This window comes from Marinovum sp. PR37 (assembly GCF_028807375.1).
Classification (GTDB): Bacteria; Pseudomonadota; Alphaproteobacteria; order Rhodobacterales; family Rhodobacteraceae; genus Marinovum; species Marinovum algicola.
Map to the genome: position 1 here is coordinate 1 of NZ_JARAML010000037.1, position 41,321 is coordinate 41,321.

At 59.8% G+C, this 41,321-nt stretch carries 39 protein-coding genes and 1 pseudogene; 25 read left to right on the forward strand and 15 right to left on the reverse strand.

All coding sequences use genetic code 11. The annotated features are described in order from the left end of the window. Nucleotides 1–37: 37 nt before the first annotated feature. Complete coding sequence (locus PVW49_RS21685; RefSeq protein ID WP_274591552.1) at nucleotides 38–1,063, reverse strand: protein-disulfide reductase DsbD domain-containing protein; 1,026 nt, start codon at nucleotides 1,061–1,063, stop codon at nucleotides 38–40. Between the two features lie 573 nt (nucleotides 1,064–1,636). On the opposite strand from PVW49_RS21685, the gene PVW49_RS21690 reads away from it, so the two are divergent. The 7 genes and pseudogenes from PVW49_RS21690 (at nucleotide 1,637) to PVW49_RS21720 (ending at nucleotide 6,141) form a co-directional block, all read left to right on the forward strand. Next, nucleotides 1,637–2,065 (forward strand): MerR family transcriptional regulator, encoded by a 429-nt coding sequence (locus PVW49_RS21690; protein WP_008282975.1) that lies wholly within the window; start codon nucleotides 1,637–1,639, stop codon nucleotides 2,063–2,065. 1 nt (nucleotide 2,066) lies between these two features. Continuing rightward, nucleotides 2,067–2,393 (forward strand): YnfA family protein, encoded by a 327-nt coding sequence (locus PVW49_RS21695; protein WP_008282974.1) that lies wholly within the window; start codon nucleotides 2,067–2,069, stop codon nucleotides 2,391–2,393. A gap of 79 nt (nucleotides 2,394–2,472) precedes the next feature. Continuing rightward, nucleotides 2,473–3,207: a cytochrome c biogenesis CcdA family protein gene (locus tag PVW49_RS21700; RefSeq protein ID WP_274591553.1), complete on the forward strand. Its 735-nt coding sequence runs from the start codon at nucleotides 2,473–2,475 to the stop codon at nucleotides 3,205–3,207. Nucleotides 3,208–3,300: 93 nt separating this feature from the next. Then, nucleotides 3,301–4,071 (forward strand): transglutaminase-like domain-containing protein, encoded by a 771-nt coding sequence (locus PVW49_RS21705; RefSeq protein WP_274591554.1) that lies wholly within the window; start codon nucleotides 3,301–3,303, stop codon nucleotides 4,069–4,071. Continuing rightward, a pseudogene (locus PVW49_RS21710) lies at nucleotides 4,061–4,950 on the forward strand (cation diffusion facilitator family transporter). The gene PVW49_RS21705 and the pseudogene PVW49_RS21710 overlap by 11 nt, the downstream one beginning before the upstream one ends. Beyond that, nucleotides 4,922–5,125, forward strand: coding sequence for a hypothetical protein (locus PVW49_RS21715; RefSeq protein WP_274591555.1), 204 nt, complete (start codon nucleotides 4,922–4,924; stop codon nucleotides 5,123–5,125). Before PVW49_RS21710 ends, PVW49_RS21715 begins: the two are co-directional and overlap by 29 nt. Before the next feature lie 260 nt (nucleotides 5,126–5,385). Beyond that, on the forward strand, nucleotides 5,386–6,141 hold the full coding sequence (locus tag PVW49_RS21720; protein WP_274591556.1) for a hypothetical protein: 756 nt from the start codon (nucleotides 5,386–5,388) through the stop codon (nucleotides 6,139–6,141). A gap of 103 nt (nucleotides 6,142–6,244) precedes the next feature. Here the strand turns inward: PVW49_RS21720 and PVW49_RS21725 are convergent, their stop codons facing one another. From PVW49_RS21725 to PVW49_RS21735, 3 genes are all read right to left on the reverse strand, one after another. Beyond that, nucleotides 6,245–6,469, reverse strand: coding sequence for a hypothetical protein (locus PVW49_RS21725; RefSeq protein WP_088652232.1), 225 nt, complete (start codon nucleotides 6,467–6,469; stop codon nucleotides 6,245–6,247). 169 nt (nucleotides 6,470–6,638) lie between these two features. Continuing rightward, a complete protein-coding gene (locus PVW49_RS21730; protein WP_274591557.1) occupies nucleotides 6,639–6,896 on the reverse strand; it encodes a helix-turn-helix domain-containing protein in 258 nt (85 codons plus the stop codon). A 124-nt stretch (nucleotides 6,897–7,020) separates the two neighbouring features. Then, nucleotides 7,021–7,272, reverse strand: coding sequence for a hypothetical protein (locus PVW49_RS21735; protein WP_076695150.1), 252 nt, complete (start codon nucleotides 7,270–7,272; stop codon nucleotides 7,021–7,023). A 210-nt stretch (nucleotides 7,273–7,482) separates the two neighbouring features. Here PVW49_RS21735 and PVW49_RS21740 point away from each other — a divergent pair, with 210 nt between their 5' ends. The 15 genes from PVW49_RS21740 to PVW49_RS21810 are packed head-to-tail and all read left to right on the forward strand — an operon-like array spanning nucleotide 7,483 to nucleotide 18,974. Continuing rightward, complete coding sequence (locus tag PVW49_RS21740; RefSeq protein WP_274577441.1) at nucleotides 7,483–7,851, forward strand: hypothetical protein; 369 nt, start codon at nucleotides 7,483–7,485, stop codon at nucleotides 7,849–7,851. A 43-nt stretch (nucleotides 7,852–7,894) separates the two neighbouring features. Beyond that, a complete protein-coding gene (locus PVW49_RS21745; protein WP_274591558.1) occupies nucleotides 7,895–8,509 on the forward strand; it encodes a lytic transglycosylase domain-containing protein in 615 nt (204 codons plus the stop codon). Next, the gene (locus PVW49_RS21750; RefSeq protein ID WP_008282963.1) at nucleotides 8,506–8,799 is read left to right on the forward strand and encodes a TrbC/VirB2 family protein; all 294 of its coding nucleotides are present in this window, start codon (nucleotides 8,506–8,508) and stop codon (nucleotides 8,797–8,799) included. The genes PVW49_RS21745 and PVW49_RS21750 overlap by 4 nt, the downstream gene beginning before the upstream one ends. Then, a complete protein-coding gene (locus tag PVW49_RS21755; protein ID WP_274591559.1) occupies nucleotides 8,792–9,070 on the forward strand; it encodes a type IV secretion system protein VirB3 in 279 nt (92 codons plus the stop codon). The genes PVW49_RS21750 and PVW49_RS21755 overlap by 8 nt, the downstream gene beginning before the upstream one ends. Further along, a complete protein-coding gene (locus tag PVW49_RS21760; protein ID WP_274591560.1) occupies nucleotides 9,060–11,435 on the forward strand; it encodes a type IV secretion system DNA-binding domain-containing protein in 2,376 nt (791 codons plus the stop codon). Before PVW49_RS21755 ends, PVW49_RS21760 begins: the two co-directional genes overlap by 11 nt. Continuing rightward, on the forward strand, nucleotides 11,432–11,599 hold the full coding sequence (locus PVW49_RS21765; protein ID WP_231036290.1) for a hypothetical protein: 168 nt from the start codon (nucleotides 11,432–11,434) through the stop codon (nucleotides 11,597–11,599). The genes PVW49_RS21760 and PVW49_RS21765 overlap by 4 nt, the downstream gene beginning before the upstream one ends. Then, nucleotides 11,589–12,743, forward strand: coding sequence for a lytic transglycosylase domain-containing protein (locus PVW49_RS21770; protein ID WP_274591561.1), 1,155 nt, complete (start codon nucleotides 11,589–11,591; stop codon nucleotides 12,741–12,743). Before PVW49_RS21765 ends, PVW49_RS21770 begins: the two co-directional genes overlap by 11 nt. After that, entirely contained in the window at nucleotides 12,743–13,552 is an 810-nt protein-coding gene (locus tag PVW49_RS21775) for a type IV secretion system protein (protein ID WP_274591562.1), read from the forward strand. The genes PVW49_RS21770 and PVW49_RS21775 overlap by 1 nt, the downstream gene beginning before the upstream one ends. Nucleotides 13,553–13,569: 17 nt before the next feature. Next, entirely contained in the window at nucleotides 13,570–14,223 is a 654-nt protein-coding gene (locus tag PVW49_RS21780; protein WP_274591563.1) for a virB8 family protein, read from the forward strand. A 1-nt stretch (nucleotide 14,224) separates the two neighbouring features. Then, nucleotides 14,225–14,920 carry a TrbG/VirB9 family P-type conjugative transfer protein gene (locus PVW49_RS21785; RefSeq protein ID WP_274591564.1) on the forward strand — a complete coding sequence of 232 codons (696 nt, stop codon included), beginning with the start codon at nucleotides 14,225–14,227 and terminating at the stop codon, nucleotides 14,918–14,920. Then, entirely contained in the window at nucleotides 14,917–16,296 is a 1,380-nt protein-coding gene (locus tag PVW49_RS21790) for a TrbI/VirB10 family protein (RefSeq protein ID WP_274591565.1), read from the forward strand. The genes PVW49_RS21785 and PVW49_RS21790 overlap by 4 nt, the downstream gene beginning before the upstream one ends. Before the next feature lie 4 nt (nucleotides 16,297–16,300). After that, nucleotides 16,301–17,287 (forward strand): ATPase, T2SS/T4P/T4SS family, encoded by a 987-nt coding sequence (locus tag PVW49_RS21795; protein ID WP_274591566.1) that lies wholly within the window; start codon nucleotides 16,301–16,303, stop codon nucleotides 17,285–17,287. Then, nucleotides 17,284–17,478 (forward strand): DUF4177 domain-containing protein, encoded by a 195-nt coding sequence (locus tag PVW49_RS21800; RefSeq protein ID WP_040182603.1) that lies wholly within the window; start codon nucleotides 17,284–17,286, stop codon nucleotides 17,476–17,478. The genes PVW49_RS21795 and PVW49_RS21800 overlap by 4 nt, the downstream gene beginning before the upstream one ends. After that, nucleotides 17,475–17,885, forward strand: coding sequence for a hypothetical protein (locus PVW49_RS21805; RefSeq protein WP_274591567.1), 411 nt, complete (start codon nucleotides 17,475–17,477; stop codon nucleotides 17,883–17,885). The genes PVW49_RS21800 and PVW49_RS21805 overlap by 4 nt, the downstream gene beginning before the upstream one ends. A gap of 12 nt (nucleotides 17,886–17,897) precedes the next feature. Further along, on the forward strand, nucleotides 17,898–18,974 hold the full coding sequence (locus PVW49_RS21810; RefSeq protein WP_274591568.1) for a type IV secretion system protein: 1,077 nt from the start codon (nucleotides 17,898–17,900) through the stop codon (nucleotides 18,972–18,974). 184 nt (nucleotides 18,975–19,158) lie between these two features. On the opposite strand, the gene PVW49_RS21815 is transcribed toward PVW49_RS21810, so the two are convergent. From PVW49_RS21815 to PVW49_RS21860, 11 genes are all read right to left on the reverse strand, one after another. Beyond that, nucleotides 19,159–22,566: an AAA family ATPase gene (locus tag PVW49_RS21815; RefSeq protein ID WP_274591569.1), complete on the reverse strand. Its 3,408-nt coding sequence runs from the start codon at nucleotides 22,564–22,566 to the stop codon at nucleotides 19,159–19,161. Further along, complete coding sequence (locus tag PVW49_RS21820) at nucleotides 22,563–23,741, reverse strand: metallophosphoesterase family protein (protein WP_274591570.1); 1,179 nt, start codon at nucleotides 23,739–23,741, stop codon at nucleotides 22,563–22,565. Before PVW49_RS21820 ends, PVW49_RS21815 begins: the two co-directional genes overlap by 4 nt. Before the next feature lie 36 nt (nucleotides 23,742–23,777). Further along, nucleotides 23,778–25,532 (reverse strand): ATP-binding protein, encoded by a 1,755-nt coding sequence (locus PVW49_RS21825; protein WP_274591571.1) that lies wholly within the window; start codon nucleotides 25,530–25,532, stop codon nucleotides 23,778–23,780. An 8-nt stretch (nucleotides 25,533–25,540) separates the two neighbouring features. Beyond that, the gene (locus tag PVW49_RS21830; protein WP_274591572.1) at nucleotides 25,541–26,578 is read right to left on the reverse strand and encodes an SIR2 family protein; all 1,038 of its coding nucleotides are present in this window, start codon (nucleotides 26,576–26,578) and stop codon (nucleotides 25,541–25,543) included. Further along, a complete protein-coding gene (locus PVW49_RS21835) occupies nucleotides 26,575–30,660 on the reverse strand; it encodes an Eco57I restriction-modification methylase domain-containing protein (RefSeq protein ID WP_274591573.1) in 4,086 nt (1,361 codons plus the stop codon). The genes PVW49_RS21830 and PVW49_RS21835 overlap by 4 nt, the downstream gene beginning before the upstream one ends. Nucleotides 30,661–30,768: 108 nt before the next feature. Beyond that, a complete protein-coding gene (locus PVW49_RS21840; RefSeq protein WP_274591578.1) occupies nucleotides 30,769–32,772 on the reverse strand; it encodes a type IV secretory system conjugative DNA transfer family protein in 2,004 nt (667 codons plus the stop codon). A gap of 8 nt (nucleotides 32,773–32,780) precedes the next feature. Further along, nucleotides 32,781–35,114, reverse strand: a complete 2,334-nt coding sequence (locus PVW49_RS21845) for a relaxase/mobilization nuclease domain-containing protein (RefSeq protein ID WP_274591574.1) — start codon at nucleotides 35,112–35,114, stop codon at nucleotides 32,781–32,783. Further along, nucleotides 35,101–35,694, reverse strand: a complete 594-nt coding sequence (locus PVW49_RS21850) for a helix-turn-helix domain-containing protein (RefSeq protein WP_274591575.1) — start codon at nucleotides 35,692–35,694, stop codon at nucleotides 35,101–35,103. Before PVW49_RS21850 ends, PVW49_RS21845 begins: the two co-directional genes overlap by 14 nt. Before the next feature lie 552 nt (nucleotides 35,695–36,246). After that, nucleotides 36,247–36,453, reverse strand: coding sequence for a hypothetical protein (locus PVW49_RS21855; protein WP_007120662.1), 207 nt, complete (start codon nucleotides 36,451–36,453; stop codon nucleotides 36,247–36,249). A gap of 359 nt (nucleotides 36,454–36,812) precedes the next feature. Continuing rightward, nucleotides 36,813–37,889: an SH3 domain-containing protein gene (locus PVW49_RS23820; RefSeq protein ID WP_093036932.1), complete on the reverse strand. Its 1,077-nt coding sequence runs from the start codon at nucleotides 37,887–37,889 to the stop codon at nucleotides 36,813–36,815. 232 nt (nucleotides 37,890–38,121) lie between these two features. After that, nucleotides 38,122–39,051 (reverse strand): DUF2493 domain-containing protein, encoded by a 930-nt coding sequence (locus tag PVW49_RS21860; RefSeq protein WP_093036938.1) that lies wholly within the window; start codon nucleotides 39,049–39,051, stop codon nucleotides 38,122–38,124. A 651-nt stretch (nucleotides 39,052–39,702) separates the two neighbouring features. Between PVW49_RS21860 and PVW49_RS21865 the strand changes: the two genes are divergently transcribed. The 3 genes from PVW49_RS21865 to PVW49_RS21875 form a co-directional block, all read left to right on the forward strand. Next, nucleotides 39,703–40,110, forward strand: a complete 408-nt coding sequence (locus tag PVW49_RS21865; protein WP_274591576.1) for a hypothetical protein — start codon at nucleotides 39,703–39,705, stop codon at nucleotides 40,108–40,110. Nucleotides 40,111–40,371: 261 nt separating this feature from the next. Beyond that, nucleotides 40,372–40,884 (forward strand): helix-turn-helix domain-containing protein, encoded by a 513-nt coding sequence (locus tag PVW49_RS21870; protein WP_093036943.1) that lies wholly within the window; start codon nucleotides 40,372–40,374, stop codon nucleotides 40,882–40,884. After that, the coding region (locus PVW49_RS21875) for a hypothetical protein (protein WP_274591577.1) at nucleotides 40,868–41,321 on the forward strand (454 nt) is incomplete at its 3' end. The genes PVW49_RS21870 and PVW49_RS21875, both read left to right, overlap by 17 nt.

The following is a 41,321-nucleotide window of genomic DNA, read 5'->3' on the forward strand; positions in this document are numbered from 1 at the left end:
ACTCTAATCAACGGTGGAGGAAAAATCCCGTGGCAGGTCACGCGCGCAATTGTGAAAGGGAGCGATTCTTCATTCGGAGCGCCGACCCGAACTTAATCGATAGAACTGGCAAGACGCATGGCATTGCGTTCAGTATCAACCCTCCCAGGAAGGACAGCAAGAGAATCGGGAAAAACTGACCCCTATCTTGGCTGGTCTCGGATGCGTAAGGTGGCGCAGGTACAACGTCGGTAGTGTTCACATCATCGAATGTAACCGCGACACCCTCGTCTACGACCGTAATTCGAAGGGAGGTTTGTTCCTCGCTTAACGCGAGAATCGGGATACTTGCCCAGAGACCGGTGCGATCACTTGTAAGGCGGATGTCGGGTGCGCCGAATGCAGAGCCTGCACCAAACTCTGGAAAAAGATCGGGATTGTTCCAGCCAGAAGGCCGCGTCATTTGAACAACCAATGCCTGATCCTGCTTCAGCGATGCGCCCGAGACCGCTATTGCACTTTCTGGCCCTGCAACAGGTACGCGAGCGGCCCATGTCGCGATATCGGTCGCGGCTTTCGCATCGACGCCCGTTCCCAATGGCACAGGGAGTGTCAATTCAAACCTTTCCGGAATGCACACATTGGAGCAGATCAGCAGATCGACGAGTCCCTTCAGCTCGGCCGCTCTATCAGAGTTCGCAAGCCGCAACTGCAATGGAAATATTACTTGTTTGGCATAGCCGAAATTTTCAATTCCGAAGGCGCGGAAACGCGTGGGTGCGGGCCAAAGCATGTCGACGGATTCAAGGTTTGTGGACCCCTCCCAATCGATCTCTGGCGGCAGGCCAACCTCGCCTGGCGACCGCCAGTACGCTTTCCATCCTTCCTCCAGTTCAATCTTCAAACCCGCCGAAAGGAACTGCGATCCTGGGGCGATTCCTGCTTCCGCGACGATCAAACGTGCCGTCAGAACTTCGGAACGATACGCATTGGATTCCAAGGCGCGAACAGGGCTTGCCACAAAAACAAGAAAGAGTGCGAGACTGATAAGCAATCCCTGATACCCTGCCAAGGTTGTACGCATATTCTGACCTCTTTTTCTTCGCGCTCAGTCTCGGGAAGTTACAGCAACGTGCTAGTCCCGAACGCCTTTGTGACGGCGTCGACCCCTCAAACAGTGGGCAGAGCCAAGACTCCGACCAACTAGGCGACAGCGATGCTCGTCTGGGCTTCCTACAAAACAGTCGTTTTTCCGCGTCGAACGCAAGCTGGACCCGCTCTCCATGGTGTCGCGCTCTCAGGCTAGCGCCGTTTCAAGGTTAGTCCTTTTTTGTCTGTTCACGATACTTACGATAGTGCGCCCGTCGAGACCCGATGCTGGGCGACAAAATAGTCGCACCACAACAACGACCAGATGAAAACGAGCGCCGCCACACCCGCCAAAACCCGTAGTACTTTCTGAAGACCTGATAGCCGCACGCCGCTCCGCCCGAATTTGATTCTATATTTTAGGCGCGTTTACACCCTCTAGCTACTGTAGGTTCAAGACCTATTCTGGATGAAAGAGCGATGTTCACTGACCTGTGAGATGCCGAGCGGAACTTGTGCAAAAAAACGCTTAAAGCTACACGGGCTGTAGATAGTTTGGAGAGGTGATATGCTCACAATCGGCACTTTGGCAAAAAGGACCGGGACGAAGGTGCAGACGATCCGCTATTACGAGCAGATCGGACTCCTGCCCGAGCCCGGGCGATCGGCTGGCGGTCAGCGGCGCTATGGAGATAGTGAGCTTGACCGCTTGTCTTTCGTCCGGCATGCGCGGCAACTCGGGTTCTCGCTGGACGCAATCCGTGAGCTTCTTGATCTGAGCGATCATCCAGACAAGTCGTGCGCGGAGGCCGATGCCATCGCTCGCCGACAACTCAAGCAGGTTGAGCAACGTATGGCCCGACTTGAAGCCCTTCGGACAGAATTGCAGAGGATGGTGCACGAATGCAGCGGCGGGCACACGGCCGATTGCCGTGTGCTGGAGGTGTTGCGCGACCATTCCGAGTGCCTGACGGACCACGACGAGATCGGCGCCTGAGATGACCGCAGTGCTCGTCTATCCGCTCGCGGCCTTGGCTGAGATCGCCGGATGCTTTGCCATCTGGGCATGGTGGCGTCTTGGCGCGTCCCCACTTTGGCTTGTCCCCGGTGTGGCGGCGCTGGTGGCGTTCGGCTGGCTTCTGGCTCAGGTCGACACTGTGGCTGCGGGACGCGCCTTTGCCGCCTATGGTGGGATCTATATTGCCGCGTCCATTCTCTGGATGTGGCTCGCCGAAGGGCACCGGCCGGACAGGTGGGATCTGCTCGGCACCACTGTATGCTTGTTGGGTGCTGCCATCATCCTCGCGGCACCCCGCGGAGCGTAATAAAACGGCATTGCTCCTACAGTAGCTTTAGCTTTTACAACGGTGCGCGTTTCACAGGCTAAAGCAAGGCAGGAATTGAATGTTCGAAATTTCAGGTGTTGGAATCGTCGCGGCTTTTCTGGGTGGCACCATATCCTTTCTGTCGCCTTGTGTCCTGCCTCTTGCTCCTGGCTACGTGTCTTACATCGCGGGACAGCCCGCCGTGAAATCCGGGGCGGCGCGCAGCATTGCCGAACGGGCGCGCAGCGTGATCCTGAGTTTGTGGTTCGTGTTCGGGTTTTCGACAGTCTTCGTGGCGCTCGGGGCCGGGGCAAGTCTTTTGGGCGGGATGCTCTTGCGCTGGAAATACGAACTCGGGCTTGCGGGTGGCGTTTTGATCGTCTTGTTCGGACTTGTCATGATGGGCGCGATCAAGATCCCGGCCATGATGCGTGACACGAGGCCCGACGTGAAAGTCGACGGCGGCAGCGCCGTCGGAGCCTACCTTTTGGGCCTTGCCTTTGCCTTTGGCTGGACGCCCTGCATAGGCCCTGTACTCGGGTCGATCCTGGCAGTGAGCGCGACATCTGGAGCGGACGGGATGGCCTTGCTGGCAATCTACTCCGCAGGACTTGGACTGCCGTTTCTGATCATAGCGCTCTTCACCAACTCGATTGCAGGCAGGCTCAAGAGGATCGGTGCTGCTGGTCGATGGCTCTATCGTATATCGGGCGGTCTGATGGTGCTGATGGGTATCGGCGTGATGACAGGTCAGATCAGCCGCCTTGCCTTCTGGCTGCTCGAAACCTTCCCGGCCCTTGGCACGATCGGATAAAATCATGATCGAAAGTGACATTTGAGAAAAGGCTTGTCTCTCTAGTCACTGTAGAGATTAAGACTCCTCGTGAACGATTCGAGGAGAGACCCTGTGGCACCCACCGATTCCTATTTAACCGCAACAAGACTGCTGGATTTTGACTCGCCCTCAATCTCGAACCTGGTACGAGATCGTGGCTGGCATGACCTTGCCCGTGTCGACCGGATTGGCGCGGTTTATGACTTTGTCCGAAACGAGATTGCGTTCGGCTACAACCGCGTCGACGACATTCCCGCCTCTGCGGTGCTGACCGACGGCTACGGGCAGTGCAACACGAAAGGGACGCTTCTCATGGCACTGCTGCGCAGCGTAGGCATCCGCTGCCGACTGCACGGCTTCACCATCCACAAGGCCCTGCAGCGTGGCGTGGTGCCCGAATTGGTCTACCCCCTCGCACCGTCCGAAATTCTGCACTCGTGGGTCGAAGTCGAAACAGAAGAGGGCTGGATCAATCTCGAAGGCTTCATTCTGGACGCCCCCTTCCTGCAGTCGCTTCAGAAGAAATTCAGCGAAACAGAAAGCCTTTGCGGCTACGGGGCCGGAACGGATTGCCTGAGTGCGCCACCAGTCAGTTGGAGCGGCGGCAGCACTTATATTCAGAAAACCGGTATCGTTCGTGATTTTGGAACCTTTGATACGCCCGACGACTTTTACGTGAAATATAGTCAGAACTTCGGATTTGCGCGTGATTTTCTCTATCGCCACGTCATCCGTCACTGGATGAATGCCCGGGTTCGCCGCATCCGTCGTGGAATGTTGCCAAAGGTCCCTGGTCTCAGTCGACCGAACCACAGCCATGAGGAGAACAACCGTGCCGCATGATCATGGCCATACCCACATTGATCCTGAATCAGGTGATCGTAGGGTCTCCATCGCAATCTGGGCCAACGGGCTTCTGACCGTCGCGCAGATCGTTGGCGGCATCCTTTCCGGCAGCCTGGCGCTGATCGCAGATGCCCTACACAATTTTTCGGACATGGCGTCACTGGTGATCGCGTTCGTTGCGCGCAAAATCGCCAGACGACCCGCCGATGAACGCATGACATTCGGCTATGGTCGGATTGAAATCGTCGCAGCACTCATCAACTACACGACCCTGATCCTGATCGGCTTCTACCTGATCTATGAGGGTGGCATGCGGATGATCGACCCGCCCGAGGTCGCTGGTTGGACGGTGGTGTGAACATCCGTGCGCTTTTCCTGCACAACCTGTCGGACGCTTTGGCCTCCGTGGCAGTCATCATTGGCGGGTCCCTGATCATCCTCTACGACATGAGATGGGTCGATCCAGCAATTACCATCGGCATTGCCCTTTACATCCTCTATCTGGCTTTCACTGAGATTGGCGGTCCGATCAGAACCCTGATGCTCGGCAGCCCGCCCGACATCGACAATGCAGCCGTCGTTGAGGCGATGCGGAGCGTCGATGGTGTCGCGGACGTTCACCACGTGCATCTGTGGCAGATGGAGGAGCACAAGGCGGCGCTGGACTGCCACGTGGTGCTGACAGCGGGCGGCTGGGGTAAAATCGAAAAGATCAAGGCAGCGATCAAGGATCGGCTGAAGGAGGACTGCAACATCGCCCATTCCAGCCTGGAGTTCGAACACGAAGACCGCGCACACGAAAACGCCGACCTCTACGGTCACGGCAAGCCGGAAGAAGAGGAGAACCATGTTCACCGGGATCATGACAGGTCATGACGACGTGATCGGCGTCGCCTGCGAGTGCAAGCTCAGCGAAAGCGAGCTGAAACGGATGCACGAACTCCTTCAAGAGCGCCTGCAGGAGACAAGCAAGCCTGGCCTGGCCCTCGAACTCACGAGGTTCGAAGCCTTCAAGGTTCCGTCTGCTCTTGAGCCGGTCCAGAACTGCTGAGAGCCCGAATGCGTCCTATCAGCCACACAGATTTAGGCAGAACCAATTTTAGGGCAATTCGAGACTCATATGACGATCCAGATGGCTCGGGCGCTTTGACATACCGTGGGACTGGCGCCGCGCGCAACATGGCGGATGATGAAGGGCGACGCTGTCAGCTCGCGATCTTGCTGACCGCCGCAACCATCATACGCATCATCAATGTTGCAATAGTATATTTTCGTATGTATGCTGGGTGAAGATTGTCAAGGGTTCTTGCCATGCGTTTCGAATTCAAAAACCTCGCTCTGGCGGCCTTTTTAGCTCTCGCCTTGTCCGGCCCAACAGTTCCCACGCAAGCCCGCGCCCAAACCTATCCGATCGACTGCGCCATCTTGCTGTGTTTGTCCGGTGGCTGGCCGGCTTCTGTGCCATGCGCACGCGCGCGGGCCGAGTTCATCCGGCGCATCACACCCTGGCCGGTGGAGCCGCCGCTTCAGATTTGGCGCTGCCCCATGGGTGCGTCTTACGATGGGCCTGCCAGGTCGCACCCCACCGACCGGATCTTCGATGCCCTATATGGTGGTTCAGGAACCCCACCAAACTCTTCAGCCCCGCTCTTCGATCAGGCTGCCGAGGCAGGCGGAATGCTCGGGCTGAAAGGCTCCGACGCTGTCTGGGGGAACCTCGTGCGGGCTGATTACGCTCTCGAGCTCGTAGAAGACCGCGCCGACATCGATATCAGCGGGCCGGAATTCAATTTCGTGCGCTCCATTCGCGTCTTTGACGTTCGTTATGCCCGCCAGCACGAATCCGGGCGAGATGGCGACTGCAACCGCAGCGCCGTCGTTGTCATCGGCACCTACGGGATCCAGGGCGATTTTTCTTGGAGGGCGTCGTCACCCACAGCGCTTCCTGCTGCGCATGCCGGTCTCGAGCGGTGGGGCGAGCACTGCCCGAGCATTTATCACAGATCCGTCTTCGTTGAGTGGCGTGACTATAGCGGGAATTACGGCTTCGAGCAGGTCAAATACTGACTGTTGAGGCGCAGCGACGCCGCGCAGAGCCTTGTACGAAATCAAACCTGCAACGCAGGCAAACGCACCCATTCAAGGGCCATAAAGGCCAGATTCTTCCATGTCAGTCGTCGCGACAGGGCAGCTGCGTGAGAGACGCGAAGTCGATTTCAGCTTTATCCGCATCGCAGAGATCCGGATAAATCTTTGAGACGCGCTGTGGGCCATGCATGTCCCACCGGATTGCCAGAGCACCTGTGTTCCATCGATAAACCCAGCCAACAATGGTTTCTTCATCGGCTGCAATCAAATTGGCGATGGCGACACCTTCGACCTTATCTTCATTCACTGTTAACTAATTTCCTGCAATTGGGCTTTTCCGACCGCAACTTCGACTTCCGAAGCGTTTGCTGCAGCGGCATGCCTGTTTTGGTTAAATTGGTTAGCTGTTCTTCCTCGCGTCACCGATACTCACACCGGGAAAAGTTAGCTCCCGTGTTCTTGATTAATGAAATTGCTCAAATCCGGTGGTCGGGCTCCGTGGCGGCTTCGACGATCGCCAAAGCCTCGAAGGGGTCAAAGCCGATGGCGCGCGCAAGGACGACCAGCTCGACGACGTCGACCCGGCGCTGGCCGCTTTCAATGCGCGCCACGAGGGATTGATGGCACTTGAGCTTGATTGCCAAGTCCTCCTGACCGAGGCCCGCCTTGATGCGGGCGTCGACCAATGCTTGGCAGAGTGCCACCTGTCCCGTGCTTCTGATTGTCTTTGCCACGCGTCACATACCTTTTGTGACGTCGCTAGCGGATGAAATCCGTTATCTAAAAAGTAGATATTTGAGGGTGTTATCGGCGTCTGGTTTCCATGGGCTGCAAGTCTGATGCTCCCGAAGCTGCCCATCAATCCCCTGCCAATTGCAGAAATCGGCCATAGTCCTCGCTGACTTCGCGCGCTTCCTCGAACGCGCGGGCGCGTTCGCTGTCGAGGCAACGGAAGTAGCTCTGGATATCCTGGATGTAGTCTTCGAAATCGCCACGGATGATATCCGCATAGTCCCGCGCCGCCTGCGAATCGCTTGGCAGGAAAGGACGGGCCGGGGCGAAGCAGGATTCCGCCAAAACCGGCCCGGGAACGCAGATCAGAAGGGCCATAGCTTGCAATGGGAGCAGGCCTGTCAACCTTGGGTTTCTCAAACCTGTTATCTCCTTGATCGCGGACACTGGCCGTGACTAGTGTTTGCGTAACCAAACTACAGCTAAAGCACGATATTACATCTTGCGGTTGATAATATACTATCGTAACTCTGGGCTTCAAGTAGGAATGCCTGGGGTCGCGCCATTGGAGAAAGCGTGAGCCGGGCCATGAACTGGGACATCGAAGCACCAAATGTGGTTACGGAAGCCAGGTTCCGCGAGCTCGTGGAAAGCGGCTATAGCGCAGAAATCCTGTGCCAGGAGTCGGCACATAAGAAAGGCCCCAGCTATTACGGGGTCTGGATCATGCGCGTTGTCTCTGATGATGGCGTGGAAAAGCTCCTCGTCACCGCCCGCACACGGACGACCTACAACGATATCAAGATCCGCGAGTTCAAGACGATCTCCGGCGTGGTGTCTTTCTTTATTGGCCTTGGCTTTGCGCATGTCGACCTGCCGCTTGAGGCGGGGACAAGCCGTACGCACAAACTCGCCCCGCCAGACAAAGCTCCATCAGACAAGGGCACTGGCAACTAACCTCGTCTGTCTCTGGCTGGTCGCAGCACCTGCCTCAGCGCAAATGGTCCTGGTCATGGAGAGCGACGGCTCTCTGACCCCGTCCCGCTCCCAAAGCAGCTTTGCTCGAAACTACAATGACGGGATTGGTCAGGGTTCGGCCTCCGATGGGATCGCGATCTTCGGCGAGGTAGAGGCCGAGCAAGAGGGCGTCCAAGTCGCGGCCCTTGCCCGCCCGACTCCCCTGCCCCGCGCCGATGTCCTCTCCGGGATTCAGACCACGGCCTTGCGCTATGCCGGCCATCCTGGCCTGCGTCGCGCGGGGCTTTCCGTGACGGATTGGCTGGCTCTCTATCGGGCCAATATCGAGGTTGAGAGCGCCTACCGGCAGGATGCGATTTCAAGTGCAGGTGCCATTGGCCTTGGTCAATTGATGCCAGCGACGGCGCGTGATCTGGGCGTCGACCCGCGTGATCCGCTGCAGAACCTCGACGGCTCCGCCCGCTACCTCGCGATGATGCTGGAGACGTTCGGCGATCCGCATCTGGCGCTGGCGGCCTACAACGCGGGGCCGGACGCCGTGCGCCAACACGGTGGCATTCCCCCTTACCGAGAAACCCAGAACCACGTGGCCCGCGTCATGGCCGTCGTGGCCCGATTGGAAGGATCAAATTCATGAAACAGATTTCAAACCTCTTTGTCGCCTCGCTGGCGCTATTCCTGTTCATTGCCGAGCCCGCCCTCGCCCAGAGCATTGATCTCTCCCCGATCCAGAGCCTGTTACAGGGCATCGTCGATGCGCTGACCGGCCCGCTTGGCGTTGTCATCGCGACGCTGGCCGTTCTCGGCGTTTTCTTGAGCTGGTTCTTCAACATCATCGACCTGCGCCAAGCGCTTTGGGTCCTCGTGGGCATCGCCGGTGTTGCGGCCGCCCCCACCATCGTTGCCGCGGTTTTTGCCGGTGGCTGAGCGCGCGCTTCTCTTTCTCGGCCTCGTGCGCCCGCCCAAGCTTCTGGGCCTGCCCATCATGTATGCGATGGTCTGGCTCTTCGGATCGGTGCTCTTGTTCGTCTGGGTCCAGCATATCGCGGTGCTGGGTGTCGCGGCCCTGCTCTACCCGGTGCTTTGGAAGGCCGCAGATTGGGACCCGCGCTTCATAGATGTGATGATGACGGCCCTGCAGGAGACACCGCCCACGCGCAACAGGTCCATTCATGGCGGGGACAGCTATGCCCCGTGATGAACCCCGCAACGAGGCCCTCGACCCCCGCACAATGACGCCAGACTGGTATGCGCGCGAGACACGCCTTGCGCATATGCTGCCCTATGTGAGCCTCGTAGACGACCAGACCGTGCGGACACGGATGAACGAACTCTTCCGGTGCATCCGGCTCGAGGGGATCAACAGCTACACGACCGACGATGCCTATCTCGACAAGGTGACGGCGCTCTTTGCCCGCATCGTCGCGCAGCTCGGGCCGGAATTCAGCTATTACGTCCACAAGGTCTCCAAGGCCATCAAACCGGATCTCGACCCGATCCGTGAGGACAGCTTCGCAGGCGAGGTTGACCGGCGCTGGCGCGCGAAACTCGAGACCAGCGGGCTGCGCGACAAGACGCTGACGCTCACCGTCATTCACCGCCCACCCCCGAAAAGCCTCTTGCCGTTCCTCAGCCGCAGCGCGCCGGGCCGGCTGAGAGAGGAGACCCGCAAACGCCTGCAGCGCCTGGGCGAGGCCGTGAACGTCTTCCTGTCCGGCCTCGCAGAGCTCAAACCGCGCCTGCTGTCGGCTGCATCAGGGGAATTGGTGGGGTTTCTGGGCGCGCTGAACACAGGCACCGAGCTGCCGCTCTACCCGGCCAACACCTACGGCTTTTTGTCCGTCAACGTCGCCAATACCCGCGTGACGTTTCAGGGGGACCATTTCGAGCTTTCCGAAGGCGTCGTGGGGCAGCGCTATGGCAAGAGTTTCACTATCGGGGAATACTCGGAAGGCACCTCCTGCACCATGTTCGACATGCTGAACCTGCCGGTCGACATGATCGTCACGCATTCCTTCACACCGATCAATTCGAACCTCATGGCGGGCCGCATCAAGCGGCAAAAGCGCCAGATGCAGGCCAGCCAGGACGCGGCCCTCTCGCTCCTGGAAGCCCTCGATATCGCCGCCGATGATCTCGAGGCCAAGCGCCAAAGCTTCGGCGAACACCATATGGTCGTGACGCTCTTCTGCGAAACGCTGGATGAGCTGCAGTCGCTCAGCGCCGAGATCGTGAACGCCGCCGCGACCGAAGGCGTAAAGATGATTGGCGAGCGGGTCGCGGCCAAGGCGCATTACCTCAGCCAGCATCCCGGCAACCAGCCCAAGCGCGTCCGCGCCAGCGCGGTCACCAACCGCAACTTCGCGGATTTCGCGGCCTTCCACCGGACGCAGCTCGGCAAACCCGCCGAGAAAACCCCATGGGGCCGGGTCGTCACTTATTTGCCCACGCCGGAGCAGAGCGCCTACCGGTTTTCTTATCACGAACAAGGCTCGCCCGACAAAGAACCGACCAGCGGGCATACCCTGATCATGGGGCGGCCCGGGTCGGGCAAATCGGTGCTGTCGGCCTTCCTGATGACCCAGGCCCGTCGCGCAGGGGCGCGGATCTTCGTCTTCGATTACCGTCTTGGCATGGAGATGGCGGTGCGCGCCAATGGCGGGCGCTACGCGTCCCTGAACGCCGGCGAGCCCACGGGTCTCAATCCGCTCTGGACAGAGACCGATGCGCGCGGCACCGCCTGGCTCTCGGATTGGCTCACAACGCTGCTCTACCGCGCCGACAAACCCCTGACCCCGGCGCAGACCAACCGCATCCAGGAAGTGGTGCGCCAGAATGCCCAGGCCACCAATCCGGCCCTGCGGAACTGGCGGGATTTCGCGTCGCTTTTTGTGTCCACCGACGATGGCGGCGATCTGCACCAGCGCCTGCTCGAGTGGATCGAAGACGGCCGCTACGGCTGGATCTTCGGGCAGAGCCTCGAGGACACGTTCTCGCTCAAGGGCGATGTCGTGGGCTTCGATCTGACCGGTATTCTCGACAGCGAGGCCGACAAAGAACGGATGGCGGTCCTGTCCTATCTTTTCCGCCGGGTCGAGCGCGAGATCGAGGACCGCCGCCCCACCATCATCGTGATCGACGAGGCCTGGAAGGCGCTCGACAACGCATATTTCGCCGAACGGCTGTCGAACTGGCTGGTGACCGCGCGCAAGCAGAACACCGTCGCCGTGATGATGACGCAATACGCAAGCCAGCTCGAGCGCACCCGGACCGGCAAGACCATCGTCGAGGCAGTTCCGACACAGATCCTGCTGCCCAATATCCGCGCACAGCCTGCGGACTACGCCATGCTGAACCTCACGGAGAAGGAGCTCGACGTCCTTCTCAACACGGGCAGCAACAGCCGCTTGGCGCTCATCCGTGACGATCAGGGCTCGATCGTCGTCGATGCCGATCTGAGCGCTCTTGGGCCCAATCTCACCATCCTTGGCGGCATGGAAAAGGGCGAGGCGCTCGTCGGCGCCGATTATCGCGACCGCCCGGACTTCTGGAGGCTTTCATGATCCGTATTCTTATCGCTTTGGCTGCGCTCGGCGCGCTGGCTTCCTGCGCCCAGTACCAGGAACCGCAGGCGAACTGCTTCACATTCCTTGCGTCCACGGCACCCGTCGCGCCTGATTGTGACTTCACGCCCCTTGGCACCCCGGAGGGCGACATTGAAGTCTAGCCTGCCTCATATCCTCGCGTTTTGCCTGCTGCCTGGTCTCGCCTTGTCTCAAGGCGTGCCGACCAATGACAATGGGCTGACCGCGCGTGACATCGTCGAGACCGGTGATCGCGAGGCTGACTTGGCCGTTCAGGCCGACAAGCTCGCCGTGCGCGAACTCATCGCGGAGATCGAGCGCGAACAGCTGGAAACCCTGCAACGCATCCTCGATGCCCAGACCAGCTTCGGCGGTCAGGGCTTGCCGGCTATGGTCTCGGGGCTGGAAAGCGGCAGCGGCGATCCCGACCGCGCCGTGGAAGCCGTCTATGGCACGGGCGAGATCGACCCCAATCCCGGCGGTGCGCAGATGTTCGGGGATGCGTCTGAGACCATCGAGCAGCTCATCATCCGCGTGGCTCAGGAGACCAGCGGCTTTGCGGGTGTTGGCCGCGCAGGGCTCTCGCCTGTCCAGTGGCGCGCGTTGCTGCAAGCGCTGATCTGGCAGGAAAGCCGGTTTACGATTGGGGCACGGTCTCCCGTCGGCGCCTATGGCCTCACCCAGATCATGCCTGGCACTGCCAGCGATCTCGGCATCAACCCGGAATATTACGACAGCCCCTATCTGCAGGTGCATGGCGGCGCGCGCTATCTCGCGACTCAGCTCAACACATTTGATGGCAACATCATCAACGCCCTCGCGGCCTATAACGCCGGACCCGGCCGGGTTTTCGAGTATGGCGGCGTGCCACCCTTCCGCGAGACCCAGCACTACGTGTCGGTCATCCCTGAACGCTATAACCTCTATTTGACCCGTATCGGCGGGATCGATGCGCTTGGCACGATCGACCCCGCGCTTCTGGCCAATGCCAACCTCTCGCTCACGGGTCATGGGGCGGCCTTTTATGGCAGCAACTCACCAGCAGCGATCCGCCAAGCCGGCCTGCGCATCCGCGACATCGTCGAACGGATTTCCGAGACTGAAGACGTGCAGGAAAGCATCGCACTCAACACCTATGCCCGCGCCGAACTCGTGCGCCTCGTCGCTGCACGCATCCGGCTTCAGGCGGCACGCACCCGCGTCCTTTCTGCCGAGGAGCTGGCGCAGGCCAGCGCCCGCATGGCCGAAGGCGCGTTCATGGATTTTACGATCAGGGAGATTGAATGATGGGACATCTGCTCTTGAGGACAGCTTTGGCCACGACATTTGGCGTTGGCTTGCAGTTCAGCGTCCTACCCCCTGCCGCAGCACAAGGTGTACCGGTCGTCGATACCCAGAATATCGCGCAGAACATCCAGCAGCTGCGGCAGATGATCGAGGACGAGATCCTGCAAAACGAGCAGCTGACGCAGCTCCGCGAACAGCTTGCCACACTCACGGATCAACTCGCGGAGCTGCAAAGAACCTATGAAGCGCTCACCCGACTTGCCGAGCTTCCCGAAATCATCCGGACGGAAATGGAAGACGAGTTGAACGGTCTGCTCGACCAGGAGTTCGGAGACATCCTCGCCACGATTGAGGCGATCAAGACTGGGGATTTCTCGGGCCTCTCGGGCTCCGGCGCAGGCGAAATCGAAACCCAGATGGACCGGGTGCTGGCCGATCTCGGCTTCGATGAAGACACGCTCTCGGAAATGGCCACCAGCGGCAATCCCGGGGCCAACCGCGTGGCGACGCAGGCAACAACCGGCGCGCTCGTCTCAGCCGCTGCCCAGAACAGCTATGAAGATGCCGGCCAATCGCTCGAGCGGGTAGACCGCCTTGTCGGGCTCATCGACGACATGGAAGAGCTCAAGCAAAGCGTCGATCTCAACACGCGCGTGACAGCTGAATTGGCCATCGCCCTCGTGGCGATGTGGCAACTGGAAGCGATTCAAACCGTGGGCAATGGCACGGGCGGCGTGATCGATGCCGCCACCATCGCCGAAGAGCAGCGCTTCATGGATTTCACCTTGCCGGACCTGCGGGCTGACTGATCGTGGGGGCATGCCGGGTGGCGACTGAACAAGAAATCATCGAGGAAGAACTGGTCTATGGCGCGCTGCGCCGCGAACGGCTCTGGCAACGCCTTGGCCTGATGGGCCTTGTCTTCGGCATCATCGGTTGTCTGAGCGCAGCAGCAGTCGCGATTCTCGATGTCGACCCACCCCCCGTCGTTGTCCCCTATGATCCCGCCACCGGTTTTGCCCTGCCCGAGGCGTCCGTTGGGGCCACATCCGTTACCGCCAACCAGGCGATCATCGAGGCGGAGGTCTTCCGCTATGTGACCGACCGGGAGGTCTATAACCAGCTCGACAACGATCTGCGCATCCGCAGCGTCCTGCGCCGCTCAGACGGAGCTGCCGAGAGCGGGCTGCGCCAGATCTGGAACAGCGCCAACGAGAATTACCCGCCGACGGTCTATGGCCCCAATGCTCGGCTCGACGTGGAAATCCTCAGCATCAACCGGATCGGAACCAACCGCGCGACGGTCCGTCTGCGCAAGCGCCTGACGTCCATCAACGGCACCCAGACCGGGCTCTTCACCGCCACGCTTCTCTTCGAGTTCCGTCCCGAAACCCGTCGCTCCATCGACGAGGTCTGGACCAATCCATTTGGGTTTACCGTGCGCGAATATTCCATCCGCTCCGACAGATTGGAGAATTAGTTTGATCAATAGGTTCTTTGTTGCTGCCATATTTGTTTTGCTGCCCGGCCTTGCCTTTGCCGAAGCGATCCCGCGCGGTGGTCCAAATGACAGCCGGGTGCGGCTGGCAACATATCAAGAAGGTCAGGTCTACCGCCTCAGCGTCTCACTTACCCATGTCACCACCATCGAGTTTGGTGAGGGCGAAAGCATCCGCTCGATTATCGCGGGCGACACGGAAGGGTTTGAGATCGATGGCGTGCCCGGCGGTCAGGCATTTGCAATCAAGCCCGTCGCGCGCGGTGTCCATACCAACGTGACGGTCTACACGAACAGGCGAAGCTACTATTTCAACGTCGAGGAGGTCCGCAGCCCAACCTTCTATGTGGTGCAGTTCCGCTATCCTGATGACGCTGCGCGCCCGACCCGGGCCATCGCCGCCCAAGCACCAAACTACAATTACGGTGCCAGCGCGCGGACCGAGTTCACGCCAACCCGCATCTGGGATGACGGGACGTTCACGTATTTCGCCTTTCCAAGAAACGCCCCTGTGCCAGCGATCTTTCGCTACGCGGGCGGCCGCGAGCGCACGGTCAACACGCAAACTCCTGAAGACGGCGTGATCCGCGTCAGCGGCGTAAACCGCCAATGGGTCCTGCGACTTGGCGAAGAGGTGGTCTGCATCGAGGCGATCCCGCCCACGGAGGCCGCCTCATGAGCGATACCGAGAATACCGAGCTGGAAAAGCGCCTCGCCGCCCTTGAGAAAGGCAGTGCCCGCGCGCCCATAGCGGCGCAGCGCCGGTCGCCCCTTCTCGCGCTGGTCGTGGTCCTCGTCATCGGCGCGGGTGGTGCCCTGCTTTATCTCCTCTCACAGCCCGAAGAAGAGGAAGCCTTGCCGACGGCCACTCCGGACGTCTTCCAAAACGAAGGGGATGGCTTTGGCGCTATCGAGACCTTGCCCCCGCCCGAGCCCGAGGTTGTGTTTGTCGGACCGGATCCAGTCGAGCCCAACGCGGAGCTTTTGGCACAGGTCACCGCCTTGCAGGCCCAGATCGAGGAATTGCGCAACGCTCCCGAACCTGTCGTCGAGGAAGACACCGCCGCCGCAGAGGCGATCGACGCGCTGACCACTCAGATCGCTGCGCTCCAAGCCGCCTCGGAAGCCGCACAGCAACGACTCCAGGACGAACTGACGGCGCGGGATCGCAGCCTTGAGCAACTCCGCATGGACCTCGAACTCGCACAGCTCGAAGCCAACCGCCCCCTTCCGGCACCCATCGGGCCCACCGAGGACGAGTTGCGGGCGCGGGAAGAAGAACGGCTGCGCCGCGAAGAGGAAGCAAGGCGACTCGCGGAACTTGAACGCCGCGCGGCCGAGGAACGCGCGTTTCAGGAGCGCCGCATCACCTCGCCCACCATCGCCTTTGGCGGCTCCTCGGGCGCCAATGAGACGGCACTGACCGAGCGCACCTTTGGCGAGGTGACGGATTTCGTGCTGAACGGTGCATTGCCCTCCACCGTGACGCAGGCCGAGGTGATCGCCAATCCCTCCAACACCATCATCCAGGGCACCATGATCCAGGCCGTCATGGAAACCGCCCTCGACAGCTCCCTGCCCGGCCAGACCCGTGCCGTGGTGTCCGAGGATGTTTACAGCGTTGATGGCGCGCGCCTCTTGATCCCGCGCGGATCCCGTCTCGTCGGGCGCTACCGCGCCGGCGTCGATATCGCGCAGCGCCGCGTCACGATCGCCTGGGATCGGATTATCCTGCCCGACAACGAGACCGTCCAGATCAGCTCGTTCGGGGGCGATGAACTGGGCCGTTCCGGTGTCACAGGTTTCGTGGACACGCGCTTTGCCGAGCGTTTCGGGTCGGCAGCCCTGATCTCGCTGATTTCCGCCGCACCAAGTGCCGCCGCATCCGAGGTCCAGGATGAGACTGCCGCAGACGTTCTCGAAGACGTGGGCGATGATCTGGCAGATGCGACGGACAGCGTCATCGGCGATTACCTCTCCATCGGCCCCGTCATCTATGTCGACCAGGGCGCCCGCGTCACGGTCATGGTCGACCGCGATCTGGAGATATTCTGAGCCCATGTCGCTGAGCTATCTCGAAACCTCGCTCGACCGGATCGACGCCGCCGCTCGCGACGATGTCATCGAGATCTGCATCAACCCTGATGGCACCTGCTGGGGCGAATTCCAGGGCGATCACTTCATGCGCGCGCTGGACCAGAGGCTGACCGGCGTTCAGGTCAGGGACCTCGGCAACCAGATCGCCTCATCGGCCAATACTACGATGAGCAAGGACCGCCCCATCGTCTCGGTTTCGATCACCTACAAGGGGCGCCCGATCCGCGCACAGGTCATCACCCCGCCCGCCGTGCTCTCGGCCATGTCGATCAGCCTGCGGTTCTTTTCAAGCCTGCCGCTCGAGGGTATCGCGCTCGATTTTCTCTATGGCAAAGAGCGAAAGCTCGAAGACCTGCGCGTTGAAAAGAAGCGCGCCTTGCGCGCCGTCGTGGCTGCGGGTTTGATCGATGATGCGCTGGCCTTCTGCGTCGAGAACAAACTCAACATGATCGTCTCGGGCGGCACCTCCACCGGCAAGACCGTGGCCGCACGCAAGATCCTCTCTCACGTACCGGGTGAGGAACGGATCGTCACCATCGAAGAAGCCGCCGAGCTTCTGCCGACCCAGCCGAATGCCGTGACCCTCATCGCCAATCGCGACGCGGAATTCCAGACCGCCGATGTGCTTCTCACTGCGACGCTGCGCATGCGCCCCGACCGGATCATCCTCGGCGAGGTGCGCGGCAAAGAGGCCATGACCTTTCTGGAAGCCATCAACACCGGCCATGGCGGGTCCATGACCACACTGCATGCCGAAACCCCGCAACTCGCCGTGCAGCGGCTCGCGATCGCGGCACTCAAGACCGAAATCCCGATGACCTATGCCGACATGATCCAGTACATCGAGAACTCCATCGATGTGATCATCCAGGCCGGTCGGCATGACGGCAAACGCGGCATCACCGAATTCTACCTGCCCGGCGCAACTGAGATTGGAACTTCCTCATGAAGACCTTTGAATACGATATCCTGTCCTTTCCCATGACCCGAAAAACCAGCCTTGCCGACATGCAGGCCAGCCTGAATGCCAAAGGTGCGGAAGGCTGGGAGGTGGTGTCGATCAGCTCCTCGGAATTCGCCAATGTGGGACACACGGTCTTCCTGAAGCGTGAGACCACACCAGCCGGAGCCACGGCATGAGGCAGGCGCAGCACCTCGCCTTGGCCGCGCTGGCCCTAAGCCTGACGCCTACCTTCGCCGTTGCCGAGCGCAACCTAGTGCCAACCCTCGATCGCAGCTTTGACGTCTGTCCGGACCGGCCCGCTGAACCCTTGTGGATGCAGGAGATCCCCCTGCGCCAAGCCTATCAGCGGGTTCTGGTTCAGGACATCTATCGCGCCCAGAATCTCGAGCGCATCGTCCAGACCGGCAGCTGCGATTGCGAGATCCGGTTCCCGTCCTGGGACGCGGCCGAGGCCGTGTTTCGGGAGAGCTACGCGAGCGACGAACGATGGGAAATGCTCGAAGCCTCGGATGGCTACAACCGCCGCGCCAACGCCGCCCGAACTGCCGCCAAGGCCATCTGCGACGCCGCAGGTAATTGGTAAGGCAGCCCCGCGATGAGTGTCGTCACCTACTTCGTTGAAACCGCCCAGGCCTATCTCGACACCGCTGCCGAAACCCAGTTTGGTGCCGTTGCGGCAACAGTCGGCACGCTCCTGGTTTTGGGGACAACGCTGGTGGTGATCCTCGTCGGCATCAACATGATCTATCAATATCGGGCCATGGATGGGCACACAGCCTTCTGGCTCGCGGTCAAGATCGGGCTCATCGGGATATTCGCGACCAATTGGATGCAGTTCAACGCGTTCTCATCTGCCATTCTCTATGGGATCGACAGTATCGCGGGCGCACTGGTGGCCTCGGTCGGCGGGGGCAGTCCGGGGCCTTCTGGAACTTTCGCTGAAGAATTCGACCGGCTGATCGCCGAGCTCGGCGATTACCTGAATGCCGCCGGGTCCGAGCTGAACTGGATGGCTGGCGCCATGCTCGACATCGTCGGTGTGCTGCTGCTCTCGATCCTCGGCGGACTGGCCGCCTTCATCCTCGTGGCCTCCCGACTGATGATCGCGCTTCTGATCGGGATCGCCCCGGTGATGATTTTCCTGACCCTCTTCGAGGTGACCAAGGATTATTTCGCGCGCTGGTTATCCGCGCTTATCTCCTTCGCGATCTACCCTATCGTGGTCGCAGGGGTCTTCGCGACCATCACCGGGGTGGCCTCGGCTCTCATCGGCGAGTTGGGTGATCCGGAAGGGGCTTCCAACATCGGCGCGCTCATACCTTTCTTCATGATGGTGCTCATGGCCAAGGGGTTCATAATCGCAACACCCTTCATCGTCCGCGCGATCTCCGGCAACATCATGATGCCGGCGCTCTCCGGCGGCCTCGGTGGCGGATACAACTTCGCTCGCGCAGCGATGGGCAGCCAGCAGGCCTACAATCGCTACCTGATCGGCGGTTCCAGTGGTGCGGAATACGCAGCCCTCAGGGCGCGACAGTTCTTTGGCGTGCAGCAGATGCCCGCGAGGCAAGGCATGGGGCAGACGGGTTCTGGGGGCGGGGCGGGGTCGCCGGGGACTGGGTCTCAGATGCTGGCGCAACTGGCGAGACTGGGAAGGTTAGGAAGGCGGTGACCGCACTTTGCTGCCTATCGCCAAAGGATCAAGAAACCGCAAGGCGTTCCTAACTTCCGGTCGCTCGCATAGGGGTTTTGCTATCACCGACCATAGCCCGGTTCTTTGCAGGAGACCAATCGACTATGTATTGTTCATCCTCTTGTATCCAGAGAGCGTGTTAGTTCACAGGGCGGCAGCCCTGTCAGCTCGGCATGTTCACGACAGCCACCCCTTCGATGCAGTCTCTCGCCAGCTCAACCAGATGGGCGTGATGCGTGAAGAGGATGGCTTGCCCGTTCGCTCCAATCTCGGCGCAAAGCTGCAGGGCCGCACGTGCACGTGTATCGTCAAAGGTTTCCATGATGTCGTCCAGGATCATCGGCAGTGGACCAGGTTCCTGCGCAAAGCTGCGATATCCAGCAAGGCGCAACGCAAAGTACAACTGGCCCATCGTACCCGTCGACATCTGCTCCACTGGAACGGTGCTACCATCAGGTTGAATACCGACGAGCTTTTCACCTTCCGCCTGGGTCCAGACGTCAACGCCGGTCCAAGCGGGCGTGGTCATCGTGACAAAGGCATCTTCAACGTCACGCAGCATGCTGCTGCGCCGCTCTGCCGCAAGGCGACGCAACGCGCCGCGTGCCGCCAACACTCCGAGCCGAGCCACAGCCGCCTGACGCGCGCCGCTCCGTAGCTCTTCCAACAGTGTCGCTTGTTCAGTCGCGAGATCGCTGCGGTCGGCGGCCTGAAAGGCTTCGCGGTACAACCGGTCAGCTTCCCGCTGAGCGTCGCGGGCGGTGTCGCGGGCGAGCTGTGCGTCTTGCAGCGCCTGTTCCAGCTCTGTCGCGCGCGTGGCATCAGGCATCCGGTCCAGTTCCTCGGCGAAAAGATCGGCATCGACGCCTTCGCGGGCCTTTTGGCGATCGCGTTCTGCCATTACCTTTTCCGTGCGCAGACGATCACGTTCAACCAGCTTTGCAACACGATCGCGCGGCACCAAGTCCTGACCACCTTGCCCTTCGAAACAAGCGTCTAGATCGGTGTTCGCGTCCTGACGCTCGGTCTCTGCGCGACGTTTGGAACGGTAAAGCTCATCCCGTCGCAATACGGCCTCTGCCCGTTTTTCGTCCGCCCGCGTGGCCACAGTTTGGCGCGAACGCGCGCGGTCGATGATCTGGATAGGATCTGCACCTGCCGCGTTCTCAGGTTCCCCCAAAACTCGGGTCAAGCGCTCTGCGCTATCCGCAAGCGCGGCGATCGCTTGCTCCAAGGCCCCAACCCGAACTGAGAGCTTTTCATACTCGCCGTAAAGCTGCCGCAGACTGCGCAAGTGTGGCAAAGCGGTTCGAATACCCTCAAGCGAACGATCCGGCAAAGGCAGTGCCACAGTCAACTGGTCAAGCTTATCCAGAGCCGCTTCGAAAGCGTCGCGCGCTTGCTCCGCCTTGCTGCGCAACTCGGCAATATTCTTCGCGCCATCCTGCCATTTCGTCCAGGCCTCGCGGTCGTTCTGCTCCAACATGAGCGTTCGCTGAACTTGCGTGGGCAGATCGCCTTGTGCCGGGTCTAGCCCGAGGGGTCGCGCCGCGTCAGTTAATGCATCGCTAGCCCCCTCCTGTTGGGCAAGACGGTCGTTCAACGCTCTTTTGGCATTGGAAAGATCGGCCGCAGCTTCCGCCGCTGTCGCCAGGGCCTGTTGGCGCGCGCTGAAGGCCGAAGTTGGCGCGTCTTCTTCCAATCCCAGTGCAAGCGCCAATCTGGAACAGCGCTCCGACAGGTAGTCACGCTGCGTAATCAAGTTGTCGTGACGGGTCTTTGCAGTTTCATGCCGGGCCTCGGCGCTCCGCACTTGCCCTTGTGCCGCCAACAGCCGCTGGCGAGCCTCTGCCCCCAAGAGGTAGTGCGCACGAGCACCGTCATCAGCGTACATCGCCGCCTCGAACTGATCAGCCGTCTCAGACGTCAGATCGCCCCGATGCCGCTGCCATATGATGTCACGCTGGCGCCGGGTCTCTTCTGTCTTGACGAGGTCAACGGCGTCAGGTGCGGCCTCCTGCGTAGACAGGTCTACCCGCGCCTCGGCCATTTCTGCTGCGCGGTCTTCGAGGTCTTTGCGAGCCGACGCAAGATCGGCGGTCAGGGTCGCCCAATCTCGACTGACTTCGTCGAGCGTTTCTGGGGCAGGCAGGCCTGCGGCAATGATGTCTTTCCATGACCTCGGCAGGCCAGCCGTGAGCTTGGTCAGACGCGCCAACGCCCGGTCTTGGCTTGTCTCGAAAGCGGACATATCCGCCACAGCCTTCCAAGCATCGAAGGCGGCTCGCAGAGCAGACAAATCCTGCGGTTCAGTCGGCGCTTCGCCCTGTTGGGCGCGGGCTGCTTCAACGGCCTTCAAAGCGGCATCGGCTGAAAGACTGGCGGTCAAGCACTCCTGCACTGCAGTCGCGAGCTCCTCAAGCTCGCTTGCTTCCAAGGCAACTGTGGATGCCGGCGCATCTGGCACCTCAAGGAGTCCCAAAGCTTCGTCTATTTGCGTTCTGAGTTTGTCCCGGTCTTCGCGGCGTCGGTCCAGGTCAGCCCGCGCGGTGCTGGCGCGCCCCATCAGCGGTGCCCCATCGACGTTTAGTTGATCAAGCCGATCCAACTCTGCGGTCAAGGGCTGGGCCAGCTTGTCGAGCGGGTGGTCTGCGATGATCTGATCTTGTTTGACGATTTCTTCTTCCGCTTCAGTGATCCGGATCGACTGAGCCGCGATTTTCTCGACAAGACCTGCCACACGCTCTGCCGCTTTGGGAGGGAGGTCGGGACCGTCGGGGAAATTGGCTAGGACTTCGGTCAGTTGCCCTATCTCCTCGGTCCGATCGTACCAGACCACCGCAGCCTTCGACGCCGCTTGTCTTTGATAGGCCTGTCGGAGATCGGCATCAGCAGTTTCGAATTCGGCTGATGTTCGGTCACGATCGTGACGCAGGTTGCGCTCTCGCTCGGTTGTCAAGCGATCCGCTCGCAACTCGCGGCCAATCTCCTTCAGCCGATCGCTACCGGACTTTAACACTGTGCCCCGGCCACGTTTCTTATAGAATTTGTCGGCCCGCTCCGCCAACGAGTCCAGCGTTTGCGCCATTCCTGTCAGGCCGGAGAGACCTGCATGCAGGAGTTGCCCAAGGTCCCCCTGCGCCCCGGCAATCCGTTCGCCGCCTTCGCGCAAACCTTTCTCGTTGAGTGAAAACCGTTCCTCGTAGGTCTCTCGCGCTAGACCGTGCAGAGCACCCGATAGGATCGCCTCGTTGATTGGGCGGCCATTCGCGTCCAAGAGCGATTGGGTTCTCTTACTGTTGCGACGCAAGACCGTGGTTCCACGCCCGGGCAGATCAAGTTCTGCCCCCACCACAAGATCACTTCGATCGAACCGGAAGGCATATGGATGCGCGCCGCCCTTGAAACCAAAAAGCAGTTCCAGAAACCCGTTGAAGGCGGTGGACTTACCAGCCTCGTTCTGGCCAAAAATCACAGTCACATCGGGCATGCCTTCGGCAGGTTTTGGAAAAGAAATGTCGGCGTCTTTAAAGCGGCCATAGCGGATCAGATCTAACCGGTTCAGCCTCATCGTGAGGCCCCCGCGTGCAGTGTCAGAGAGACTTCGGCAATCGCTTCCTCGAGGAGCGCATCCAGACTATCCTCATCAAGTTCGTCTGTGATTTCCGACGGCATGGCGAGACGCAGTTCTTCGAGCTGTTGCAGAGCGGCCTGTCGAAAGCCTTCTTCGACCAATTCCTCCCGCATCAGGCGAACCAGATCGTCATTCTTGGAACCGGCTTGGCGTGTTGGCGGAACAGATTTGACCTTGTCGAGGAATACGCCGTCGATACTATCCAACACTTCTGTCGCCAGCTCGGTCACAAGTTCCGCCCCGTATCGATCCGAGGTGACGTGCAGGCGCACCGCCACATCGCGCCCAGACACTTGCGCGGCAAACAACGAGTCGCGCAAGGTTCGCAGAACCTCCTGTTGGTCAGAACAGGCGCTCAAGTCCAACGCGCATTCGGAAAAACTAAGGCGGCCAACAGCGCGGCGTTCGAACTCCGGCGCCCTCTTGTCCAGCGACACAAAGGTCACCGTGCCACCATTGCGCTCGCCAAAGTGACGCGGTTGCGGGATACCGGGCATAACCGCCAGAACCGGTCCATCCACTCGTTCAAACGGCGCATGAATGTGTCCGAGGCACCAGAGGTCGAACCCATGCGCCATCAGGTCCTGTTCAGCGCAGGGCGCATAGGGATCATGACCCGGGGCACCATCCAACGAGGTATGCATCAGCCCAACGTTGCGTTTCCCCGGCACAGGCCTGGGGTAATCAGGCAGGAAGCTCTTCGCCACATGCGCCGCATCGAAGGAGAGGCCATGGAAAGCTGCATCGCCAATTTCGACCGTAGGTGAGCCTTTGTGCAGCAGGTGGATGTTCGGTCCCAAGTCTCCATGTGCCTTGTGATCCAACAGCGCATCGTGGTTTCCCCTGATCAGCACCGTGGGCACACCAGCTTCTGAAGCACGCGCCAACTGGGTAATCAGGAAGGCGCGGGATTTCAGGTCCGGGTAACCGTTGTCAAAAATGTCACCCGCCAGCACCAAGGCATCGACCTGTTCCGATATCGCCAAATCGACAATCTCGACAAAGGTGTCCCGGCTGACCTGCTTCAAGCGGTCTCCAAGGTCAGGATTACGCAGTGCTACTGATCGGATAGGTGATCCGAGGTGAGTGTCAGCTGAAACAAGTAGACGCATTGTTATCCGTCACTCCATCTCGAACGATTAAGCAAATTACTGTCGCGCGCTCTGTCTTCTCCAAGCAAGAACAGCACCTGCAATATCTGTTTCAGGCAATTCATTCGCCCAACGATCCCAAAACTCTATGGTCGCGCTATTCGGCTTGTATCTCGGTTCGCCTACGCGGACTCTGGTCGGCAGGAGGCTCGCATCACCAACCACAAGTGACTCTCCCACATCCAGAACAGGCAGTAGGTCTCCAAAGCCACCAAGGCTGTCTGGCAGAAGCTTCCGGATCACGCTCTGGTCGTCGCCATTAGTCAGTCGCATTGCGACTACATTGTTACATTGACTCAAGACCGTTCTATTTACCTCTGAAGGTCGTTGACTAATAACCACGAGGCCAACGCCATATTTCCTACCTTCTTTTGCGATGCGCTCGAATATGCCAACAGAGATATCGTCGACCCCCTCTCGACCCGCTCGCTCCGGAATGTACAAGTGCGCTTCGTCGCAAAACAACGCTATCGGATGCCGCTCTTCGATTGGTGTCCACTGGGTGATGTTGAAAACCAGCCTTGCGAGTAGGCTCACCATCAAAGGAAGAATGTCGGAGGGCACTTCCGAGAAATCAATGATCTTGATGCCACCTTTGCTGCCTTCTTGTGCACCCCTGCTGGCAGTCAGAGCATGGGCCAGCCGCGACAGCCATTCCATATCCATGCACTCAGCGTGTGGTTGAAACAAAAAACCAAGTCGACGGTCGAGATGCTTCGCCTCGAACCGAGCGATAAGGCGGCTCAATTTACCATTGAAATCCCCCGCTTTATCGGAGCCTGCTCTGGCGCCCGGAACCCTTTCAGTGTCAAGGTACTTCAGGCGATCAAGGATTTCGTTTAGTGGGAAAGGTACAGGGCTATCGACGGTGAAATTTACCAGAACCTCTGTATGATTTCCATCCGTGAGAAATTTGCGTTTCGCCTCAGTGATTGTGTTTGCCATTACCATTGCCTGATTAGGCGCGTTTTGATCAGAACGGTCCACGAAAAGAGAAACCATGGCTTCATATCCAAGCAGCCAGTAGGGTAGGTAAAGCACGCCATCATCAAGACCTTGATCGTGCCCAAGATCACCTGGACCCGCTACTCGCAAGTGGCGAAACTCCTCGCCATCCAGTGTCTTGTACTCACCGTGGATATCGAACAAGATAGCATTGGCCTGAGGCAAAGCTGCCACTTGGTCTAGTATCCGCGCCGTGGTATAGGATTTGCCAGAACCGGTACTACCGACGATAACGGCATGTCTCTGGAACAACCTGTTTCCATTGAGAAATGCCGTGGCATTCTCATCGAGAGTATACTTGCCAAGCTCCATTTGCGGCCCATCGCCAGTAACATTTGAAATCACCTGCATAAAATTAGTTAAACGCGCTCCCTCTAGCGCAAAACAATTTGCATCAATCTCCGGAACAGTCTCAAGTGTTCGTCTAAAAACGTTTTCATCTAACCCCAACTTGTCGATGAGGGTGCCGATGAGTGCAACACGAACAAGATTGTTTTCAGGCAAATCAGCAACTTCATCTGCTTCGGGCTGCTCTTCTAAAGGCGAAATATCTGGCGCTTTTCGAGTTATACGGGAAACCACGCCCACCAAGTGTTGACCTGCTTTGCTGCTTTGGAGAGCGACAAGCCGATTGACCTGGACACGCTTCAATCTTTCGAGTTCATCAACGCGAACCACGACAACCGCGGTGTCGACGGCAATGATCTTTCCTAGTGCTTCGGCATCGTCGTAGTCAAAAATCGGCATCTCGGACCTCACATAATCAATTTGTTGAAACTATCGAATGACCAAAGATCGGGCTTTTCGATGGTAACGCCGTGTGGATGTTCCGGAAAAAATGCCTTGGTGCCGTCCCCATCCCTCTCCAGCGCCAAGTAAGCTTCGCCTGAATTCTCCGCCAAGAAGCGTTTGGCTTCATCGGTGAGCGTGCGTGCCAAGACTACTATGGGCACGTTCTGCTGTCGGCATCTTTCGACAATCTTCGGCTGAATGTGCCGATCTCGGAAGCCGTAACCCACGCAGAGAAAGGAGGCAGCCTGCTCCAAAGCTCGGTCGGCACCTTGGATTGCCGATCGAAATGGCTCATCGTGCGTGCGCTCGTATTTACTCACACCAGGCGTCACAATCAGAGGCTCAAAGCCTTCTGGAAGAGCATTAGGTATTGGCAGGGAAACAACCCGGCCAGTGGCATCAGCAAACCAGTCGAGAGAACCGTGAACCTTCCAGATCCTGACGGTTCTCGCCGTCTGGCCTCCCCGACGAACTGAAACCGGATCACCACCTTCGCGCGGCCGGATAATGCCAGGCAAAAAGCCTGTCGCGTGAAAATATCCAGCCATATCAGATGCATACTCTGCGACGCGATCATAATTTGGTGTCACAATATTTGTGACCGTATGTGTGCTTTTGAACATCCCACGAAGTAAGTCAGCTAGGTCGAAATGCTCCTCACCGCGCGCAGCACGCCCCATCAAAACTAAGTCGTCTTCGGCGATCGCCTGCCAAGTGAGTCCGACGATTTTTTCGACGAGACTTATCGGCGCCGCAGTTTTGAGCAGAGCCTCCTCTAGGCCATCCCCATCAGCCAAAGCTGTTCTGATCAACAACCATGCATCCGCTTCCTCACCTTCGTCAGGTTGGATATGGTCGCGGAGATATTGGGCCAAATCATCCATGCCTCTCAGGCCGTGTACAACTGATGCTCCGCTCCCCAGAATGACGACTGGGTGTTGCTGGAAACAGTGTTGGGCAAACGTCGCGATCCTCTCGATGATCTTTTCTTCTCCGTTCATAGCCTGATCTCCGCGTCGGGGTTTCCGGCGGCGAGCGCGTTCATCCAGGCAAGACAAAGCTCACGGCTTCGATATTCGCCGAAGGCTTCTTCCTCTTGTCGTTCAATGATCGGGAAGGTCGAGTAGACATATCGGACATCGTCTCGGTCGGTGAGGCCGTACAGATGAAAGAACAAGGCATCGAGCTTGGCGCGCAGCATCAAACGTCTGTCTTCGTTCCAGGCGAAAGGCGGTCGGACCGCGCCGGTATCGTCAACATATCCAAGATCGTGCGCAAACGCGGCAATGTCGTGAGCCGTGTAAGTCAGCTCCAGCACAGCTTCGCACACGATCTCAACCGCGGATTTACTGCCAAATCGGGTTGATTGAATCAGCTCAGGCGGAATCATCGGTAGCTGCTCGAGAATGTACCAACTCGCATGGTTGCTGAGGATCTTGGTCCTGGCGATGAAGTCGACCATCGTGCTGTTGAGGGATGCGGCCAATATGGCTTGCGCCTTTGCACGTTCTCTCGCATCTTCGATTTCGACCCTCAGGATAGGCAGGGTGTGTCCGGCCCCGAATGGCGGGATGATGCAGGAAATCAGGGAGCGGGCATTGGTCGTCGATGTGACATCTTTTATTGCCAGTTCGACGTTCAAATCGCCGGGGTCGAGCACAAAATATCTTGGCGCGATGACGTGGCTTGGGTCATGCCGCTGCTCGTCAGTCGTTGCAGCACCTTGGCCACTGCGATGCAGATTTGCGTCAATGGTAGTAATGCCGGATGCGCGATGATCGAAGGCTTGCACCATCTTGCCTTCGTACAAGGGCACCCAGTTGCCCTGCGCGCTGCCCCAGACCCCTCCATGCTCGGGCCAGGCACCTTCCTTCTCTTCAAGTTCCTTGGTGGTTCGAAACTCATCTGAAGAGTTCGCCATGTGGTACTGCGTGGCATATCTTACTGGCCAAGCTTTGACCTCCGAACCCGATGAACGGTCCACGAGAACAGGGAAACGTTCATACGTCTCTGTGGCGATCTCTCGATCCCGGGCCGCGCGATAGACCGGTGCAGTTTTCGAATTCGGATTCACATGCTGGAAGTGATCGACCCCCATGCTGAAGACTTTGTGCAGGTCTTTCAGCTCGGTGATATCGCGCACGAAAGTAGCAAAACGGCATTCGCCGAAAGTCTTTTGACCACCAGAAAAGACCAGAACGCTGAATTTAAAGCGATAATAGACGTCCGGGAAGAAGAGGGGACCTTCCGCTCGTTTATTGAAGAAATCAAAATAGCAGGATGCCGCATGGCCTTCGATTAATTGTGAAAAAAACTCCTGTGAGCTTGTTTCCGTTGCGATGCCAGAGGGAATGAGAAGCCCGACAATGCCATCCGGTGCAATTATCGCCCGTGCCCGTTCCACGAACAGCGAGTTGAAATTCGTATCACCCCCGGACAAGAGCGGGTAATCGCCACCCTTGCGTGCCATGCGGCTCGTCGATTCCGCGCGTGCATTGGCCTTTTCGAACTCCTTGGCGAGCGGGTCGCCAGCCTTCTGTAGGTCAGAGATTAGGGCTTTGCGGTCCGCAGCACGTTGAACCCGGGCAATTTCCGGACGGCGGGCTGCAAACCATTCGACCTGCTGAAGCTTGATCCGATCCCATGGCGGGTTTCCGACGATCGCGTCGAACCCGCCTGTGAGCGTTTCATCTTCCCAATCCGACCAGATGCCTGGAAACGCGACCTGCCAATTTAGGAAGTTCTCTTCGGAGATCAGAGTTCTCGCTTCGGCAAGGATCTCGGCGAACCGTTGGTCTGCATCACGTTTGATCCGGGGATCACGTTTACCCATGGCAATGGCCAAGGGATCACCGAACTGCCCGTCGAAGAAGACTTTTAGAGCCGCCTTTCCGGCCTTGTCTTTGACGCCAATCCATTCCAGCGCGTGGATGAATTTTAACAGCGCGTCGAGGGGCGCTGTCATCTCCTCCACCTCGGCAAACACGTCGGCCGAACGGTGCGCCTCGGCGATTTCAGCGTCTGTCAGCCCTTCAACGATCTGCATCTTGGAAGCTGCCCGCAAAGCCCGCCTCATGGGCTCGTGCAGGAGGAGCGGAGTTCCAAAGGTTGCAGCCTTGTCGATTCCGTTCTTGACCCATGACCCGAAAAGGCTGTCCCCGCACCGCAAGTGGTGATCCAGGAAAGACAGTGGCGCGCCCACGGTGAAGGTGTGAAGCCACAGGGCTACCTTCGCGAGTTCGACCGCCATCGGGTTCTTGTCGACGCCGTAAATGCAGCGCTTGAGAACCATTCGGCGAATGATGTGCCGGTCGTCGAGTTGCTCCTCGTCAATCGTCCAGTTCCGCTCATCAGCATTGGCCAATATGGTGTTGCGGATCGTATCGATCCGTTCGCCCAAGGGAGAGATATAATCTCCCCATTCTTCAGGTGCATCGAGTTCGGCCTCGGCCATGGCCGCAATCACCTGGTCGGCCATGAAATCCACCAGACTTACGAGGAAATGGCCTGAGCCCATGGCCGGATCACAGATCTTTAGGTCGAGAAGCGCGGTTGCCGGATCGAGACGCTTGAGCTGACCAATCTTGCGATGATCTGGCAAGTCCCCTTGCCCCAACTCTTCGATCTTGTCTCTGAAGGCACGCTTGCGCTCTTCGAGAAGCGGTTCGAGGGTCTCGGTCAGAATGAGCTGCACCAGGTCATCCGGCGTGTAGTAGCTGCCTGAACCTTTACGCGCGAAGATGTTGGGCTGAACCGTGATGTCATCGCCATCGCGCGTCACCTCATATTCGAGCAGCCGTTCATATATCGAGCCAAGCTGCTGCACCGAGAGGTTACGGTAGTTGATGTACTTGCGCCCCTCTGGTGTCACCTCGAAGGAAAGCGCGTCGATCACGCGCGCCATGACCGCATCGGGGATGCGGATATTGGTCAAGATCGCATGGCGTTCCTGATCGAAAAGACCGCCGTTGTAAGGTGGAAGACCGATTGAGGCGTCCCCTTGGTCAATCGCGATGAAAAGATCGGCCATCGCGCCCCAATAGCGCGCAGCCGTTTCAGAGAAGACATCGTTCTTGTCTTTGCGTTCTTTGACATCGAGACGCACTTTGTTGCGCAGTCCGTAGTCGTCATAGCGCGTGTCCTTAACCGGCAAGAGGTCGCGGTCTTCAGCGTATAGGATGAACAAGAGCCGGTAGAGCAGGATCAGCGCGGCTTCGCGCACATCCTGTAGATCGGCCTCGGGTGCGGCTTTGACGATCGAGCGCACAAGGTCAGGAAACACCTCTCCGAAAACCTTGTTTGAGAGGTCTTCAGCAACGCGCTCTTCGTAGAACTTGCCCTCTTCGAGAGCTTTTTCGTGGAAAGTGCGCGGATCAGCGCCTGCAGGCACGAATGCCTCACGCCGGAAGATAAGCAAAAATACCTTCAGCCAGTGGCGACGATCGTCTTCATTTAGCGCGAAAAGCCCGTCATTGTGCCCTGGCAGATCGAGGATTGCCGCGATGTCGAGCTCGAAGAATTGCTCAGACACAGACCGCGCGCCCGAGAAGTAGAGCCGCCATTTTGAGCCGTTGGTCAGAATGCCCCAACGGAGTGTACCGCCCGTGATATCGTCGATGCGGCGCAAGTAGCGGAGCATCTGGGTCGAGGGCGCGGTTTCCTCTCCACGTCGGCCAGATCGCCGATCGAGTGGGCGCGCCCATCTTTTGGACTCAACCACGGCGCGGCCAAACTCGTATCGCTTCCATTCTTCGGGGAAGCCGTTCGCCTTGGCCTTCGTTTCAACGCTTTCAAACAGCAGACCATCGGGCACGTCTTCGCGCCCCCTTGGTGACAGGTTTTGCTGACGCAGCGATTCCGTCCAGCCAAGCGCTTCAAGAATTGGCCAGATCAGATCGTCTTCTGTTTGGCTTTCATTCGGTGTTTGAGCAATTGGGAAGCTTTCAAAATGGTCACGAATGCTCTCACCAAACTTTTCAAGATCAGCATCGCCAAGCGTGTTCCACTCCGAAACGTCCTGAATGGACTCGGTCAAAAAGTCGGAAGTGAATAGGCTGCCCTGGCTTGCGATCTCACTGCTCAAATCGAGATTTCCTCTTGTTTTTTCGTAACGTATCAATTCCCGAAACGCGATGCAGCACAAATGTGAGGCGCGCAAACATAGAGCAACTTGCCATCGTCAGACCTATGATTACTCCGCATGTCCAGCTTCGGACCGTTTGGCCATCATTGACCGCAGATCGTCAAGGCCATCCAGTGCGGTTCGTAACTGAGCGTCATCTTCCTCCTTTTCCAGATCATCCGACGCCACCTGCCCCACAAAATCCATCTCCATCTGCCGCTGCTCCTCCGCGGTCACCGCCTGAACCACGGCTGCAGTCTTCTTTGGCGAGGTGTCAACTCGCGTCGGAGGCCGTTGCGCCTCGCCTCGCACCTGATCCGCGCTTTCAGATAGGGATTCATCTACTGCTCCTCCGTGCGAACGCGGGAACAAAGGCATCGCCTGAACACTCAGCGGCAGCGTGCCCTGCGGCCCCCCTCCCCCCGGCTTCGGAAACGGCAACTCCCCCGTCTGCGCCGCGTGGATCGCCTTGAACAGCCGATCGTCAAAATATTGGATCCGCTTCGCGCGGACCGGCATCTGGGCATCGATGACCATGACGATCTCGTCGAGCGGTAGGCGGCGCGCCTCATCTTCGGGCAGCAAGGAACTTTCTTCGGTCCGTGTGGATTGGCTGCGCCCTTCAAAGGGGTTCTTGCCGATGGACTGGGACCGCGTGATAACGGTCTTGGTGGTCTTGCCAACCGCCTTGCTGAGCTCTTCGACGGTCTTCTCATCCGAGGGCGTGAGATAGAGTTTCACGCCCGCGTTGCCCTGCAGCGCACGGCGGGTGTTTTCGCCATAGATTTCATCGAGGGCGGGGATGGTTTGTGTCACGACGGCCAGGTGACCGCGATAGGTCCGCAGGGTCTCGATGCTCTCGACCACGATGGGCATCTTGCCGAGACGGTTGAACTCGTCGAGCATGATCATCACGGGCCACGGCTCGTCTGGCCCGGGGTCCTTTTCCTGCATGGCCGAGAGGAGATCGGAGAAAAACAGCCGGATCAGCGGCGCGAGCGGCTTCACCATCAGCGGCTGGACCACGAGATAGACCGAAAAGGGCTTTTTCCGGATCGTGCGGAAATCAAAGTCCGAGACTGCCGTCGCTTCATCGATGGCCGGGTTCTGCCATTGATCGAGCCCCGAGGTCATCAGGAGCGAGACGTAAGAGGTCAGGGTGTCATTGTTGGTCGAAGCCAACCGCGTGAAGATCAGTTTTGCGGCCCGGTTATCCACCTCGTGGCCGCGCGCGAAGTATTCCTTCTGCTTGTTCCCGCCCGAGGCCGCGATGCGATAGATCTCGCCCAAGGTCGGGCGCTTGCGCTGGAACGCCAGCAGGCCTGCCGCCACGAAGAGATCGATCCCGCCCTTGAGCAGGCCCTGCACCCGGTCATTGTCGCTCTGCAGGAACAGCGTCGCCAGGAGTTGCAATTCCATCTGCTGGCGCGCGGGATCTTTCAGTTGATAGATGCGCAGGAGCGGGTTGTAACGATGCGTGCGCTTGCCCTCCCAATCGGTGGGGGCAAAGCGATAGACTTGGTCGCCTTGGGCTGCGCGGTGCCGGGCCGTTGCCTCGAAACACTCGCCCTTCACATCGAGCGTCACGGCAGAGCCTTGCCAGGTCAACAGGTTCGGAATGACGAAGCCCGTGGTCTTGCCGCGGCCCGTGGGCGCCACGATCAGCGCATGCGGGAAAACCTTCGAACAAATGTAATTGGCGCGGGAGCCGGGCGGCCCCAGCTTGCCGAGGATGAACCCGGTGCCCGGCGCCCCGAAGAAGCCATTGGCCTTCATCTCGCGCGCGGTCTGCCAATGGGTCTGACCAAAGCGTGTCAGGGCGGACCCCGAGAGGGCGAGGCTCAGCATCAGGCCGGCGGCGGCGAAGCTGCCGATGATCAGATGGATGAGTTGGGCGTCCTCCGGGCGGCGATCGAGGATCGCCATGTAGTTCTGCGCGATATAAGCAAAGTCGATCTCGGCCCCAAACCCAAGATCCTGGTAGGTCAGCACCGCCGAGGCGATGGTATAGCCCATGGCGGCGGTCACCAGCGTTACCAACAAGACACCGGTCGCGATCCGCGCCTTTCCCATGGGCGCGCTCAATGGACCTGTCCTCGCTCGGTCTCGCCATCCACATCGCCAGTGCGGTGTTTTTCGTATTCGGTATCTGCAAGATCATCGACCACCTGGCGCAAGGCCTCCGTGTTGGCCGTCGCGGCATCGGATTGCAGATAGACCTTGGCGACATAGAGCCGGTCGAGGCGGTCCTCGAGAACCTTTTCCAGCGCATCGGCATCACCGGATGTGAGCCGCTCAAGTTGACGGTCATCCAGCACCCGCGCGATCTCGGTTCGGAAGGCGTCCCGCTCCGCCTCGGTCTCGAAGGGCGCGGACAACTCCCCCGCCCGCTCATGGTCCAGGACACGCGCAATCTCGTCTGCGAGGCGGTCGGTACGGTCAGACTGCGGCGCAGTTTCATCGCGGGCTGCGAGGAGTGCGTCGCGCGTTCCAGACCCAAGCCCCTCGCGCAACTCGGTTTCGCGGCGGACCTGATTGATGACCTCCGTGTCCCGGATCTCGACGACGGCCGCATAGGTCGCGCCAAGCCCGCGGGCGAGGTGGGACGGCATGTCCGGATAGCGCGCGCGCAAGTCATCTGCGACAGCATCCGCAACAGGTGTGCGGACATCGCGTCCCTCCATGATGCGGTCGACCTCGCGGGTGATCTCGCTGGCACGGGCCGCATCGGTAATGGTCTCCCTGTAGGGCGCAGACCGGTCAATCACATCGCCAGGGCGTGCGAGCAGATCCGGGTGTGCCTCGAGATATGCACGCTGCTCCGTCTCGATCCGGCGCTCCGCCCGTGAGACAACCTCCCAGTCCCGGTCCTCGATCTGCTGCGCGGTCAGGCCGTCTGCGCGCATCTCCTGACGGATTGTCCCTTCCATCGCCCGGACCGCGCCCTCGTGATAGTGGAACCGCTCGTTGATCGGTTCCGCTTCCATGACGCCATCCCGGCGCAGCACGTTCTCCCGCTCGAAGAGCGTGCCAAGTTCGACATGCACATCGTTGAGAATGTCGCGGGCCTGTTCCAGATCGGCGCGGCGTTCAAGGTTCAGATCGCGCGCCTCGGCCACCTTGGAGAGATCATCTGCGATCCATTGATGCTCCAGCGCGGCGCTCGAGGCCCCGGTTTCGATCCGGGCCACCACTTCCGATGTGCTGATCCCGGTGCCGCGTAGTGCCGCGTCAATGCGCGATCTCAGGTCGGGCTCGGCCAGACGCTCGCGCTGGCTGGCGTCGATATTGGCTTCGGAATAGATCCCGCCCTCCGACGGGGTCTCTGACAGCGTGGATGAACGCAATCCGAGAGGCTGCATGTGCTGGACCTGCGTCTGGATCTCGATGAGGCGTTTTTCCAACACGGGACGTTCCGCGTCGGGCTTCTCGGCGATCATGCCCTGCACCCGCGCGAGCTTTTCCGCATAGAGGCTTCTGAGATCCTCGAAGCTTTGATCCTCGGCCATATACACATCTCCTGTTCGGTCCACCTGCCCGCCGCGCGCCAGCACCTCGCCCGCGCGGAAGAGGGCTGCGGCAATATCCTCGCGGGCCTCCCGGGAGGCCTCTGCGGCCAGCGAATGGTAGACGGTTCTGGTGTTGGCGATCTCCGCCAGCGTCCGGGTCAGGTCGGCCCCCACACGTTCCCGCTCGCGGGGAGCGCGACCCTCTTCTTTCGCCGCATAAACCTCGCTGGTGCGGGCTGGGTAATGTACAACCCCGCGATCCACCCGCCGTGTGGCCTCCAGGCGCACGCCGTACTTCTCCGCCTCCTCGACCATGGCGAGGCGAAAGTCGTCATAGTTGAAGCGATGGTTGCGCCCGAGGAAAAAGAACTCGCCTTCTTGCGAGCGGCGGTTCAGCACCAGATGCGCATGGGGATGATCGCGGTCCTCATGCACCGCGATGATGTAATCGAAATGCCCCGCGTCGGTCTGGAAGAACCGCTCGGCCACGTCCGTCGCGATGTCGCGCACATCCTCCCCACGCGTGCCCACGGGGAAGGACATGAGCATGTGGGTGGTCTGGCCCAGCTTGGGCTTGAAGCCCGCATCCCACCGCTTGGCAAAGCGCTCGGTCAGGTCCTTGATGTCACCCGCCTCGAGCTTCGCCTTGCCATCCAGGAACCCGCTACTGTCCACGATATGGGTAGACTTGGTGGTGAGGTAATCGAGCTGGATTGCGAGCTGCGATTTGGTATACGTGCCCCCGCCCCGGATCGCCTTGAAGACCGCTGGCCGATGCCCTGCTGCCGCACGCGTAAGCTGGGTCTGCTTGGCCACGTGCAGCCCCTGCATCGAGCCCCGGACTCGGCTCCAGCCATCCCGAAAGATCTCGCCCGTGACGGCATGGACGGCATCATTCAGCCGCATGGGCAAACTCCCTTAGCGCGGCCGTGGCTTCGAGCTGCATCGCATCACGTCGGCGGCGCAGGAGCAGGTCAATCTCGTCAGCGGAATCCAGGATGAACCGCGCCAGCCCGCGCATCTGCGCAAGGCGCAATTCGGAGAACTCGGCACGCGTGCCACCGTCAGCCCCCTGCCCCCGCCGGTTGGCCTGCGTCATCTGCTTGGCGATCTGCGCGACCCCATTTCCGACCTCGTGCAGAGAGGCGCGGTAGCGCGCCATCTCTGCTGCCATCTGCGCGTCCGGAACGAACACCCCGCCTGCCGCCTGAATGAGCCGCCTGAGCCCCTCGGCCCGGCTCTCGATCCCGGCCTCGTCCAGCACCTCGTCGAGCGCCGCAAGCTCCGCAGCCGTGACCTTCACACTGACCGCGGAGACCGGGATCGCGGCATCTGCCTGGCGCTCGGCATCAGCTTTCAGGACGTAGCGCACGGCCCGCGATGTAACACCGAACCTCGCAGCCAGCTCGGACGTCGACACACCCTCCGCGGCCTCGCGGACGATCTGCATCTTCTCGATCTCTGTCAGGCGTTTTGCTCGGGACATGCGGAAGAAAGACCCCCTATTTCCTGCCACCTTCCACCAAGGCTGCCCCCACCTTACGATATTATACCTAGCTGTCAATTATATACTTACGTCGCATTCAGGCTCAGGCAGCCTTGGTGTCCGCTTCCCCCGCGGCCCGCAGGGACGCGGCTCTGCCGCCCTCACCACCGGGCGACCCACCTGTCCAATGGGTCCCCTTCCCCAGCCCCGCCCGAGGGTCTGGCCGAACACCCAAGTGTTCGGAAGGAACCGCGGGCGGGCGCAAACCCCACCGAAAGGGCGGACAGGCAGGGTCAAGGAGGGCCAGATTTGGCTCCGCCAAATCTCTGCCGCAAAAACCGGGAGGCCCTGGCCGATAGGTTTTTGTGGATGGCCCCCTTGAGGCTGACTGGCCGGTCTGTCGCGGCCTGACCCTTCCGGGAGAAGCGCGTCTGTTGAATGCAAAGCGACCGGCGGCTTCGTGAGGTCCCCTTGAGCGATCTGACCGCCGAACCCGGCATCCCTGGAACTGGGATCGGGCCGCCTGATGGCGGCCCATCCTCGTGAGAGGATTTAGTCCTGCGGGTCCTTCGCGCTCGGCGGGAACATCACCAGCTCCGAGACCGCGACCGGGAAGTCGAGCTTGAGGCTGAAGAACTCCGAGCCGTCCCCATTGCGAGTGTTGCGGAACATGGCACCCACGCGTTGGAAGCGGGTGCGCTCCTGGCCATCGGTGTCGGTGAACTTGACGGGGACGGTGGCGACGTAATGGTTGGTCATTTGGGTTACTCCTTGTTGCGATGGGGATCACCCGGCACGGGGGCAAAAGGCCCGGTCGCAAGCGCAAATGCGGAGGGTCCGCGGCCCCGCCGTGGAAGCCGTATTTGTGCTTGCCGGAGCGTCAGCGGAGGGCACGCACGGGCCGACCCCGTGCGATCCACATCTATGAGCAAAAAGGAGAGACCCAAATTTGTGCCACCACTTTGAAGCCGCCATCGAACCCGTCGATCGTGATCGAAGATGGCTAGGTTCGTTCTGATCCAATGCATCTGGATATCGATCCGTCACGCTCACCATGTGGCAGGTCAGCGTTCCGCCGCGCGCGAAGGTTCGTCGTCTGGGTCGGTTGGGCGCGTCTGCTATCGGCACCAGGGTTGAGGGCGTGGGGGACAGCTGGTGCGTCCACATCGGTACGGCACGGCCAGACCTTCAGCAATGAGCGTGCTGCCGACGTCCCGACCGTCAACGAACAACGAGCCGCAGAACCGCCCGAAGTTGCACTGATCCGTACCCTCCGTCCCGGGCCGGCAGGAACAGGCCACGCGCTCAAACTCAATTGATGTCGCACCCCGCACCAATTGACCTAGACGCGCAGTCGCGCGCTCCCCGACCTCACGCTCTGCAGTGCAGGCGGGTCTCCATGTCTCAGGCGCGTTAAATCCAACGAGACGCACGTTCGCTCTCAGGCCTCGAACATCGATCGTATCACCGTCAATGATCCGCACATCGCTGGCGCGAAGCGACCGGTCCTGTGAGGCGGGTCGCTCTGTTGGCGGCGCGACTGGCGACAAGAAACGGGTCGCCATCCAGCCCATACCAAAATTGGATCGAATCTGGGTCCACTGCCCATCTTCGCGCAGAATTTCGACGCGGGTTCCTTCGCTCAAGACACCCATCACGGCATTGGAAGTAGACGGACCAGCACGTTGATTGACGCGTGTCCCTGTCACATAGACGTAAGCGGCGTCGGCAGTTTGCGATGAGGGAACGGCTGACGGACTGTAAGGTGTGGATCGCGTGTTCGATGATTCAAACAATGATCCAACCAATGCGAAGAATCCGACAGCGATCACCAACGGAACCATGATTTGGCGTTGAGCCTTGCGCACGGCACGCCGAGGTGCATTGATCGCGCGGGTCACGGAGACCGGACGGGGTCTTGCCTGACCGGTTCTGGTACTGCGCCTTGGTGCTGGTTTAGACGTCTTGTCTTCAGCCGCTGACTTTGTCTGGGCCGGTTTTTCCCGTTCCAGTTTCAAGACTTTGTGCAGGCTCGCATACTGCGCTTTGCTCAGGCGCGTCTGCGTCCCATACCGCTGAAACCGCTCAGCCATGTTCGTGAGAAAAGACATCTCCCAATCGTTTGCCTGCCCGGATCGCAAGCGCGCATCAATGCGTGATTGAATCTCTTTGGTGCGTTCCGGAGAAAAAGGCATCTAGGAAAAACCTGGGCGGGTGTTGATCTGTGCAACAAATGTCTTCTGCCGCACGGCCACATTAAGCTGTAATTGCATCGAGATACCATCCAGCGATTTCCGAAACCAGATTGGACGGACTACAAACACCTAGGCATTCGACTCCCATTGCTGGAGTTCACTGCGACGCCGCCGTTGTTCACACACATCTGGGAAAACGGTGAAAGGGCCGCCCGAAGGCGACCCTCTATGTTCAAGTCTCCGCGGTCTTCTTAGCCGGGTCAGCAACCCGCATGACCGTCAGGCCTTTCGCTTCCGCCTTCTGCCCGAGGTTAAGCGCGACCCCGTTGCCGCCGAAGAGGACAACCCCCGTCGCCGCGAACTTGTCGTCCAGCATTTCGTCGTTGCACTTGAACGGTGCCGCCCGCCCGTGCGCGGACCAGCGCGGATCGAAGCGCGCCTGCGCGATCCCGCGTGCCCGGGCCCACCGGGCCGCAATCATCTCCGCCCCGTGCTTGCCACCCTTGTGGCAGAGGAAGATTTCCTGGTTGCGGTTCTGCTTGATCCGTTCGCGAACCTTGTCGAGCGTGTTGAAGATCACATCGACATCTGTCCAGTCGGTTGCGCCTGAGACGATCAGGGGAACCCCCTCGACTTTCGACTTCTCGGCGGTTTCACGGTCGTGCTGCTCCAGCAGTTGCCGCGCCTCGAAGACCGCGCCAGTCTCTTGCGCCCGGACGCTTGCGCGCGACCCGGCTGCCGGGATGAAGGCGTGACCGGTCTCGATCTCGTAGCATTCCGCCGCCGCTTCGCTCATCACCTCGATGGCGCTGACAATCTCGCGCAGCTGCACAAAGCGCGCCTGCGCCTCTTCGAGCGCGGTCTCGGCGATCTCCGATCCGTCGTGGGATTTTGCCAGCGCACCGATCTTGTCGGCGGTGCGGTCGACCTCCTTGCCAAGCGCCACCTTGCGGCGCTGCAGGATCGTGGCGAGCCCATGGGCCAGCGGTTCGATTTCCGCCTCGAGCCCGGTATTTCGCAATTGACCGAGCAGAGCCTCGAAGCTCTCGCGGATGATGTGGTCGGTCAGGATGTGATCTTCCGGGATCGGCAGCTGCGCGTCCTTCTCGGTCAGCCCGAAAAGTTCGATCGTCTCGTAGGTGTTTGCGGTGTCGTAAGCCATGTCTGGTCTCCAGTGTTCGGTTCCTAGGCCACCACGTGAGTGTGGGGGCATGGCCGAATGCTTGGTTTCCGAATCTGCCCGGGTCAGGGACGGCGCAGCCGCCGGCTTGCCGGGCGCAAAAGTTTTCTGCGCGCAACACCGGACACATGCGCGCCCTCACGCACGGGACCATCCCGCGCCACATGCCCCGCCCCCGCCGAAAAGTTTTGCGATCCTTGACGCGGGCTGATTTGGGGGCCATCCGGAGGATATGCTTCCGCGCTCATGTGTGTGTGGTTTGACGGTAGGTTTGCCCGACCCGAGCAGGCAAACGGCCCGACCGGACGCGTGAGACGGATGGAGCGGCGGGATCGTTTTGCCCCGCAAAACAGACCAGAGCGCAATCCGGCGGAGCGGCCGGGGAGGGACGTGCTCGCGAGGCGGGCAAACCGGGACGCCGGGTGCAACGCCGCGGTGAGGCCGCATGGCCGAATGCGCGACGGACCGAAGGGCCGTTCTCCCCTGCGACACGCGAAGCCGAGCTGGGGAGGCCGACAGGCATCGGGCGGTATGTTCAAAACTGCGAAATTCGTAAGTCTGCAAGCCCCATAATGTTTCAGTTGCTCAATCCGTCGGCAAGGAACAAGATGGGAACAAAAAGGAGACCGAGCAATGGTTGATGACATCGAAATGCCCCCTGAACTGTCGGAAGCACTTCAACGGCAAAATGAGATAGACTGGGCGGAGGCCGGGCAGAAGGCACCAGTGTCTGGTTTCACCTACAAGGGAGTGCAGCTTGAGACCAGATGGGCGGTCCTTCGTGAGCTGGAGGATATGAAACGCATTGTCGATGCCATGCCCGAGCTTATGTCGCGGCGCATAGAAACCATCTGGTGCGACTCCAAAGCCGGCGCGATCTACATCGTGACCGTGAAAGACAGACTCTGGGTTCCCGATATGAAATTGACGATCTCGGACGCGATCGTGGACACGGTCGGCGGGCACAACGGAATTTACATTGACGGTGACGCGCCCGCCGGAATGAACGTTGACCCGTATTGGCCGGGCAACTACCCCTAGGGTCGGGATCCAACGGGCGAAAAGAGCGCAAAACCTGCCACCTCACGTTGACAGGTTTTCCACCCCACGGGTATGGTGGCTTTCCATATCCACCTGTGGCGGGATATCGTACACCTAAGCATCGTGTTCCAATAACCGCGAGTTCGGGAGTAGCGGAGTACCGATATTCGGGTGGGGTGGAAATTCCACCATTCGAAGGCCCGGCCAAGCCATTGAGAAGACGCCCAAGCCTCCGTAAATCGAATGACAAGGAGGCCCGCAATGGCAAAGACAATCAAAACAAGCAAGGCGCGCAAGAAGGCGCCGGAAAAATCCTCGACCGAACGCATCTTCGGACCGAAGGTCTATTCGCATGGGTATACCGGCGTTCCAAATATCCTGCTGCGCGCGCAAAACCGGCTGGGGATCACCCCAACCCAGCTGACCATCATCGTCCAGCTTCTCGGTTACTACTACGATCCGCTCCGTCCGCCTTTCCCGACGAAGCGCGATCTTGCAAAGCGCATCGGCATCACGGAGCAGACGATCAGGATCAACATTAAGGCGCTCGAAGAAGCCGGGCTCGTCACGCGCGAACAGTGGAAGACGAGCGCCGGTGACTACGGCCCGAACCGGTACCACCTGACCGGGCTGATCAACAAGCTGAAGAAGCTCGAACCGGATTTCGAGGAGGAACGGAAGGAGCGGGAGGAAGCTCGGGCCCTGACCGAGACGCCGCGTGCCAGGGCAAGCGCCCGCGCCAGAAAGGCCAAGGGCGATGGCGGCACAGAATAAGCGCATCCTTTGTTTCATCGACGAATGCGGAACCGCCGGCGAACCCGGCTTCGCGCTCGGATGCGTGATGGCTTGGGCGCGGGAGTGCGGACGCGCGGATAAATCCTTGAGTGATTTGCTGGAGCCGAATGCGAACGAGCTGCATGCGGCGAATCTGAGTCGTGAATACCTGCAAAGTCTTCTGGCGCGCTTCGCACAGACTGACCGGCCCGAGGGCATGATTCTGATGAATAGGCTGGGAACGGTCACCGAGGGCACTGCGCCAGCGATCTACGCCGGGAATGTCATCGAGACCGTCAAGGTCGCCGTCGGGCAATTCCGGAAGCTGAACCGGATTCGCGGCCAGGGCGTCGGCAATGTGGAACTCATCCTCGATCTGAACCACCACAACACGGTAAGCGCCCGGTTTCTACCGCAGCGGCTGGTCCTTGACGCGG

Excerpts from the sequence above, each read along its gene's own strand:
- PVW49_RS21795 (WP_274591566.1), top strand. The coding sequence starts at position 16,301 with ATGTCGCTGAGCTATCTCGAAACCTCGCTCGACCGGATCGACGCCGCC.
- PVW49_RS21715 (WP_274591555.1), top strand. The coding sequence starts at position 4,922 with ATGTTCACCGGGATCATGACAGGTCATGACGACGTGATCGGCGTCGCC.
- PVW49_RS21805 (WP_274591567.1), top strand. The coding sequence starts at position 17,475 with ATGAGGCAGGCGCAGCACCTCGCCTTGGCCGCGCTGGCCCTAAGCCTG.
- PVW49_RS21790 (WP_274591565.1), top strand. The coding sequence starts at position 14,917 with ATGAGCGATACCGAGAATACCGAGCTGGAAAAGCGCCTCGCCGCCCTT.
- PVW49_RS21825 (WP_274591571.1), bottom strand. The coding sequence starts at position 25,532 with ATGCCGATTTTTGACTACGACGATGCCGAAGCACTAGGAAAGATCATT.
- PVW49_RS21735 (WP_076695150.1), bottom strand. The coding sequence starts at position 7,272 with ATGGCCCTTCTGATCTGCGTTCCCGGGCCGGTTTTGGCGGAATCCTGC.
- PVW49_RS21765 (WP_231036290.1), top strand. The coding sequence starts at position 11,432 with ATGATCCGTATTCTTATCGCTTTGGCTGCGCTCGGCGCGCTGGCTTCC.
- PVW49_RS21700 (WP_274591553.1), top strand. The coding sequence starts at position 2,473 with ATGTTCGAAATTTCAGGTGTTGGAATCGTCGCGGCTTTTCTGGGTGGC.
- PVW49_RS21870 (WP_093036943.1), top strand. The coding sequence starts at position 40,372 with ATGGCAAAGACAATCAAAACAAGCAAGGCGCGCAAGAAGGCGCCGGAA.
- PVW49_RS21685 (WP_274591552.1), bottom strand. The coding sequence starts at position 1,063 with ATGCGTACAACCTTGGCAGGGTATCAGGGATTGCTTATCAGTCTCGCA.
- PVW49_RS21745 (WP_274591558.1), top strand. The coding sequence starts at position 7,895 with ATGGTCCTGGTCATGGAGAGCGACGGCTCTCTGACCCCGTCCCGCTCC.
- PVW49_RS21750 (WP_008282963.1), top strand. The coding sequence starts at position 8,506 with ATGAAACAGATTTCAAACCTCTTTGTCGCCTCGCTGGCGCTATTCCTG.
- PVW49_RS21760 (WP_274591560.1), top strand. The coding sequence starts at position 9,060 with ATGCCCCGTGATGAACCCCGCAACGAGGCCCTCGACCCCCGCACAATG.
- PVW49_RS21860 (WP_093036938.1), bottom strand. The coding sequence starts at position 39,051 with ATGGCTTACGACACCGCAAACACCTACGAGACGATCGAACTTTTCGGG.
- PVW49_RS21740 (WP_274577441.1), top strand. The coding sequence starts at position 7,483 with ATGAACTGGGACATCGAAGCACCAAATGTGGTTACGGAAGCCAGGTTC.
- PVW49_RS21690 (WP_008282975.1), top strand. The coding sequence starts at position 1,637 with ATGCTCACAATCGGCACTTTGGCAAAAAGGACCGGGACGAAGGTGCAG.
- PVW49_RS21830 (WP_274591572.1), bottom strand. The coding sequence starts at position 26,578 with ATGAACGGAGAAGAAAAGATCATCGAGAGGATCGCGACGTTTGCCCAA.
- PVW49_RS21815 (WP_274591569.1), bottom strand. The coding sequence starts at position 22,566 with ATGAGGCTGAACCGGTTAGATCTGATCCGCTATGGCCGCTTTAAAGAC.
- PVW49_RS21810 (WP_274591568.1), top strand. The coding sequence starts at position 17,898 with ATGAGTGTCGTCACCTACTTCGTTGAAACCGCCCAGGCCTATCTCGAC.
- PVW49_RS21820 (WP_274591570.1), bottom strand. The coding sequence starts at position 23,741 with ATGCGTCTACTTGTTTCAGCTGACACTCACCTCGGATCACCTATCCGA.
- PVW49_RS21845 (WP_274591574.1), bottom strand. The coding sequence starts at position 35,114 with ATGCGGCTGAATGATGCCGTCCATGCCGTCACGGGCGAGATCTTTCGG.
- PVW49_RS21695 (WP_008282974.1), top strand. The coding sequence starts at position 2,067 with ATGACCGCAGTGCTCGTCTATCCGCTCGCGGCCTTGGCTGAGATCGCC.
- PVW49_RS21865 (WP_274591576.1), top strand. The coding sequence starts at position 39,703 with ATGGTTGATGACATCGAAATGCCCCCTGAACTGTCGGAAGCACTTCAA.
- PVW49_RS21855 (WP_007120662.1), bottom strand. The coding sequence starts at position 36,453 with ATGACCAACCATTACGTCGCCACCGTCCCCGTCAAGTTCACCGACACC.
- PVW49_RS21800 (WP_040182603.1), top strand. The coding sequence starts at position 17,284 with ATGAAGACCTTTGAATACGATATCCTGTCCTTTCCCATGACCCGAAAA.
- PVW49_RS23820 (WP_093036932.1), bottom strand. The coding sequence starts at position 37,889 with ATGCCTTTTTCTCCGGAACGCACCAAAGAGATTCAATCACGCATTGAT.
- PVW49_RS21720 (WP_274591556.1), top strand. The coding sequence starts at position 5,386 with ATGCGTTTCGAATTCAAAAACCTCGCTCTGGCGGCCTTTTTAGCTCTC.
- PVW49_RS21775 (WP_274591562.1), top strand. The coding sequence starts at position 12,743 with ATGGGACATCTGCTCTTGAGGACAGCTTTGGCCACGACATTTGGCGTT.
- PVW49_RS21850 (WP_274591575.1), bottom strand. The coding sequence starts at position 35,694 with ATGTCCCGAGCAAAACGCCTGACAGAGATCGAGAAGATGCAGATCGTC.
- PVW49_RS21840 (WP_274591578.1), bottom strand. The coding sequence starts at position 32,772 with ATGGGAAAGGCGCGGATCGCGACCGGTGTCTTGTTGGTAACGCTGGTG.